We start from the raw sequence: 43,212 nt of genomic DNA, 5'->3' as shown, positions 1-43,212 counted from the left end.
GAGGCGTTCAGTCTGCTGCCGCGGTTCGAGGCGCTGACCCGGGAGGTCGGCGCGGACGAGCTCCGGTACGCGTCGCTGACTGCCTGGCTGCTGCGGCTCGACGGGAGGCTCGACGCGGCTGCGCGCGCTTCGGCTGCTGCGGTCGATCTGCACACCGAGGTCCTCGGGCCGCACGAGGTGGAGACCATGCGCAGCCTCGACGCCCTCGGGCTGGTCCACCTCGCGCAGCATCGTCTCTCCGCAGCAGAGACGATCTTCCTCGACGCCCTCGAGCGGCGGATCCGGGAGCTGGGCGAGGAGCACCTCGACACCCTCGCCGCCCGGGTGCACCTGGCCGGGGCGTTGACGCGCCGCGGTCATTCGTCTGCGGCTGCACATGAGCTGGCTCTGGTGCGGGACGGGGTGCGAGGGGTCGACCTGGAGCACCCGCTCGTCAGGAGGTTGCCGGAGGTGGGGCGGGGCAGGTGATTGTCGGAGGGGACCGTTGTCGGGGCGGTCGGACGAGCGCGGTCCAGCTCTCCCTCCGAGCGCTGGGAGGGGCGGGTCGTCCAGTTCGGATTCGATCTGTTCGACCCGTCCTCCACCGCGACGCAGGTTCCGCATCGGGCTGCGCGGCGACGGGCTGATACCGCCGCGCCAGACATGATCGGCGTCTCTTGTGGAGGGTGATCGGCCGGCGGGACTTCGCCACGTCGGGAAGAATACTCGATCCTCATCGACCGGCAGCTACCAACCGTCCTCGAATTCTGCGTGCAGCAAATCGCGAAGGGCAGTGCTTCTGTTCGGGAGTAGGAGTTCCCAGGCCAACTGGCAACGCGCGTGACTCGAGGTGGAAATCGCTGTTATCGAGGCACGCGCCCCCGAGTTCGTCGCGATCTGCAGGAGCGAGTAGGGCGGTTGTCGACATCTGACGTAGCTGCGCGTGCACCTGAACCTACCTTGCCTCGAGCGAGCTGACGCGAGGCGTAGTCCACTGCCCCATTGACCACGAACGATGTGATCAGAACTACACCCAGACGCAGTAATCGTATGCGTGGCGTAGCCGTGCGAGGACTGCCCGCAGTCGCTAGCGGTGCTCTGGCATCTGGCCGCAGAGGGGCACCTGCCACGCGCTGACGCATCGGATGTCGTAGCGGATACCGCCGTTCAGGTGTACGACGGCCGTTGAGGTGGCGAAAATAATCCGGTACGTCCGTTTCAGGTACTTTCCGCCGGCGGCGGTTTGTCACTCCACTGGTACTGACGGAACCAGCTTGTTTCATGATCCGCAACCGCCGACAAATCACGGGCTGTAACACCGGCAGATGACCTTGCGAGCAGATCACCGATGACTCCCCCCTTGACGCAAGTCTCCCTGCAAACGGAGTGTTGAATGACCACGACGATCGGTGCGGTCCCCCGTCAGTCTGACCGTCGGCAAGATGAACTTTCTGGTGACCTCCCCGTCCCGTTGATCTCTGATGCGGCGGCAACGGGCGCCGTCGCGGTGGTGGGTCTGGGCTATGTCGGACTTCCGACTGCTCTGTCCTTGATGGACGCAGGCAAGAGCGTCGTCGGTTATGACATCAGCGAGGACCGGCTGGCGGCGATCAAGACCGGAAAGGTGGATCTTCCGGAGGAAGATCGCTCCTTCTTGGCGGCCCGCATCGGATCGGAACGCTTCATCCTGACAACGGACGCCGGCCAACTGGGCGCCGTCGAGTCGGTCATCATCTGTGTTCCGACGCCCGTGGACCCACAGTTCGTCCCTGACCTCACCGCGCTCAGGCTGGCCTGCGACGAGGTCGTTCGCAGGGCCGTTGCTGGTCAGACGATCGTGCTGACTTCGACGACCTACGTGGGCTGCACCGACGATCTTCTGGTCGACCCTCTCGTGGCCCGCGGCTTCGACGTCGGCACGGACGTCTTCGTCGCCTTCAGTCCTGAGCGAATCGATCCCGGCGTCGCAGACCACTCCCCCCGGGAGACGCCCCGGGTTGTCGGCGGGGTCACGGCGGAATGCGCGCGCCGCGCCACGGCGCTGCTCCAGCGCACCGCACCCGCTGTCCACGGCGTCTCGTCACCGCGGGCAGCCGAACTGACGAAGCTGCTGGAGAACACCTTCCGAGCCGTGAACATCGCCCTCGCGAACGAGTTCTCCGATCTGACGAGCGGCTTCGGTGTGGACCCGATGGAGGTGATCTCCGCCGCTGCCACGAAGCCCTACGGCTTCATGCCCTTCTATCCGGGTCCGGGCGTCGGTGGCCACTGCATCCCGTGCGATCCCCACTACCTGCTGTGGCAGAGCCGCCGTCAGCGGCGCACTTCGCCGGTGACCGAGGCGGCGATGTGGTCGATCGCAGGGCGCCCGAGGACTGTCGTGCAGAAGGTACGGGACCTGCTGGGCGACAACGCCAAGGCAGTGGGCGGCGCGCGGGTTCTCCTCGTGGGCGTCGCCTACAAGCCGTCGGTGGCGGACGTACGGGAGTCGCCGGCTCTGGAGATCATCGCTGAGCTTCAGGAGGCGGGCGCGGAGGTTCACTACTTCGACCCGCTCGTCGAATCGGTCAGGACACCCCGCGGGCCTCTAATGAGCCACACTTCGCCGGACACCGCGGAGTGGGATCTGGTCATCGCTCACACATTGCAGCCCGGCTACGACTACAGCTGGCTCAACTCCGCCCCGGCGGTGCTTGACACGACGTACCGCCTGCACGATGTCAAGAATCGAAAGATCCTCTGACGTCTCGCGCCAACGGACATAGGTGCTCTGAATGACACAGGTAGAGCCGACCGAGCGCGGGCGTACAGCGCTCGACGTGGTCGACACTGAGACAATCCCCCTCCCACACGTCTTTCCGACGGCAGAAGAGGCTCCCAGTCGCGGTGGTCGGCGAGGCCCCAGAGGGGGTCATCGGATCGAGTGGTGGAGCATCGCGATCGCCCTCACGGTGATCGTGGCGCTCATCTGCGTCGCGAAGGCGTTGACGCTGGAGAACTTCGAGCGCTCCCCGGTCTGGGCCGGCTACAGCATCGTCGTCATGGTCTTCATCTTCGGCAGATTCGTGCTCGCCTGGTGCTATCGTCCCCGACTTCCCCCCGATAGCGAGACCTTCCTGCCGACGGTGGCGATCGTTGTTCCGGCCTATAACGAAGAGGGCGCGATAAGCGCAACGCTCGAAGCGTGCCTGGGGATCAACTATCCGGCTGACAAGTTCCAGGTTGTCGTGGTCGACGACTGCTCCACGGACGCGACGCTCGCACGCATCAGGGAGACGCAGCGACGGTTCCCTGAGCTTCTCGTAGTGCCAGGTCGGGTCAATCGGGGCAAGCGGCACGTCATGGCCGAGGGCATGAAGTACGTTCCGGACGCCGACATCCTGGTCTTCATCGACTCGGACTCCCTGGTTCGAAACGATGCGATTCGGAAGATCGTCCGCTACTTCGCGGACCCGGCTGTGGGTGCCGTGTGTGGGCACACCGACGTCCTGAATGCCGACAAGAGTCTTCTTGCCCGCATGCAGGCGTTGCAGTATTTCATCGCCTTCAATGTGCACAAGTCGGCGGAAGCCCTTTTCGGGTCGGTTACCTGCTGCTCGGGCTGCTTCTCTGCATACCGTCAGGCTGCGCTCTCGCCGATCGTCGAGAAATGGGTTAACCAGCAGTTCTTCGGGCAGCCGAGCACCTATGGGGACGACCGGAGTCTGACCAACTTCCTCCTCCGCGACTGGCGTGTCCTCTACGCGCCCGACGCCAAGGCTCTCACTGCCGTACCCGAGAAGTTGCCGCAGTTCCTTCGGCAGCAGTTGCGCTGGAAGAAGAGTTGGCTCCGGGAGACGATGCGAGCGTCTCGTGTCATGTGGCGGAAGCCGCCGATCATGGCCTTCTTCTACTATCTGAGTGTCGCGCTTCCATTCTTTGCGCCTCAGGTGGTGTTCCACGCTCTGGTCATCTCTCCCTACTTCCTATGGACTCCTCCTGTCTGGTACCTGGGGGGTATCGCGGCGATCGCGCTGTTCTACGGGCTGTACTACCGGATGAAGACTCGGGATCCGGCGTGGTATCGCGGAATATTCTTCTCCATCTTCTACACCGTCCTGCTCGTCTGGCAACTGCCGTACGCCATCTTCACCATCCGTGACTCGAAATGGGGTACGCGATGAGTGCGCCCACGGTGAACCCCCCTTCAAGTAGCTCGGCGAAGCCTCCGAAGCGGGGTTTCCGCTCGCGCGTTGTGCCGCTGCTCGTGACAGTCGGCCTGCTGGCTCTCATCGGGGGCTATCTCGTCGTTCCAGCTATCTGGCAGTGGGACTCGGCATCCGACTACTACGGGAGCCTCCGAGCAGACACTGCCGAGGTGAGCCAACAGATCACCGATGTCGTCGCACCCGCTTCGCCGGGAGACTTGGTGGAGCGGCTACGGACGGCCCCGACGAGTGCGCAGAACGGCCCGATCATTCTGACGTATCACGATGTCGGCCACAGTTCCAGCCCGTACACACTCGCACCCGAGAACTTCGCTTCTCAGATGCGACTGCTTCGCGACGCCGGGTGGACCACCGTGGGTTCTGCCCAGATCGAGGACTGGCTGCAGGGGAAGCCGTTCCCGCCACATGCGGTCGCCATCACTTTCGACGACGGCGCCCGAGGTGTCTGGAAGTACGCCGACCCGATCTTGGCGGCGAACGGCCAGCGTGCAATCGCCTTCATCATCACGGGCTTCGTAGGCACCCGAGCGCCGTACTACATGACGTGGGCCGAGCTCGCCCAGATGCAGGCGAGTGGGCGGTGGGACCTCGAGGCTCACACGCATGTCGGCCACGTACAGGTGCCGACTGACGCGGCAGGAGACCAGGGTCCGTTCCTGACGAGTCGCGAGTACCTGCCCGCTCTGGGCAGGGCCGAGACGCTCGACGAGTACGTCAACCGGGTCCGGTCCGATCTCGCAGAGTCGAAACGGCAGCTCGTCGCCCACGGGTTCCCCGAACCCCGCTTGTTCGCCTACCCCTTCTCCGCCTACGCACAGGACGACACGGGCAGCCATCTGACCGACATCGTGAAGTCCCTCTTCGATGCCGCCATGCTGGACCAGGCCGGGGTAGCCGCGTCGACGAGTACCGCAGACCTCGCCGATCGCCATCTGACCCGAATGGACACCACAGCCGACGAGTCGCTGGAGGGATGGACCGACAAGCTGATCCAGGGAAGCCCGCTCGACCCGGCCGACTCGACGCCGTTCTCCCGCCCCGAGAGCTGGGCGGCGCCGAACGAAAGCCCACTCCCGTTGACCGTCGTGAACCAGTCGGCAGTCCTCGACCCGAACCCAGGGGAGTACACCAGCCGGATGTTCGCGCCTGTGCAGACCCGCCTGTGGCGCAAGTACACGGTCGACGCCGACCTCGGCAACTTCCGTGAACCCGACGACGGGACGACCACCGGTCTCATTGCGCTGGCTCAGGACCCGCAGCAACTCGAAGTCGCAGTCGGTGCGGCAAACTTCCAGGTGACCGAGGGCGGCGCGGAGAACAGTCGGATGCTGGCCTCCGGAGCGCTACCCGTCCAGGTCAGCCATCACGTGACGATCAAGGTCGAGACAGAGTCGGCTCTCATCTCCGTGGACGGGCGACAAGTCTTGTCGGTCGCTCTCCGGCCTGCCGCAGGCGGCTTCGGTCCTGCAGGCGGAATCGCCCTCTCGGCAAATCGGAGTCATGTCGCAAGTCCTGTTCCTGTCGTCTCTCGGCTCACGGTGAGCTGACGCCGACCACGAAGCCGAAGTGATCAGGAAGGCGAGTCGGTCGGGGTGACCACGATGTCTTTGAAGTACAGCTCGGCATTATCCCCTCGAATGCCGACTCGACCGCTCGTGAGAGGCGAACAGCCACCTATTCCGGTGTCGTGTGCCTCCAGTCGGTAGCCGTCGCGAGCCGCTGAGATCGTGACCGATCCATCCCGAGCGGTCGTGGAGCTCACGAGGACGTCCTGCCAGTGTCCAATGGGCACGGGGGCGTCCTCGTACTCCTCGACCAGGTCGGTATAGGTTCCGCCGTTGCTCGGGCCCCCCGGGCACTTCTTCTTGATCGCGAGCCGGCCGTCCCGGCGGTCGACACTGACCGCGTAGAGCTCGTACTCCGATCGGTAACCCACCCAGATGTGCGCGCCGTCGTAGTCTTGTTGCGGTGTCCGCTCGGTGGTGACGAACCCGTTCACCAGTAGTTGCAGGTGAACCGTCACGTTCACGAACCCGTCGGCCTTGGACACCATGCGGAACACGGCTGAGCCGTTGTCACCCGGCTGAGAACCGTCGTCGGGGATTCCGGTCCATCCGCGCCCGTCGGATCGATAAAGCGAACCGCTCGTCAACGTCCAGGGCGACGAGTCCTCGGAGCCCGGAGCTGCGACCACACCATCAGGACCGCTGAAATCGTCCGTGAATCCCTGAGGACCGTCCCCGCTGACACACCCAGCCGCGAGGATGGCAGTGAGTGCAAGATTGCCAAGGGCTCGCGTCCCTCGTCCCGAGATCACTCGCCAATGATGCACCATCGTCGGCCGACGAAGCCGACTCCGAGCGGAGAGACTCGAAATTGTAGCCGGCACTTTCCTTTGCCCGGGGACGGCGCTCTGGCTCAGTACGCTCCGCGGCTGCGCAGGACAGCCCCGATCGTCTTCCACAGGATCGTCAGGTCCAGTGCCATGGACCAGTTTTCGACGTAGCGCAGGTCGAGGCGGACCGACTCCTCCCAGGAGAGGTTGCTGCGGCCGCTGACCTGCCAGAGCCCGGTCATGCCGGGGCGGACCAGCAGGCGGCGGCGGGCGACGTCCTCGTAGGTCGCCACCTCGGCCGGGAGCGGCGGGCGCGGACCGACGAGGGACATGCTGCCGCCCAGGACGTTGAGCAGCTGGGGGAGCTCGTCGAGCGAGTACTTCCGCAGCACCGCGCCGACCCGCGTGATACGCGGGTCGCGGGTCATCTTGAACAGGGGGCCGGCGGCCTCGTTGGCGGCGCGGAGCTCGGCGAGCTTCGCCTCGGCATCGACGACCATCGAGCGGAACTTGACCATCCGGAAGCTGCGGCCGTTGGTGCCGACGCGCTCCTGGCGGAAGAACACCGGGCCGCCGTCGAGCTTCACTGCGACCGCGATCGCGAGGAAGACCGGGGCGGCGAGCAGGAGGAGCAAGCTGGCGACCACGCGGTCCATGGCCGTCTTCACCACGCGGGCCGAGCCGGTGAAGCGGGGCTGGGACAGTCGCAGCAGGGGGAGGCCGTCGACCGGGGCGATGTGCATGCGCGGGCCGGCGATCTCCATCAGCCCGGGGGCGACGGCGAGCTCGGTCTCGGTGCCCTCCAGCTCCCAGGCGAGGCGGTGCAGGCGCTTGGGGCCCCAGCCGGGCGCCTGGCAGACCGAGACCACGTGGTAGCCCTGGCCGATCACCGCCGGGCCGACGGAGTCGAGGTCGCCGACGACCGGGACGTCCTCGATGGCCGGCGTGCCCTCGAGGCCGCTCCCGGTCGGCGTGCAGGCAGCGTCGATACGCCATCCGAAGTGCAGGTCGCGGCGGGTGCGACGGATCATGTCCGCCACTGCGAGCTCATCGCCGACGGCGAGAACCGACAGCATCGCGCGCCCGCGACCGCGCTGGTGGTGGAGCCACTTCCGGACAGTGAAGCGGCCGACGGCGACGAGGAAGCCGATCAGCGGGACCCAGAGGAACACCCAGATCCGGACGGAAGCGACCAGCTGGGTGAGCCCGCCCAGGCCGAGCACGACCGCCGCCCAGGCGACGGCGCGGCCGAGACGCTTGAACTCCGTGCTGCCGACACCGAGAACCCGACCGTCCCAGGCCCGGGCCAGTGGCATCGTCACGATCATCAGGACGGCGGCGATCGCGCCGCAGACCAGCTGAGCGCGGTCGGCGGCGAACTCGCCGGTCCAGCCCACGAGCACGGCGAGGATCGTCGCGACCAGGACGATCCCGACGTCGCTGAGCATCACCAGCGAGCGCAGGCGGCGTTGCCAGCGGACCGAGCTGCCTTCAGGGGCGGCGGGACGTCCGGGAGACGGCTGCGCGCCCCGCTGAGGAGGAACGACGGGAACGCCGACAGGCGCGGCGACGTCGGACGGGTTGAACACGATCTGGAGCCCCCCAGAAAGATCCGATAGTGCGATCTCGGTCGAGGGGTCGCCGCCACGGCACGGCTCGTCCACAGAAGGAGACGGCCGGGGACCGAGGGGGAGCGATCCGGCAAACGTCGATCATCCGGCTTGTCGCCCACCCGAGTGGTGGTGTTACCGAATGTCACGAACTCGGTGAAGCTTCATCAAGTTGCGGTAAGTGCGATGATCCGGAGCAACCCTGACAGCTTCTCCCGCCGTGCCCGGTTCCTCCTGAGGACTTCCTGTGTCTTCCCCGGTCACGGCGTCGAGGCGGCGGCGCGAGGGGGAGCCTGCATGTCAGCCTCGCGGCCGTGCTCGTGCTCCCCACACCGACCGCCACCGACGCTCCGCCCCGACGGAGAACCGCTCTGCTCGCCGCCGCCGGCGTGTGTCTGCTCGGCGGGCTCTACCTCTGGCGCGGCCTCGCCGTACCGCATCCCGTCGCCGGGCAGTCCGAGGCCGGGCTGACGACCTGGTTCGGCGTCGACCGCTGGGCGTTCGTCGGGCGGGGGTGGGCGATCACCTTCGCCTCCCTCGCGGCGGCGGCCGGGCTGGCGGTGTGGCGGTGGCCGGAACGAGTCCACACGGTGGCCGCGGACGTGGCTGTCGCGCTGGGGCGGAGGACGACGCGGCTGGTCGTCGCGGTCGTGGGCGTCGCGCTGTTCTGGATGCTGAGCGACCACACCGAGAATCTCGACGGCTCGCTGTTGCAAGGCAAGTTCGAGGCTTCGCCGGGCGGCTTCGCCACGCACGACGAGATGCTCGAGCTCTTCCTGCACTCCCGGCTCTGGGCCGGACTGCATGCGCTGTGGGGTTGGGACGTCGCGCAGACCTACCGCCTCGTCTCCTGTCTCGCCGGGGGAGCGGCGGTGCTGATCGCGCTGCGCATCGCGCGCCGCTTCGACCAGCCGCTGCTGGTCCTGGGGCTCCTCGCCGGGGGCGGCTGGGTGATGGTGTTCTTCGGCGACGTCGAGAACTACACGCTCACCGCCGTCGTCGCGCTGGGGTACCTGGCCGGGGCACTGAGGTTCCTCGACGACGAGGACGCGTCGCTCTGGCCGCTGGGCCTGCTGCTCGGCCTTGGTGTGCTCTGCCATCTCGAGACGCTCGTCCTCGGGCCGTCGCTGCTCGTGCTGGTCGTCCTTGCGGTCCGACGGGGCCGGAAGCTCGACGGGATCCTGGCCCTCGCGGCCGTGCCCGCGGTGCTCGGCCTGGGACTGTGGTGGTTCGACAGGCACGGGCTGCCGATCGCGCAGCTGACCTCCGGGAGCCAGATCTCCGCGCAGGGCGGTGACTGGTCGCGCTTCCTCTTCCCCGTGGGAGCCACGGGCTGGTGGCTGCAGCTTCAGATGCTGCTGCTGCTCGCGCCGGCGGTCCTGCTGCTCCCGGCCTGCCGGTTCGCCGGGCGGCGCTGCCTGTTCTTCGGCGTCGCGTCGGCGGGGGCGCTGCTGATGGTCGTGGTGTGGCGGGCACAGCTCGGAGTGTTCGACGACTGGAACCTCTACGCGATCGCCGCGCCGCCGTTGATCCTTCTGGTCGTCTCCGGCCTGCGGCGGGTGAGCGCACCGTGGATGACGGCGTTCGTCGTCCTCGCCGGCACCCAGGCCTTGGCGTGGGTGCTGGAGAACCACGCGTAGTCAGAACTGCGTAATCGTGTAACGACTCCCGCCACTTCCCGGACAAGACGATCGAGGTCGTGAGACGGGAGAGGCATGCACGAGGATCAATCCACGGTGGTGCTCGACGCCGTCGCGAGACAGAGCCGGAGAGGCCGCCGGATCCTGATCGGCCTGCTCGCCACCCTTCTAGCACTGGTCCTGGCGGCCGCGGCGGCGATCTACGCGGTGACGGAGCGCCTGGGCAACAACGTCAGCCGGGTACCCGACGCCTTCGCCGGCATCCCCGCCGACGCGCGCCCCGTGGCGTCGTCGGGCACGACGTTCCTGCTGATCGGGACGGACACGCGTTCGCCCGACCCGACCACCGGCACGGACGCGCCGGCCGGCGTGGACGCGGGCTCCCAGCGCAGCGACGTGATCATGCTGGCCCGGGTGGCCGCCGACGGCAGCACGGCCGCCGTCACCTCGATCCCGCGGGACAGCTGGGTCGACATCCCGGGTCGCGGCAAGAACAAGATCAATGCCGCCTACGCGTTCGGCGGTGCGCCGCTGCTGATCCAGACGGTCGAGAACCTGACCGGCGTGCGCGTCGACCACTTCGGGGTCGTCGACTTCGCGGGCTTCCAGGAGATGGTCGACTCGGTGGGCGGCATCGACGTGCGGGTCGCGGCGGCGACGAGCAACGCCGGCGTCGACTTCCACGAGGGCCTCAACCACCTCGACGGCGCGCAGGCGCTGGCGTACGTGCGGCAGCGTTACAACCTGCCGGGCGGGGACCTCGACCGCGCCAAGCGGCAGCAGAACGCGCTCAAGGCGCTGCTCACCAAGGCAGGCGGCGACCTGTCCGACCCGGTCGGCCTCTACAGCCTGGTCGACGCCACCAGCCGAACCGTCAGCGTCGACGACACGTTGACCAACGGCGGCCTGCGCGACCTGGCCCTGGAAATGAAGGGGCTGCGGCCGGGCGGGGTGACCTTCACCAGCGCCCCGGTCGCGGGCCTCGGACGCGAGGGCGCCCAGTCCGTCGTCTACCTCGACGAGCAGGCCGGGACGCCGCTCTGGTCCGCCTTCCGCGACGGGACGATGGCGCAGTATGTCGCCGCGCACCCGGCAGAGGCGTTGGCGGGCACGCCGAACTGACGGAGGACGATCAGACTCGTGTGCCGGCATGCAACTGCCGCACGAGGTCGTCCCATGTCCCGGCCTCGAGATCCCGGCGGCTGATTGCTGTCACCTCCAGCGGCCATGTGATCGCCAGGGCCGGATCGTCGTACCGCACTGCGACGTCCTCGGTCGGGTCGTGCTCGCGGTCGATCCGGTAACAGACGTCCGCCCACTCGGTGAGCGCCTGGAACCCGTGCAGCAGGCCCGGTGGCACATAGACCTGTACCAGGTCGACGTCGTCCAGCCGGATCCTGGCGACCTGGCCGAAATCGGGCGAACGTGGCCGGGCGTCGACCAGGACGTCGAGCACCGCCCCGCGGGCGCACCGCACGAGCTTGCCTTCGCCGCGGCCCACCCGTCCGTGCAGACCGCGGATGGTCCCGCCCCGGGAACGTGACTGGCTGTCCTGCACAAAGGCGCACGGATCGAGGCCGTACTCGAGGGCAAGGGCGCACTCGAAGGTGCGGGTGAAGAAGCCCCGATCGTCATGGTGCGGAGTGGGGGTGAAGAGCAGGACCCCTTGCAGGGGTCCGGACGTCACCTTCACCTCAGCAGGCCGACCGCGGTCGCCACGGCATCCACGGGGTCTGTCCGGCCTGGTACAACGCCTCCAGGGCCACCCGCTCCTTCACGGTGTCGGCGGGGTGCCAGAAACCGCTGTAGAGGTAGGCGGCGAGCCGGCCCTCCTTCGCCAAGGCGGCGCAGGCATCCGCCACCAGATCACCGTTCTCAGGGATGTAGTCGAAGATCTCGGGGCGCATGACGAGGTAGCCGCCGTTCTCCTGAATGGCCATGTCCCGGAGCGCGGTGATCGACTCGACCCGGTTGCCGTCGGTGATGTCCACGACGTGGAACGCAGCCTGCGGAGGAACCGCCAGCAGTTGGGCAACCGCATCCGGGTTGGACTCGAACTGCGACACCATGGCATCGATGGGTGCATCAGTGAGCACGTCGGCGTAGTTCGCGAGGAACATGTCCTCGCCCTCGAGGTAGGGGCGAACCCGCCGGAGCCGTTCACCGATGGCCGAGTCCTGCCCCGTGTCGACGAAGGTGATGCGCCAGTCCGCGATGTCGCTGTCGAGCAGCTGCACCTCGCCGCCCTGCAGGACGAAGTCGTTCGACGCGGCTTCGTCATAGCGTAGGAAGAAGTCCTTGATGTGCTGGCCTCCGTAGCCGAGGCAGAGCACGAAGTCACGGTGGCCGTAGTGGGCGTAGTACCGCATGACGTGCCAGAGAAGTGGGCGCGGACCCACCGGGACCATCGGCTTCGGTGTGCTGGTCCCGTCGCGCATCCGCATCCCGTAGCCGCCGCAGAAGAGCACGACCTTCACTGTGATGCCCCCAACTCCCGGATCTGTCCACTCCGATGTCAGGTCCGGTCCAGCGCCGGACCTGCTGGCGTACTCGCCACCGTCGGCGGTGGTGTTACCCGATCAGCCGGTGTGATCGTCACTGAAAGTGGTCAACAGTCTCCACGCTAGGCTTTTCGAGAGTTCATGCCTCCTGATATAACCCGGTCTAGTCACTTTGCGTGACTGTAGGCCGCAGTGGAGCGCTCGATCGGCGCGTAACGAAGCCCTGGCTGTGCACGACCACATCGGCCTCACGCTCTGGTCAAGTCAACCCTTCCCCGCCAGGAGCTGGACGATGCAGCAGTCGATGCCAACGGCGCACAAGGAGCCCGTCGACCTGAAGGTCGGCGAGATCGTGGAGGTGCGCAGCCGCGAGGAGATCCTCGCCTCGCTCGACGAGCGCGGGGAGCTCGGAGCGCTTCCCTTCATGCCGGAGATGCTCCAGTTCTCCGGGCGGCGGTTCCGCGTGGACAAGCTCGCGATCAAGGTGTGCGACACCATCGACTGGTCCGGGATGTACAAGATGGACGACGCGGTCCATCTGGCCGGGGCCCGCTGCGACGGCTCTGCGCACGGCGGCTGCCAGGCCGGGTGCCTCCTCTATTGGAAGAAGGCTTGGCTGAAGCGCGTGGACAGCCCCGATCCGGGCGGCGAGGAGCCCTCCGGCGGGATCACGGAGGACGAGCTCTCCGCCGCCGCGCGTCAGTCCGACGACTCCGGGGGAGCCGTCTACTCGTGTCAGGCGACCGAGCTGATGCGGGCGGCCCCCACGTTCCTTCCGTTCTGGGACGTCCGGCAGTACGTCCGTGATGTGCGCTCGGGTAACGCAGGCGCCTGGGCGACTGTGCGCAGCGTGGTCGTGGGCGCGTTCAACAAGTACCAGGATCTGAGCAAGAACGTCCTTCCCCGGGCTCTTCGGATCCGTGACGGCCTGCGCTTCCCGTTCATCCAGGGGCGCCTCCGGCGAACTCCGACCGGTGCGCTCGATCTGCAGCCCGGGGAGTTGGTCCGGGTGAAGTCCGTCGAGGAGATCGTCGGCACGCTCGACGCCGAGAACAAGAATCGCGGGATGTCGTTCGACCGGGAGATGCTGAAGTACTGCGGCCGCGAGGCTCGCGTGCTCCGACGGGTCGAGCGGATCATCGATGAGAAGACCGGCCGGATGATCGAACTGAGGAATGCGTGCATCGTCCTCGACGACGTCGTCTGCACGAGTGACTATCACCGAAGGTGTCCAAGGGCTGTCTACGCGTATTGGCGCGAGATCTGGCTCGAGCGGGTTTGACGCTGTGCGGCGTCACGGTCTGACTGGTCCCTTCGGGTGGTTGAACGTCGGGATGCTCACGCTCCGGAGCGGTGCGACGAGCAAGCGGGTGAACACGCGCGACGAGGAGGTCAGGGCGTGAGCGTTGCGAAACCGGGTGCAAGCCGTACGGTGCTGACCCGATCATCAACTTCCCGCTCGCGCGAACCGCAGACGCAGGGCCCTGGCTGCACGGAGGACCATCCCGAGGCCATCACCGTCGTCACACACCGACTGGGAGTTCTTCCGACCTGGAGGCTGTTCTGTGGAAGGTAACCGCGAGATCACGCTGTCCGAGTCGCCGTCGGGCTCCGACGGTGACGGCAGCTGGGTTGCTGGGCCGGGGCTCGTCAGGTCGTTGTGGCGGTACCGATTCGTCATTGCGGTCGTGACAGTGCTCGGTGCTCTGGCCGGGTTCGCCGTGTCGCTGTTGCTCCCGGCCCGCTATGAGGCGCAGGCAAATCTGTACCTGCGGGATCCTGGCAGTCCTGCGGTCCTGACACTGGGTCAGTCGACGCCGTCGCAGTCGGGCGACCACGCCGTCTTCATGGCGACGCAGGCCGGGCTCGCCGGGTCGGATGCGGTGTACGGGCGGGCGCTGCAGATCCTCGGCCGTCCCGGGACGCCCGACGACATCAGGGCCTCGGTGGTGGTGGGCCCCTCGGCAGACCTCTCCGCCCTCACGTTCCGCGCCACCTCCGACGATCCCGCTGAGGCCGCGAACCTGGCCAACGCCGTCGGTACCGCATACGACCAGGTGGCCGGCGAGCACACCACAGCGGATTCCAAGGAGGCGATCGCGCGGCTCCAGGACGTCGTGGCTCAGCGGCAGGTCGAGTACGACTCCCTCAACGCGCAGATCGCGCAGTCGAGTGGTGCCGCTCAGGCGGTCCTCGAGCGTAAGGCGCTGCATGTGGGTGACCTGATCGGCTCACTGCAGGCCAACCAGAGCGACATCGCTGCTCAGGCCGCGCTACACGGATCGGGCGTCGATTCGTTCGAGCGGGCCGCCCCGCCCGCCAGGTCGTCGCAGCCCGCGCCAGTGCTGCTGGCACTGATCGGTGCGTTGATCGGGTTGGTCGGATCCGGCGTGTGGGCGTGGTGGTCCGCGGGACGGGACCGCCGCGTGGAGGAGGAGGGCGACGCCGCAGAGATCCTCGGGGTTCCGTTGCTCGGCGAGGCCCCCCGGCTCGGCGCGACGCTCCAGGGAACCGACGGTCCGTCAGCACTCCCGGCGACGTTGGACCCGGTGGCCGCGGAGGCCTATCACGTCGTGCTCGCCTCGTTGGAGCATGCCCTGGCCCGCGTCGGGGGCAAGGTCGTCGCCGTCGCCAGCGCCGGAGCCGGTGACGGGAAGACGGTGACGGTGCTCAACCTCGCCCTGGCGGCTCAGCGGGAAGGGCGCAGGGTGCTCCTGGTCGACGCCGACGAGCGCACACGACGGTTGTCACAGGTGTGTCGCGACGGCGAGTACTTCGAGGTGACCAGCACGAGCCATGTCACCGACGAGCGACCCGCGTTCACCGCCGGTGGGACGGTGCTGCAGATCGGGCCGAGCGACCGGAACGGGCACCACCCGGCTGTGTTCTTCCGCTCGACGACCTTCGCCTCGATGATCAGTCACTGGGGCGAGCAGGCCGACCTGGTCATCGTCGACACCCCGGCGCTTCTCGCCGTGTCGGACGCCGTGACCGTCGCCGATCACGCCGACGCAGTGCTCATGGTCGTCAACCGGGGCGCTTCACTGGCCGATCTGCGGCGTGCCCGCGAACGGCTCGCCTTCACCGACACCCCGCTCATCGGATATGTGCTCAACCGCGGGTCGGCGCAGCATGCCTACGCCGTCAACGGCCGACTGCGCCAGTGGCGCCCCGGGAAGCTCGCGCAACTGGCGCGAAGGGGCTGACCTCGGCGTGCCGTTGTCCTGGCACCAGCTCGGAACGAGGAGAGGAATGGCTGGCATTCGTACGTCTGCGGTCAGGGCACCCCACGACCGGCGGGGTTCGATGCCGTCGTGCCCGGGCCCTCTCCCTGCCCTCGACGAGGCCTTCGTGGGCGACGACCATCTGTGGATCGTCATCCTCTGCTCCTCCGTCTCGGCCGTGCGATAGGGCGGACACGTGGACGTGCCAGGAGCCGACAGAGCGAGCGACGACACCAGCGGGGTCGTCGGCCGTGCGAACCTGACCGCTCAGGCCGCGTCCGGCCTGAGCTGGTCCGTTCTGTCCACCGTGGTGCTCGTGGGAGCCAATCTCGCCTACACCGCGACGGTCTCGCGCCTGCTCGATCCTGCCGAGTTCGGACTCATGGCGATGGCGAACCTGGTCGTGCTGTTCGGGCAGTTCTTCGCTCGCATGGGGCTGGCCTCCTCTCTGGTGCAGAAGCCCGAACTGAGCGAAGACGAAATCCGTGCCGCGTCCACCGCCGGTATCGTCATCGGCCTGGTCTGTCTGGGGCTGGCGTGGCTCCTGGCCCCGGCGGTCGGCGACCTGTTCCACACGCCGCAGGTGGCCCCGGTGCTGCGTGGCCTGGCGGTGTCGTTCCCGTTCATGGGCTGGTCCATGACCGGTCTCGGTCTGCTCCGCCGCGAAATGCGCTTCCGTGCCCTGTCGGTGATCACGGTCGGTTCGTACGTGATCGGCTACCTCGTGGTCGGCGTGGCGTTGGCCCTGCTCGGGGCCGGAGTATGGAGTCTGGTGGCGGCCACCGTCACCTCGACGCTGATCCAAGCGGTGTGGCAGTTCGCGCTCCTGCACCATCCCATGCGGCCCGCATTGCGTTGGCCGCCCTACCGGACCGTCTGCGGCTACGGAACGCGGTTGCAGGTCGCTCACGTGCTGGACTACGTCGGGGGGAACCTCGACACCTTCACCATCGCGCGTATTGCGAGCCCGGCAGTGCTCGGCCAGTACAGCCGGGCCTACTACCTGGTATTCCAGCCCTTGGGCAACTACTTGGCCGCGGCGTTGACCAACGTGGCGTTCGCGGCCATGAGCAGGGTCCAGGAGGATCCCGTCCGGCTGCGCCGAGGCTATCTCAGCACGATGTCGCTCGGTGCCCTGCTGGTGTTCCCGCTCTGCGCGGGTATGGCCGTCGCAGCGCCGGAACTGGTCGCCGTCGTGCTGGGACCGCAGTGGGGGCCGGCCGCCTGGTTGGTCCCGTGGTTCGCGCTAGCCGGGGGATGCCACATCGCCTCGCAGCTGTCGCAATCGTTGGCCGAGGCGCGTGCGGAGCTGAACCGCTCGGTCGCCGTGCAGCTCGGCTACGTTCTCCTGCTCGCCGTACTCATCCTGATCGCGCTGCCGTTCAGCTCGCGAGGTGTCTGGGTGATCGCCGCGGCGGTGGCGGCCGCCGAGCTGCTGCGGTATGTCGGTTACCTCGTCGTGGCATGGCGGGTGCTCGAACTGCCGGCAGCGCGGGTGTGGCAGGCCCATGTCCCCGCGGCCTTCGCCGCCATCGGCGTGGCGCTGGCCGTCGCCGGCGTCCGCTGGGCTCTCGAAGGCACCCCCGCCGTTGCCGTCCTGGCGGGGGAGATCGCAGCTGGGGCGCTCGCCCTGGTGCTGTGCATCCGGTTGTGCCCAGTGGCAGGCGTCCGCGCCGACCTCTGGCTCCGGCTGGCCAAGGCCGGCGTGCTGGGTCCACCCGACGGGCGACGACAGCGCGTGGCGTCGCTGGTCCTGAGCCCGCCGGATCTCGCGGTGACCGAGGAGGAGCGATGACCGTCGTCGTGATCGGCCTTGTCGCGGTGCTCGCTGCGGGCTTCTGTCTCGCCCTGCTCGACCTGACGATCAGGCGGGCCGAGGTCGGGGCCGCGCTCGTCTTCCTCTCGGTGATCGTCCAGGCTGCATTCCTCTACGAGGACGTACCCTCGGTGAGGTTGGGCGGTATGCGCGTGGGGGCCACCGATCTGGTGGCCGTCGTCGTGCTCGCGGCCGCGGTGGCCAGGTGCTTGAGGCTCCGTCGCCTCGGCCGGTACCAGTACTGGTTGGTTCTGCTGGGCGCCGTGCTGCTGGTGTCGCTGCTGCTCGGCATCGCCGCTCACGGACAGTCAGCCGTCAGCGATTCCCGGCAGTACCTCTTCTTCGTCGGTGCTGCCCTGTACATGGCGACGTACCGGCCCACCGCCGGGCTCTACGACCGGATCGGTCGCATCTGGCTGCTGGCGGCAGGCCTGATGGTGCTGTTGGCATGCGCCCGCTGGCTGCACCTCTACGCCGGTATCGACTTCGGTGTGCCGGCCGAGATCAACGGCGTCGACACCGCCGTCCGCGTCCTGGACGGGCCCTACACCTTCTTCCTGGCCGGACCGCTGCTCCTGACGATCCCCTGCTGGCTGAAGCCCGGGCAGGCGCGGTGGGTCCGCTGGCTGGGAGTGGTGCTGCTGATCGTGGTGATCGCACTCGACCGCAGAACCGTCTGGCTCGCGCTGCTCGTCGGCGTGGCGGTGCTCCTGCTGCGCGGTCGCCGTCTCAATGCGCGATCGATCGCGCTCGTCGCCGCCGCCTCCGTCCTCACGGCCGTGGTCTTCGCCGGAGACGTGCTGGGACGCGACGAGACCCCGCCCGGGACCGTGACGAGCACCGGGTCGGTCACCTGGCGGGTCGAGGGCTGGCAGGACCTCGTCGACAGCTGGTCGGCGAGCCCGGTCAACTGGCTCCTGGGCGAGCCGTTCGGCAGTGGGTTCGCGCGCACGGTGGAAGGGACGAACATCGACGCCCATCCTCACAACTTCTACATCGAGACGATGATCCGGGCGGGCCTGGGAGGGCTCGTCGCCCTGCTCGCGCTCACCGTCGGCCTGCTGCGTCGCCTGTGGAGAGTCCACCTCGGAAGCTGGCGGCTGTTCGACCCCGGTGTGTTGGCCCCGTTGCTGGCCATGCAGCTTGTCTGGTACCTCACCTGGGTCCCCGGTCTCGAACAAGGGATCGTGACCGGAATGGCCATCGCCGTCGCGGGCGCTGTTGCGCGCAGGCAAGCGGCGAGCCGGCTCCTGGCGGCGGCCCCCGTTCCACCACTTCGACCGGGCTCGGCCGGGAACCGGAGGTCGATATCGAGACCAGCCCCGAAGAGACCTACGTTCGGCCCGAAGACCGATACGGACGCCGCGCCCGTGGCGAGAAGGTGATCCAGTGATCCCTCACATCGCGAACCTCCCACCGTCGGCCATGATCACGCTGTTCACCCTGCCGAAGCCTTTCGTCGGCCACATCGGGATGATCCAGCGCAACGCGATCCAGAGTTGGACGCGGCTGCACCCGGATATCGACATCATCATGTTCGGGGATGAGCAAGGCACAGCGGAGGTTGCGGCGGAGTTCGGGATACGGCACATCCCGGATGTGGAGGTGAACGAATACGGCACCCCGCTGATGAACGGATACTTCCGGCGGGCGGAAGAGGTGGCACGATATTCGCGCATGTGTTACGTGAACGCGGACATCGTCCTCTTTCAGGATCTTCTGGAAGCCGCGGCGAAGATTGATCTCCCGAAGTTCGTGATGGGCGGGCGACGCATCGACTACGACATGGAGAAGTCGATCGACTTCGCCAACCCCGAATGGGCCGAGATCCTTCGGGGCGACGCGGCGAGGGATGGCACGCTGCACGACTTCAGTGCGATCGACTACTTCGTCTACCCCCGCGGCATGTTCGGTGAGATCCCTCAGTTCGCCCTGGGGCGCTGGTACTGGGACAACTGGCTCGTATATCGGGCGCGTCGTCTCGGAGGTGCGCTCATCGATGCCAGCGCATGCGTGACGGCAGTTCACCAGAACCACGACTACCGGCACATCGTGCACATGGCGACGAAGGGTGAATCCCACAACCAGGGTGGTATCGAATCGTTCGCCAACCGTCGTCTCGTCGAGTCGATCATGATGACGTTGGAGGACGCGGATTGGCAGCTCGATGAATCCGGCCTCTCCCGCATCTGTCGCAAGACCCGCTGGCACCTCTTGAACGAGGCTGCGCTCCAGGCGGAGATCCGCGAATTTCCGACCTTCCTTCGTGAGCCGCTCGTATGGATCGCGCGCCAGCAGTGGGATCGGAACTGGACGCGACGCTATGCGGAGTTGCTCGCGGAGCGTCCCGAGCTTATCCGGTCAGGGCGAGCATTCGCAGCGTGAGGACGAGGTCATGATTCAGAGCATTTCCGTGGTCGGTTTGGGCAAGTTGGGGGCAAGCATGCTCGCGGGCATGGCTTCGCGGGGCTTCGACGTCATCGGTGTCGACATCGCGGAGAGTGCCGTCCGGGCGGTTAACGAGGGCTGTGCGCCGGTCCAGGAGACCGACCTCGACAAGGTGATGGCCGCCCATCGTGACAAGGTCCGCGCGACCACAAGCCATGAGGAAGCGGTGCTCGGGAGCGACATCAGCTTCGTCATCGTGCCGACCCCGACCGACAGTCGTGGCGCCTTTGAGTTGCAGTACGTCAAGTTCGCCTTCGAACGATTGGGCAAGGCGCTCGCGAGGAAGGAAGGCTATCACGTCGTCGTTCTCACCAGCACCGTACTCCCGGGCGCGACCCGTCATGGGTTGCTGCCCGTTCTGGAGTCTGCCTCGGGCAAGGAATGCGGTAAGGACTTCGGCCTGTGCTACAGCCCGGAGTTCATCGCCCTCGGTAGCGTCATCCACGACTTCCTCGATCCCGACTTCTGTCTCATCGGAGAATTCGACCGCCGCTCCGGCGATGCTCTGGAGGAAGTGAATCGCAGGATCTGCCTGAGGGATCCGGTCGTGCATCGCATGAGCATCGAGAATGCGGAGGTCGCGAAGATCGCGCTCAACAGCTACGTCACGATGAAGATCTCCTTCGCGAACACCCTCGCGGGTATCTGCGAGCGGATTCCTGGTGGCGATGTGGATGTCGTCAGCGATGCACTCGGATCGGACGCCCGTATCGGGCGCAAGTATCTCACGGGTGGTCTCGGCTTCGCGGGACCCTGCTTTCCTCGGGACAATGTCGCGCTGGGTTTCCTCTGCGAACAGGTAGGGGCGAACGGCGACCTGCTCGTCGCCAATCATCGCTACAACAGGTCCACCGCCTCACAGATCACCACGAAGATCGCGCCGCATCTTCAGAAAGGGCGGACCGCGGCGGTCCTGGGCTTGTCCTACAAGCCACTCTCCCATGTCGTCGAAGAATCCCAGGGCGTCGCCCTCGCGCTGGCAATGGCCGAATCGGGAATGCGGGTGATCGGCTATGACCCGCTCGCGACGGACGGCGCCCGCAACGCCTTCCGTGACAAGGCGCTCGTCGCCGAATCGATCGATGCCGCGCTCGCCGATGCAGCGCTCGTGGTCGTGACCACGGCGGATGCGCGTTTCCGCGCTCTCAAGGCAGAGGAATTCCTCGGCAGCAAGGAGTCGGTCACGATCGTCGACTGCTGGCGTTGCCTAGACCCGAGCGTGGCGGACCATCCGCAGATCAACTATGTGCCCCTCGGCCGCTGCGTGGACGATGCTCCTGCGTCAGGTGTTCTGGAAGCGATCTGGACGAATTGAGCCCCGACCATCTCGTCGTGCGATGGCGGTCGGCCGGAGGAGGTGAGTGCCAGGTGATCCGGCGACGGGCCTGGCGGGGAGAGACGCCGGGTATTCTGTGGGCCTCGAGGGATGAGAGCTCCCCTCATCCGTACCTGGTCGAGTCGGCCCGCCGGGCCGGCGCGACGGTCCGTGACCTGCGTTGGACGCAGGCACAGGACGGGGACCGGGCGCTGGGCCGGGTCGTCACGCTCGGACGTCCCGGGGATGAGCGGAAGCACCCGGTGACTCTCAAGGTCGTCGGCCCGCGGCTGTTCATGAGATTCGCACGAGCGCCGGAGGAAGTCATCGTCGTCTACGAGCTCGGCCTGGTCGGCCTGTTCGCCGGTCTCTCCAAGTCGCTGAGGCGAGGCCGCAGCGTGGTCTCGCTGGTCGAGGGGGACTACCAGCACCTCGGCCGCACGGGCACCGCCGCCTTCAAGCTACCCGTCCGCCGGCTGGCCGCGCGGCTCGTCGACGCGTTCGTGGCGAACAACGAGCTGGCGATGAACTACGTGACCGGCACACTCAGGGTGCCGCACAGGAGGATCGTCAAGGGCTGGTGGCTGGCCGGCCTGCCACCGGAGCTGGAGCCAAGCCTGCCCTCCGGTGCCTCTCCGGTCCCGGAGGGGACCCCGCTGTTCGTCAGTGCGGGCCGGCTCATCCCGGCGAAGGGGATCGACCTGCTGATCGAGGGGGTCGCGGCCTACCGGCGGGAGTTCGGTCCGTGCACGCTCTGGGTCATCGGAGACGGCCCGGAACAGGCCGCATTGGCACAGCTCGCCCGCAGCCTCGACGTCGAGGAATCCGTCGTCTTCCTCGGGGCGGTGGACCACGCCGACTTCAAGGGAGCGCTCCAGGCGTGCCAGGCGTTCGTCTTCCCGACATTGCAGGACCTCATCGGCCGCGTCGTCGTCGAGGCCTTGACGACCGGTACCCCGGTGGTCGTCTCTCCGATGACCGGAGCTGCCGGAACGATCGTCCGCGACGGCGTGAACGGCATCGTCGTCGATCCCCGGAATGCTCGTGCGCTAGCCGCGGCCATGCACCGTACGGTCGACCCGGCGACGTCCACCGCGCTCCGCGAGGGGGTACGGCGGACGAACACCGTCCTGTTCCCCGACGCGGCAGCCTCCGCGGTCCTGCAAGCGGTGACGCTCGCCCGCAGCCGAGGTGACTGACGCGTCACGACGAACCCCGACCTCGGCGTCCACTACTCACACGGAGCCGACTGGATGGTGTTGTCGGTGAAGCTGATGTCCCGGGCGGCCAGATCGGCGCCGTTGTCGGACGCCACGCCCGTCGGGTGCCCTCCGTCCCCCGTGGCGCAGATCAGGTTGTCCTGGGCGTGGTAGCCGTCGAGCAGGTGCTCGGGAGGCGTCGAGTCGGGCCGGTCCTGCTGGCTCCCGACGATCCCGTTGTAGTTGCCGGACAGGCGGTTGCCGTAGACCTGAACGCCTGAGCTGGACGCCACGGTGATACCGCCGCCCCAGAACCAGCCCGAGGAGCCGAATCCGTTGCGGAACACCTGATTGTCGCGGATGGTCGCGTCCTGGCTGATTTCGTAGAGGATGCCCTCTGCCCGGTTGTCCTCGATCAGATTGTGCTCGAGGAGCACGTCGTGTGCGTTGATGTCGGCCCAGAGCCCTTTGCAATCGTTGTCGTGGACGTAGGCGTTGCGGACGGTGACCTGTCCGACATCCCACTTCATGCCCCCGCCCTCGAACTCGCACGGGGCTCTCAGCGTGTGGTTGCGCGCCAGCTCGGGCCCGTCCAGGGTCGTGGGGTCGTCGTCCAGTCCGTCCAGGATGATTCCGGTGGCTTCGTTGCCGCCGATCCCCAGCTGGTCGTTGTCGTTGTAGTGGCCACCGAGAATCCGCATGTCGTCGGCGACCAGGAGGCCCGCCCAGGAGTTGTGCAGGGCCGACACGTTGCGGACGAGCCAGCTGCGTGCGCGAGGCTCGGGTTGGATGGCCGCTCCCTGCCTGTCGCTGTCGTAGTCCCGAACGGTGATCGAGTCCAGGGTCACGTCGATCGAACCGCCCGAGAACGCGGTCGGGAGGCTGCGCCCACCGTCCAGCACGGCGCCGGGCTCCCCGCAGAAGGTGTCGCCGGACTTCGGCTGGACGCTGAAGTTCCGCAGGTGGGTCCCGGCTCTGACGACATACGTGGTGCCGGGCGGGTGTGCGTTCACCACGTCCTGCCCGTCGTCGTCGACACCGATGGCCACGCCGGCCGATGTGAGGCACTTCGGTCCGGGCGGCGGGGGCGCGCTCGTCGGGGGAGTCGCGGGCGCCGGAGGGGGTGTCGGCGGGGCGAGGGCCTGGCCTGCCAGGGTGATCGCGACGATCACCCCAAGCACACAACCCACTGCGACGAGGCCCCACCGGAGCCGTCGACCTCTGCTCGGTCGAGGGGACGGCGTGATCATGCGCCCCCTTCCGGCCGTCTCCGGCTCAAGCGGCCAGCTGCTTCTTGAGATGGTCGGCCAAGCGCAGAGCCAGCGCCACCACCGTGAGTGTCGGGTTGGAGCATCCATACGTCGGGAACACCGAGCTGCCCGTCACGTAGAGATTGCGGACACCGTGCACCCGGCAGTCGGAGTCGACCACCCCTGCGGCGGGGTCGGAGTGCATCCTCGTCGCGCCGAGGTGGTGGAAGTTGCCCTCCACGAGGGCCGGCGGGTGCTCGTCACCCAACATGAGCTCGACATGCCCGAGCCCCACCCCCCGCAACGCCTCGTCGATCGCCTCCTGCGTTGCTCGGATGGAGGCGCGGTCCGACGCGGCAGGGCGCCAGTGGACCTGAGCGACAGGCAGGCCGAACCGGTCGCGCCGGGCGCCCAGCGTGACCCGGGAGCCGGGGTCGGGCGCCTGCTCGCCCTGAGCGCGCAGTGCCAGGACAGCGCCCCTGTCGTCGGACCGGCGGAGGCGGTCACGGGCGTAGATGCCGAGGTCCCCGAGACCGGTGGCGATGTTGAGCAGGTGCCCCGCCGTCCCCGGCGACAGCGGCCGGCGGCGGCGTGCCTTGACCAGGGTTGCGACCGACCGGACGGCCTCCGCCGTCATGGACGGAGGTCGGGGGAGCAGGAAGAACGCGCAGTTGAGCAACTGCCGCTCCCGCTGCACCGCGTCGCGGAGACGCAGCGCCCCCTGGACCCGCACCCCGGGCGCGGCCTCGTGGACCGGGTACAGGCCGGTGCGGGCGAGCAAATTCGGTGACGCCGGGACGATGTATCCGGTGCGTGCAGACATCCGCTCCGCGAAGAACCGCCCGACCAGGTCCCGGTCGTTGCCGAGCCCGCTACCGCGGACGCCGCGACTGAGCAGCAGCAGGCGCGGGTTCTCGATGCCACCGGCGGCCAACACCACGAACCGGGCCCGCACTGAGCATCGTGAGCCGTCCTCACGCCGCACCTCGACCCGATCCACGCAGTCGGGATCCACCTCGGTGACCAGCTCGACCACGGTGGCGTGCAACAGAAGCGTCACGTTCGGGGCCCGGACGAGCTCCTCGTAGTAGCCGCCGAAGTCGGCTGTCCCGTGCTGGAACAGCGTCGTCTCGACCGCCTCGGGGAGAAGCGGCAGGGGCGGGGTCCGCTCCGGGTCGGCCCAGCGATCCGGGTCGTAATCGAACGGCCCGAGTTGGCACAACTCCTGTGCGTGCGCGTAGTAGGGGTCGAGATGAGCGCGGTCGAAGGGCCAGCCGGAATGGCGGATCCCAGGACGGACCTCGAAGTCGATCGGGTCGAGGGGACGAGCTGCCCAGGTCTCGTCGCCCGGCCGCGTCCAGTGCCTGGTCGTCCCGCCGAACGCCCGCACGCGTGACTGGTGCGGCCGGTGGATCGGGTAGCCGACGCTCTGGCCCCGATTCAACTGCTGCGCGTGGCGTTCCGGCTCCCTGCCACCGCTTTCCAACAGCATGACCCGAGCGCCGTTGCCGATCATCTCGCGGGCGATGCTGATCCCTGCCGGCCCGGCACCGACGATGCAGATGTCCGTCTCGACCTGCTGGTCTCCGGCAAGCTCCCGCGCGTCCGACAGCACCCAGCGCTCCTTCCTCGTCGTCGACGACGGACCCTGCCGTGATCTGCTCGTCGGCACGGGCGCCGAGACTCCAACCCGTGAGCAGCGCTTCCGGCGCGCTGCGCCGGCGGACTCGGTGTGTGAGGGCTACCTCGCTCCTTCGCGCGGATACATTACCGACGCAACCGCACAGTCCAGGATCGCGAGAGGGTCCTGCGGCGAGAGCAGAGGATCTTCCGGCTGATCGAACTCGATCACCATGCCGGCGCCGAACTGCATAACGCCCATGCGGCGTGCCTGGCGATCGAGTCGGTGCCCGTTGAAACCTCCGGCACAAGGTGGTAGAAGGCTTCACCTAGGTCGCGCAGGCTGCCGCCGCGTACTCTCCGACACTCCCGCCTTCCGGTCACCGAGCCACTCGTCTGGAGGTGCCCTCGTGGCGAGCCCTGTTCTCTCTCTCACCATGCCCACCCGCAATCGTCCGGAGTTGCTCGAACGAGCCTTGCGGTCGGTCGTCACAGCGATGGCATCTGTCGCGGAACAGGTGGAGATCACGGTTTCCGACGGCTCGGACGCCGACACCAGTGGGCACGCCGTGAAGCGTCTACTCGACGAGTGGCCGGGGGGGTACCGCTACGTCCGCAACCGTCCGGCCCTGCCGTTGGTCGAGAACATGAACCGCGCGGCCGAGTTGGCCACCGGCGAGTGGGTCCAACAACTCGATGACGACGATCTCATGCTGCCCGGGTGTGGGCAGTCCATGATCGACGGCCTTCGCCGCACACCACCCCACGAGCAGGTCCTGGTCTTCGGAGCCCATATCGTCGACGGCGACGGCGCCAAGCGGCGCGAGCAGACCTTCGAGCGCGAGCAGTACCTGTCGCCCAGCGAGGCGCTCCGGCGGCTCCTGCGGAACTCCTCGTTCGTGCGAGAACCGATGGTGATCGTGCGCCGGGCCGCCCTCGTCGATACGGGCCTGTTCGAGCCCGAGGTGGGCGACGCGGCCGACACTGCCATGTGGGTCAGGCTGTTCTCCCGCTACGGCGTCCGCTGCATGCCCGTCAGCACCTGCGCCTACACGATCCACGAGGCTGCGGCCACCACCGGCATGTGGAATCCCGGAACGATCGAGACCCTCGGCAGGGTGTTCGACCAGGCCGTCGACACCGGCGTCGTTCCCGAGCGGGAGGTGCGACGCTGGCAGGCAGACTTCATCAATCAGTTCATCCTCGCAGGGGCCTATCGCCGACTGCGAGTTCGTCGACGGGCCGAGGCCAGGGACGTGCTGCAGCTGTTTCGCCTGCCGGCGGTCAGGGCATTAGGGCCGTCGCCGAAGTGGCTCCCGGTCCGGCTCGCCTTCACGGCTGCGGCGGCGATCCCCTAGGCGGCCTGGAAGATCAGAGCGCGAGACCCGTCCTCCCAGTGTGGGTGAGGAACTGGCCTATTGCAGCGCGGCGGCGTGGAGCCGACCTACCGGGCCGGCGCGAGGTCGACGGCGAGCTTGAACCGATTCCTGCTCAGGTCCGAGCCGGTCTCGTTGATGTTCGCCTGCGGAGAGCGCTGTGATCATCTGCGCGTTCCTCCTTGCTCGACTGGTCCTTTCGGGTGGTTGGACCCCGGCATGCTCACGCTCCGCCGCGGATCGACGAGCAACAGGGTGACGTGAACGCACGGACAAAGGGGTCACGGCGTGAGAGTTGCCGGAGCGGGCGAGAGCCAGATGATGTTGACCCAGCTACCCGTGCTGCGCTCGTCGCGCCGACCGTGGGAGCGGGGCTATGTCCGCACGGTGATCGGATTGGATTTCATCACCTCATTAGTCGCCGGAGTGATCGCCTACTATGCCCGTTTCGGCGAACCGTCCTCGCAGAATCCGAGGTGGGAGTATCTGGCGCTCGGCGCCTGCCTGCCGCTTCTCTGGCTGGCGGCGATGGCGGCGGCTCGTGCCTACGAGGCCCGCTTCCTGTCGGTCGGGTTCGAGGAGTTCCGTCGCGCCCTCGTGGCCGCGGTCGTCGTGATCGCAACCGTCGCGACCGGGTCCTGGGCGACGAAGGCCGAGATTGCGCGCGGTTACGTCCTTGTCGCTCTGCCGGTGGCCACGCTCCTGACGCTGCTGGGGCGCTACCTGGTTCGCAAGTGGGTGCACCGCAAGCGACGCCACGGGCTCTTCATGAGCGATGTCCTCCTGGTAGGGCACGGCCGAGCAGGTGCTGAACTGGCCAGGCAGATGCGCGGCGACATCCATCACGGGATGCGAATCGTGGGGGCTTGTGTCCCAGGTGGGTCCACGGACCTGATCCCGCTGGATGTGCCGGTTCTAGGCGGTTTGGAAGACGTCGACTTCGCTCTCCGGGTGACCGGTGCCGACGCTGTGGCGGTGCTTCCCTGCCCGGAGATGGACGGTCCTGCGCTCCGGACCCTCTCCTGGAGTCTGGCCAAGTCCGGAATCGATCTGCTCGTCGCTCCGGCATTGATCGACGTAGCCGGTCCTCGGATCGCGATACGGCCCGTCTGCGGACTTCCGTTGCTGCACGTCGACGAGCCCCAGCTGGCGGGTGGCCGTCGCGTGGCGAAGGCGCTCCTGGACCGACTGGTGGCGCTGACCGCACTGATCGTTCTCGCACCGCTGCTGGTGGCGATCGCGCTGGCCATCCGCCTCACCAGCCCCGGTCCGGCGATCTTCCGGCAGGCCCGAACCGGCTGGCAGGGGCGCGAGTTCACGATGTGGAAGTTCCGCACCATGGTGCGCAACGCCGAAGCGCTGCGATCCAGTCTCGAGGATCTGAACAGGCACGCGACCGGAGAGCTGTTCAAGATCGCCGTCGATCCTCGGGTCACCCGATTGGGGCGTTGGCTCCGCCGAACCTCGCTCGACGAACTACCACAGTTAGTGAACGTGCTGCGCGGGCAGATGTCGCTGGTGGGCCCGCGCCCATTGCCGGTCACCGACAGGCGGTACGACGGCGAGGCACGACGCCGATTGTTCGTGAAGCCAGGTCTGACCGGTCTGTGGCAGATCAGCGGTCGCTCCGACCTCGACTGGGAGGAGTCGGTCCGGCTCGATCTGCGTTATGTCGAGCAGTGGTCGCTCGCTCTCGATGCACTGATCATCTGGAAGACCATGTTTGCCGTCGTGAAGAGCCGCGGCGCTTACTGAAACGCGCTGACCCACCGCTCGCTGACCAGGGGGATCGATCGTCGCCGGGCAGCGTCTGGAAGTCCACTGAGCACCGCACCATCAACGGAAGGACAGCAGCGATGAAGCGAGTATGCGTCACCGGAGCAGGGGGTTTCATCGGACACCACCTCGTCACCTTCCTCAAGGAGAGGGGGTACTGGGTCCGCGGAGTCGATCTGAAGTACCCGGAGTACACCGAGGTGGACGCGGACGAGTTCGAGCTGCTGGACCTGCGCCGGTGGGACGCCGCGCTGCAGGCGATGCGCGGGGTGGACCAGGTTTATGCCCTTGCCGCGGACATGGGAGGCATGGGCTACATCTCCACGCACCATGCCGAGATCCTGCGCAACAACTCGCTGATCAACCTGCACACGCTCGACGCCGCACTGATCAACGGGGTACAGCGGTACCTGTACAGCTCGTCGGCCTGCATCTACCCCGAGTACCTGCAGACCGAGGCCGACGTCGTGCCCTTGAAGGAGAGCGACGCGTATCCGGCCCAGCCCCAAGACGCCTACGGGTGGGAGAAGTTGTTCACCGAGCTGCTCTGCTCCTACTACGCGGACGAATATCCGATGGAGACGCGCATCGTGCGGTTCCACAACATCTACGGACCGCTCGGGACCTATGACGGCGGCCGGGAGAAGGCTCCGGCGGCAATCTGTCGGAAGGTCGCGCTGGCCGAGGACGGGGACAGCATCGAGATCTGGGGTGACGGGGAGCAGACGCGGTCGTTCTGCTACATCGATGACTGCGTCGAGGGCATCTACCGCATCATGCAGTCCGACTACGCGAAGCCGCTCAACCTCGGAACCGACGAGATGGTATCAATCAAGCAGTTGGCGCATATGGTCACCGAGTTGGCAGGCAAGCGGGACATCAGCCTCGAGCACGTCCCGGGACCGCAGGGGGTGCGAGGACGCAACTCCGACAACTCACTGCTTCGCAAGGTCCTCGGCTGGGAGCCAGCGACGTCCCTGCGTGACGGGCTCGTCCCCACCTATGAGTGGATCGAGACCATGCTGACGAGCCGTGACCGCGTCTGAGCGTCCGGCTCCGCCGACGACGAACGGTCCGCCGCGGGTCGACGTACTCGGAGTGGGGATCAGTTGCTTGACCGTCGACTCCGCGGTCGACGAGGTGTCCGGTTGGGTCGACCGCGACGAGCACAGATACGTGTGCGTCACCGGCGTGCACGGCGTGATGGAATGTCAGCGGGACCCGGCGCTGCTCCGAATTCACAACCGATCGGGTCTTACCACCCCTGACGGCATGCCGATGGTGTGGTCGGCCCGGTGGGCCGGCCGGCTCGAGGTCAGTCGCGTTTACGGGCCGGACCTGATGTTGGCGATGCTCGCTAGAGCGGCCGAACGTGGTTGGTCGTCCTTCTTCTACGGCGGAGGTCCCTCGACTGCGGAGTTGCTCGTGGAACGGCTCGCCGGCCGCATCCCGGGCCTGCGGGTCGCAGGGACCCTGTCGCCACCGTTCCGGCCGCTGACCCCGCAGGAGGACGCGGACATCGTCCGGACCATCAACGACTCGCATGCGCAATTGGTCTGGGTCGGTCTCAGCACACCGAAGCAGGAGCGCTGGATGGCCGAGCACGTGGGAAGACTGGATGCCAACGCTCTGCTCGGGGTCGGCGCGGCGTTCGATCTCCACGCGGGGACCGTCCCCCAAGCGCCTCGCTGGATGCAACGAAGCGGGCTGGAATGGGCCTACCGACTCAGACGGGAGCCACGGCGACTCTGGCGGCGCTACCTGCGAAACAACCCCGCTTTCGTGCTCAACATCCTTACTCATCCGCCGCGGCCGGCCGGACCCACCCCTGGTGCATCCGTGACGGTCGGTTCGAGCATCGCGCCGGGAGCACGACATGAGTTGACGGGCCAACGACCGGGCCCCCGGCTCCCTCGACGAAGTTCGCTGAGGGACGGGGCCGGCCCGAGAGATCCGCGCAGGGCCGGACGACCGGGGTGAGCTCGACGCTCTGCCGTTCATCCGACAGATGCCTGTGGCGGGCTGCTGATGTCGCACGGTGAGGCCGGGTCGGACCCACAGGCCGCAGGGGCACCGGCGCTCAGGCCGCCCTGGGCCGCGGTCACCGCCGCGACCGCATCGTTGGTGGTCGTGCTCTTGGCAGTCCTCGTCTGGCACACGCGCTCTCCTGGTCCGGTCGACGCGCGAATGATGGACTGGCAAGAGGCCGTCAAAGCCAGCGGCGACTCCATCGCAGGGGCGATCGCGTACGCCGTCGGTCCGTTGGTCGTGCTCACCGTCCTGGCGAGCATCGCGGCGTCGTGGTGGAGAAGGCGATGGGACGCAGCGCTTCTCGCCCTCCTCGCCGCTCCGGCCAGTCTCGTCGTCGAGCTCCTGGTCAAGGAGATCGTCCACCGCCAGCGGCCGGACGGCGGCACCTCGCTGCTGTATCCCTCGGGTCACGTCGCGCTCGCGACCGCGGCCGCGGTGACGGTCGTGGTGGCGCTCAGGGCCACGCGGGCCTCCGCGAGGACGAGGACCGGCGTTGCCTGGCTTGCGGGATTCTTGGTGATCGCGATCGGTGCTGCACGGCTGGTGCAGACCGTCCACTACGTGACAGATGTCGTCGGCGGCGCCGCGCTCGGACTCGCCGTGAGCTGCTCGACGGTCTTGATCATCGCCGCACTGTCTCGCTCCGGTTCGTCGGCGGCGGTTCGAGGTCGGAAGGCTGGGGCGACGCGGAACTCTCCGGCCGGATACGACGAACGCTCTTCACATGATCTGCCTGGCAGGAGCTGAACCGGACTACCTCGGCGCGCGAACGGCCCGAGAGCTGGCGTTCCGCGCCAGGCCACTGCGGTCGAGACGATTCGTGTGCCGGCCACACGATCTACTTCGTCGAGCCGGGCCAGCCGCGAGACCGGACGACCTGCTTCAACCGGGAGATGCCTCTGGTGTCCAGAACATGGTGGATTACCGGTGGATACAGCCGACGCAGGAGTGGGCTCATAACCCGCTCCAGCGGGCCGGGCGAGGTCAGCCTGCATCCCCCGAACCCTCGCGTGTAGTCGGCGTCGCCCTGGAAGTCGTACCACCGCAGCCCTTGCGCGGCCGCCCACCGAATCCCCACCCAGTCCAGCGCCTCGTTCGGGCGTCGTCGGGGATGCTCGCCGGACCAGCCACCACGCCAGCAATTCATGGTGTCGCCGAACACCACCCAGAGGAACGCCGACACAGGCTCCCCGTCGACCTCCGCCACTGCCAACCGCAACATTCTGCTGGGAGCCATGGTGTCCCACGCGGCCCGGAAGAACGAGGCCGGGGGCGGGGAGAAGCCGCGACGTCGAGCGGTGGCGGCAAGCAAGGAATGGAAGATCGGCAGGTCGGCCGCGCCCCCGTCGCGGACCGAGGCGCCCCGTTGTTGGGCCAACCGGATGCTTCGCCGGGTGCTCTTCCGCATCGAGGTCAGGATCGCCTCCGTGCCCCGGCTGAGGTCCAGAACGCACGTCGTGGTGTTGAGCGGCGCCATGATCTCGGGCGCGGTCCGGTAGCCGTCCTGCGCTAGCCGAGGAGACACATCGTCGATATACCTCCGGGGAGGCTGCACGACGAGGTACGTCACGCCGCAGGTGGCGGCGAGTAGCCTCAGCCCGTCCGCGGCGGCTGCGACCAGCAATGGATCGTTGGACGCGAGAATGGGACCGCGCGCGACGAAGCCGACCGCCCCGACGAACGGAATCGACCTGTAGAGAAGCTGGGCGCCACCGTGAATCGAGCCGTCGCGCGTGAGCGTCATCGAAGCTGCGCGCCAGCCCTGAGTCGCCTTCAGCACGGCCCACGCAAACGATTGCTGGTAGGGGGCCCGCGACACCGTCGCAAGGAAGGCGTCCCACTCGGACGCGCCATCGTCTCCTGGGGCGACAACGTGCACACGGTACGAGCCGGCAACCTTCATCGCCGGTAATGCTATGGGGCGCGGAATAGCAGGATCAAGCCTGACTTCGCAATCTCCGCAAAGCCACTCCCAGGCGTGTATCGGTACCGCCGACCCTTCGGTTCGGGGGGGCGACTGCGATCGGCGCGTGCTGCGAGGTCAGCTGCGAAGATCGTGGCGCACGATGGAGATCTCCGCCGCGGGCTGTGGATACGGCTGGACGCCGCCGTGCGCAGTGCAGAAGCCGGTCCGTCGATGTCCCTGATCGGGGTCCTGTCGCCGAGTCCCGTGCTCGTCGGCGATCCGTCGAAGCGAGCCCGAGGCAGCTGTGCTCAGCCGAGATGTCGTGCGCGCGGCGCCCTCACCATCCGAACCCCTCGAGTCGCATGCCCGAGCCGGCGAAGACTGCCTCCATCAGGAAATTTCGGCCGTCGAGCAGGAGGTCGCCCTTCATCGCTCGACGCAATGAATCCGCGTCGATATCGAGGAACTCGGGCCACTCGGTGATCAGAACAACGGCGTCAACGCGATCGGCCGCGTCGTAGACATCGCTCGCCAGTCGGACCGCCGCGAGGTCGTCGGGCAACCTCTTCACCACAGGGTCGTAGGCGGACACCACGCTTCCGGCGGCAAGTAGGCGCCGCGCTATATCCAAGGCCGGTGCGTCGCGCAGGTCGTCAGTGCCTGGCTTGAACGCCAGACCCAGGAGGGCAATTCGGCGGCCCTTGAGTACGCGAAGTTCGCGCTGAAGCTTCCGAATTGCCGCGGCCCGCTGCGCATGGTTGACGTCGACAACTGCGTGCAGCAAGGGTGGCGTGTACCCGTATTCCTGTCCGGTCGCGAGGAGCGCAGCGACGTCCTTGCCGAAGCACGAACCGCCCCATCCGATTCCGGGCTGGAGGAACGCTGAACCGATCCGGCGGTCTGCACCAATGGCCGGAAGGACTTGGCGGGCGTCTGCGCCGACGAGTTCGCAGAGGTTGGCGATCTCGTTGGCAAAACTGATCTTGCCGGCCAGGAAGGCGTTCGCCGCATACTTGATCATTTCCGCCGATTGGAGCTGCGTCGTGATCAGTTGAGGTTTCTCTGTCCGTCGGCCGCCGGGGAAGGCCTGATCGAGCACGGGTTGGTAGAGCTCTGCGACTCGCTGAACCCCTGCAACGTCGCCGCCGAGCACGATGCGGTCAGGGTGGAGGAAGTCCTCGATCGCCGAGCCTTCGCGAAGGAACTCCGGGTTCGAGACCACGTGGAAGGCCGAGCGTCGGTCCGGCGGCAGAGCGTCTTCCAAAATGGTGCGAGCCCAATTGCCGAGACCGACAGGTACTGTCGACTTGTTGATCACGACGCTGTTGGGACGAAGATGCGGCGCCAAGGATGTGACTGCATCCTCGATCTGGACGAGGTCAGGCAATCCACTGGCTGATTGTGGCGTTCCTACGCAGAGGAAGACGAAGTCGGCACCAGCGAGTGCGCTCGCAGGCTCGTCGGTGAACTTCAGTCGACCCGTGGACAGGACGGTGGTCAGTAGTTCCGCGAGCCCGGGCTCGTAGAACGGGACCTGTCCGCGGTTGAGCTGTCCGGTCTGGACCGGGTTCGTGTCGAGTCCGCACACGTCGTGACCGAGCGCTGCGAAGCAGGTAGAGGTGACTGCGCCCACGTAGCCAGTACCTACAACGGCGATCTTGCGACGCTCTCGAACCTTCTCGATACGCGCTGATTCTGGTACCGCTGGGACGTGGACCGTGTCCGGTCCTGGGTTGACGACGTCCGAGCAGTTCCTGAACCAGTCGATGGTCCTCGTCAGGCCGTCTTCCAGTCCGACCGTCGGCTCCCAGTTCAGTTGGCTCCGTGCCACCTCGATCTCCGGTCGGCGCACAGACGGATCGTCTGCGGGACGGTCGACGAACTCGATGGCAGACGGCGAACCCGTCAGGTCGCGGATGAGTTCGGCGAGCTCCAACATCGTGAGTTCGTGCGGGTTCCCGACGTTCACCGGGCCGTTCAAGTCCGAGAAGAGCAGTCGCACCGCACCTTCGATCAGATCATCGACGTAGCACACGGAGCGTGTCTGACTCCCGTCGCCGGCGACCGTGATCGCCTGTCCCGTCAGTGCCTGGCGTACGAAGGTCGGGATGGCGCGGCCGTCGTTCGGCCTCATGCGAGGGCCATAGGTGTTGAATATCCGCATGATGGCCGTGCTCATTCCATGTCTCGTTCGATATGCTGTAGTCATCGCTTCGGAGAAGCGTTTTGCCTCGTCGTAGCACGATCTCGGACCGACGGGGTTGACGTTTCCCCAATACGTCTCGGGCTGAGGATGAACCAGAGGGTCACCATAGGTCTCGGAGGTCGATGCGAGGAGATAGCGTGCGCCCTTTTCTTTTGCGAGACCCAGGGTATGCATAGTGCCGATGGAGCCGACCTTCAGGGTCTGGATCGGGAAGTCGGCGTAGTCGATGGGCGACGCCGGCGAGGCGAAGTGGAGCACGTAGTCGACCGGTCCCGGGACGGATATATAGTCGGTGACGTTCGCCCGCACCAACCTGAAGCCGTCGCGTCCCTGTAGATGGGCAACGTTGTCCGGGGTACTCGTCAAGAAGCTGTCGAGGCATATCACGTCGATATCTTCGTCGAGCAGTCGCTCCACGAGGTGCGATCCAACGAAGCCCGCACCTCCGGTCACCACAGCACGCTGCCTCATTGCAGTGGACTCCGTTCCCTCTGACGAGTTGAAACGAGATAGTGCTTCTAGTGGTCCTTTTGACTCCGGGCCCTATCGCCGAACCGTCGCAGCAGTGGAACGATGGGCGGCCGAAGAAGGCAACGCGGCAAACCGGCTCAACGGCAGGGAGTCCGTCGAATCGGTCGAGAATCGTGTGGCAGGGGACGGTTCGAGCCGCAAAAGCCTGCTTGCGCCGGCAGACCCCGCCCTTGTCGGCTGCGGTGCCCTCGCGGTGCCTGGCGGAGGTTCGGCGCCCTGGCGGCGTATCGCGTTGTCTCGCGAATCCGTCCACGCGGTCACACCCGTGGGAGGCTCCGCATCGCCCGGCTCGAGTCCAGTTCTCACACTCGCCCCGCTCCCCGATCACCATCGACCGGCGCTCCAGCGGTGGATACGGCCCGCGCCCTCTGCGGGCTCCCGCCTAGGTCCGCCACATCGTTGCTGGACTCGCCCAGTCCGCCGTTGCTGTTACCAGCCGTGAGCGGAGAGGGTGTCAGATTGCTCCATGAGTGTTAGTTAGCCTCCGCCGGTGTAGACGTTCGACTACTCAGAGTTGGACGGACAGTCTGGATCTCGGCCAGATGGGTGGAGTCACTCACAGACAATCCACTTCCCAGTCTCCTCGACCGTCGGCAGGGAGCGCCGAACCTCCGGCAGGAGATCAGGAACGAACAGCAGCACCCGCTCCGGCGCGGCTGCGACGAGGTGCTCGGGTGGGACGATCGGGATCCGTGTCCCCGGCATCCGGCAACGGTGTTTGGCGCCCGAGGCGTCCGCGATCGCGGTCAGGCCAACGCCTGCTCCCGCGAGGTAGAGCAAGGCGACTGCGCGGGAAGCAGCGCTGTAGCCGTACACGGTCAGGCCCGTCCGCGTCGCCTCCGCGAGCATTGATCTCAGCCTGGAGGTCGACATCTCGACCGAGCGCTGCAGGGCGCGTAGGGCGTCCGGCTTCGTGACACCCGCCGAGAGTTCGTCGTCGAGTGCGGCCTTGGTCGACTCATCCGGCGATCCTCCGCGCCGCGCAACGAGCAGAACCGTCCCGTCGAGGTGACGGGCCCCGTAGAGGGGGAACGTCCGGACGTTGGTCACCGTCAAGCCGAGCTTGCCCAGCATCGTCATCAGGGCGGGCACGGAGTAGTAGGCGTAGTGGCCGAGACGGACCGCGTTCCATTGATCAGCGCGGAGTACGGCGCCCAACGTGTGGAACTGGAGGATCAAGGATCCGCTCGGGGCAAGCCGAGCCACCAGGGCTTCGAGCGCTGCTCGTTGGTCGGTGGCATGCATGAGTCCGAAGCAGCCATCGACGACGAGATCGGCCGTTTCGGTTGGGTCAGCTCGCCGGAGACCCCTAGACTTCAGTGCGGGTCCCCAGGAACCGCCGTGCGGGCTCGTGCCCTCGGTGAAGATCGAGTCCGGGGCGAGAAGGCCGAACGCGTCGAGGGCGCGGATGGCGTCGAGTCGCTGTTCGACGAGGGCCGATGGCTCGACTCCTTCCGGTTGATCGGGAAGATCGGCGTCGTCGGCGAGCTGAGCCAGCCCACAGGTCCCGCACAGCCAGAGCCGCAGGGGGAACAGGGGATCCGGACCCGGGTCGGCCGCTGGAGGGAAGTACTCACAGGCCGGGACGTTGCCGAGGTCGAGGACGACCTCCCCGTCGGCGCCTCGGCAGAATCGGCAGCACACGGCCCTCATACCAGGTCTCCTCGGTCGCTCGGGCAGGGCTTCTCGCTGACTCGTCCGATGTCGCTCCACGGGGTGCTGCTGTTTCATCGGTGGGCCTTGACCTGCTCTGGTCGGTTCGACGCGGGCCCGGGGCTCACCCGGGTGACGTGGGAGCTGTCGGTGTGTAGCGGGTCCGATCTTCGTTAACGGCTCAACCCGGGTGAGCGAGTCAGGGTGAGTCGGCTCGGGAAGCCGCTCCGCGAGCCGTGCGTGACGACTGCAAGCGTGCACGGAGTCTGCGAGGAGTGGGAGACCGAGCCATGCCGGTGGGGTCGCAGTGATGCTCGAGGGAAGCTCGACAGGGGTCGTGCCGGCGTCGTTGTCGCGATCCAGGGCGATCAACGAGCGACTTCACCAGTTGATCCCCGGAGGCGCCCACACCTACGCGAAGGGTGATGATCAGTTTCCGGAGGGGATGGCTCCCGTCATCTCGCGTGGGCGAGGCGCTCACGTATGGGACGTGGATGGCAACTTCTACGTCGAGTACGGCTCGGGTCTCCGCTCGGTCGTGCTCGGCCATGCGCATCCGCGGGTGCTCGACGCAGTACGAGCACAACTCGAGCTTGGATCGAACTTCGTTCGACCGACTGTCATCGAAGCAGACGCGGCCGAGCGCTTCCTGACGACGGTGCCGACAGCGGAGATGGTGAAGTTCACGAAGAACGGATCGGACGCCACCACGGCTGCTGTCCGGCTCGCGCGCGCACACACCGATCGGTCGCTTGTCGCGATCTGCCGGGACCAACCGTTCTTCTCCACCGACGACTGGTTCATCGGGACGACTGCGATGACGGCGGGCATCCCCGAGCAGCCCACGATGTCGTTCCCCTACGGGAATCTTTCCGCATTGTCGGATCTGCTCGATCAACACGGTCACGACATCGCATGCCTGATCATGGAGGCGGCGACGGTCACCGAGCCGCCGCCCGGATACCTGGAGGGCGTGCGGGCGCTGGCCGACCGACACGGGTGCCTTCTCGTCCTCGATGAGATGATCACCGGCTTTCGATGGGCGGCCTCGGGGGCGCAGGGCCTGTACGGAATCGTGCCCGACCTCTCCACTTTCGGAAAGGCATTGGGGAACGGGTTCGCGGTGTCCGCGCTCGCGGGCCGGCGCGAGATCATGGAGCGGGGGGGACTGCGCTCTTCCCACGAGCGCGTCTTCCTGCTGTCCACCACACACGGAGCTGAGACGCACGCGCTCGCGGCAGCGATGGCGGTCATGGACACGTGTGTGGAGGAGGAGGTGGCAACTCGCCTGAACAACCTCGGAGATCGGCTTCGCTCCGGCGTCCACCAGGTAGCCGTGGCCGCAGGCGTAGGCGAGCACGTCCTCGTCCGGGGACGTTCCAGTAACCTCGTCTTCGCCACGCTGGACCAGCACGGCAACCCGTCGCAGGAGTACCGGACTCTCTTCCTGCACGAACTGCTTCTCGGTGGCGTGTTGGCACCGTCGTTCGTCGTCAGCGCCGCGCTCACCGAAGCCGACGTCGATCGGACGATCGAGGTCGTCGCCAATGCCTGCGCTGTGTACAAGGACGCGCTCGAGACCGGCGAGCCCGGAAAGAGGGCGGGGAGACCAGTCAAGCCGGTATTTCGGCGCTACGCGTGAGGCGCACTCGGCATCGTCTGACGAGTCCTCGACTGCTTCCCAGCGCTTGGGCGCATCGCTTTCCAGAAGCAGCAGGTCAGGAGCCGTGGTTGGTCCCCGCATCCTCGGGGGGATCCCTCCGTGCGTCGCGTCAGGTAATCAGACCCAGCTGGGTCAGCATCTCCAACTGGTCGAAGTAGAGGGCGTGGCATCTACCTGGTGGAGAACGGCGAGCGCGAGCCAGCCGTCGAGGTTCTTGTCGTTCCAGGCCGTGACATCGCCGCAGGTCAGCTGCAGGTCGTCCATCATCCTCACCTCGTCTCGCAGGGGAGCCCAGGGTGCTCCTCGGCCGGCGTCTCGTCGTTGGGCAGAAGCACGTGCCGGCTGCGGTAACGGACCGCTCACCCTGGGCGAGCACCGCTGCGGAGAGGAGGCGCATGCTCGCGGACATCACGGGGCTGATCGGGGTGCTGGTGTGGCCTGCGCTCGTGGTCTTCGTGGTCGTGCTGTTCCGGAAGCCGCTGGCCACTCTCCTCTCCGGGTCCCTGACGGTGAAGGGGCCGGGCGGGCTGGAGATCTCGGCGTCGAGCAGGCAGCAGGCCGCGACCGCACTGACCCAGGCCACGGCGGCCAAGGGCGCGCCGCCGATGGACCAGAAGGCGGCGCTCGACCACGTGGACGCCGCGGCGCGGACACTGCAGGACGTCGGCGGCCGCGCCCGGCTGCTGTGGGTCGACGACCATCCCAGCACCAACCTGCACGAGGCGACGGCGATGGAGGCCGTGGGGATCGACGTCGAGCTCAGCCCGTCGACCGAGGACGCTCTCGAGCGGATCCAGCGCAACCGGTACGACGTGATCGTCTCGGACATGGAGCGGCTCCAGAGGCCGCAGGCGGGCTACGACCTGCTGCAGAAGCTGCAGTCGGCGGGCGTCCACACCCCGTTCATCGTCTACGCGCGGTCCGGGCGACCCGAGCGTTTCGACGAGGCGGTGCGGCACGGGGCCGAGGGCTGGGCGGACACGCCGGCGCAGCTGATGCAGATGGTGCTCGCTGCGGTGCGGAGAGAACGGGGCTGAGCCAGTGGTCAGTAGCGGTCGTAGGTTTGGGGGACGACGCCGTCGACCGGCCTCCGGGCCGCTGGCACCGCGACCGCGGAGGCGTACCGGCGCTCCGCGAACAGCGCCTTGATCGCCCGTGAGTTCTCGGCCAGGGAGTTGGTCGGGAACGGCTGGTGCCACGACGCCGCCCGGATGCCCGGGACCTCGCAGAGCGCCAGGCCTTCGTGGGCCGCACGGTAGGCGAGGAGGAGCTCGAACTCGGTCGCGTGCCCGGTGAGGTCCGGCAGTCCGAGCCGGGGGACGACCGAGCGGCGGAGCGCGGTCGCCCCGCACCACGGATCCGTGACACGCATGCCGAGGCGGGCGGAGGCGACGGTCGCGAGCGCGGCGTCGGCGAACGAGCGCCGTTCGAGGCGCGAGCCCCGGGCGAGGTCGGCGCCGTCGAGGGCCATGACCATGCGCGGGACCTCGCTGGGGCAGGTGGACCCGTCCGCCGCGAGCAGGATCACCGCGTCGCCGCGTGCGGCGTTGAGGCCCGCGACCAGGCTGGTTCCCCGGCTCCACCCCTGCGTGACGAGGCGACAACCCGGCCGGACGTGGCGGACCGCGTCGACCGTGCCGTCGACCGACCCGCCGTCGGACACCACCACCTCGTAGGCAGGATCGAGCTCGGTCAGCAGCCGCTCGATGTTCCGCCGCTCGTTGAGCGTCGCCACGACCACCGAGACCGGTGGCCGCGCACTCCCCGGACCGTCCATGTCGCCACTCCCCACGTCGACACGCCCGAGCGCCACGGGCGCAGGGTCGACGCCGGTACATCGGCCCTTATCGCCCTATCGGCGCCTCACGGACGCGCGTTACACAAGGTCCACAACTGTAAACCCGACCAATCGCCTCTATCGGAAAACTGCCGACAACCTGTCCCGTCACATCTCTTTCAGCCCCGCCACCCGCTTGACCAGAGTCTCTGCGCGCATGCGGGCCCCGTGCCCGACGCGAGCCGGAAGCCTGCGGGCGCGCAGCTCGTGGGTGTGATGCAGCGCGGCGCCGAGCTTGGTCTTGAAGGCCGCGAGCGCGGAGTCGGGATGCGCGCCGCCCATGTCGTACCACCGGCGGCCCTGGTCACAGGCCTCCTCGATCGCGAGGCGGTGCAGCAGGTCGTTGGCCCGCGACGGGGTGGCGAGGTCCTTGTCCATGGCGCCCCGCCAGTACTTCGCGTGCCCGCCCGCCGAGAGGACGATGATCGCCGCCACGGGTTCGCCGTCGCGCCGTGCGACCCAGGTCGCGCAGTCCTTCCCGAACGCGGCCGCCACGCCTGCGACCTGCGCCGGGGCGGAGCCGACCCGGCTCATCCGCCAGCGGCTGAGCCACACGGGCTCGCCCTCGGTCGCCGCCCGGCGCCGGACCGAGCGCTCGTGCAGGTCGTCGTAGACGTGGGCGAGCCGGCCTGTGCGGTCCACCTCCACCTCGACCCCGAGCTTCTCGGCCTTCCGCACCGCCGTGCGGGCCGTGCCCCGGAACCGGTTCTTCCAGACCTCGTCGAACCCGCCGGCGAGATCCAGCAGGTAGCTGCCGCCCGCTTCCGCGGCGTACCCGAGGTGGGACGCCGCGGAGAGCCAGGCCGGGTCGGCGTCCGGGCGGAGCGTCACCTCGGTCATCAGCGTTCCGCGGCGCGCCGCATCCCGCCAGACGAACGCGGCCTCGTCGGCCGTGATCCGGCCGTCCGTGCTGATCGGACCGCCCGTACCCCAGACCTGGGGCCAGCTCGAGACCACCCTCGCGGCCGCCGCCGACCGGCGCCGTCGGACCAGGGGGAGCACGACCTCACGGCCCGACGGGAAGGCGTAGTGCACGCTCGCGTCCGTGAACCGGCCGTCGGCCAGGACGGCCTCCCGCCAGGGCAGAGACTGCCCCACGACGGCTCCCTCGTCCGTCTCGAGCACCGAGCGCCACAGCGTGGTGGGCACCGGGGAGGTGACGCGAGGGGTCACGAGAACGCCTTGGTCAGGGCCTCGGCCAGCCGCTCGACGTCGGCGTCGTGGAGGTCGCCCATGGTCGAGATCCGGAAGATCGACTTGGCGAGCTCGCCCTGCCCGGCGTAGATCACGAAGCCCTCGTCCTTGAGGCCGTCGTGCAGGTCGGCGTAGCCGACCGTCTCGGGTAGCCGGTACGAGCGCAGGACGACCGAGCTCGTCCCGTCCGGGATCAGCGGTGCGACGCCGACCGCGCGCAGACCGTCGCCGACGGCGTCGGCGTAGCGGGCGTACCGCTGGTGCCGGGCCCGCCACCCGCCCTCCTCCCGCAGCTCCGCGAGCGCCTCGACCAGCGCGTAGAGGCTCTGGACGGCCGGGGTGAAGGGCGTGTTCCGCTGGTCCTGCAGCGTCGCCAGCCGGATCAGGTCCAGGTAGTAGGCCCGCTTCGCCCCGGAGGCGAGCGCGGCGCGTCGCACCACGACGAAGGCGATGCCGGGCACGCCGTGCAGGCACTTGTTGGCCGTGCCCGCGACGGCGTCGATCGGCAACCCGAAGTCGATCTCCTCGCCGCCGAAGCTGCTGACCCCGTCGACGAGCAACCGCACGCCGCGCGCCCGGCACACCGCCCCGATCGCGGCGAGGTCGGTCAGCCGACCGGTCGTGGTCTCGTGGTGGACGACGGCGACGTGCGTGAACCCCGGCGACCCGGCGAGCCGGGCGTCCAGCGCGTCGAGGTCGGGCCCGTCGAGCCAGTCCCCGGTCAGCGTCTCGTGGGCGATGCCGTGGCACTCGGCGATCGCCGTCATCCGCTCGCCGTAGACCCCGTTCTCCAGCACGAGCACCCGGCCGTCCGCGGGGACCACGGAGGCGACCATGCTCTCGACGGCGGCGGTGCCGGAGCCGGTGAGCAGCACGGCGGCCCACTCGGCCGGGTCGAGGTCGTAGACGCCCAGCAGGCCGGCGCGTGCCGCGTCCTGCAGGTCGAAGAACTCGGGCTCGCGGTGGCAGAGATCGGGGCCGAGCAGGCTCTCCCGCACACGCGCCGAGAGCGTGACGGGGCCCGGGTTGAGCAGGAACACGGTCATACCTCGGTGGTCAGTCGGGGGAGCACGTCCGCGCGGGCGCGCTCGACGTCCTCCGGGAAGTCGATCTCGGTCCACGGCGCACCGGTCACGTCGACCGCGGCGAACGGGTGCTCGCCCGCTCGCAGCAGGTCCCGGACGGCGTCCTCGTGCGGCAGCCCGGCGCCGCCGGCGTCGACGCTCGACCGGACGATCCCGGCCAGCGCGGTGGCGGCGGCTTCGGAGAGCCGGAAGAACCCGACCGACTCGCCGACGGCGTCGTGCGGCAGGTCGAGATCCGGCCGCTTGGCCAGGTCGACCGGTACGCCCGCGCGCAGCAGCACCTTGACCGGCTCGTCCCCGGGTTCGAAGTCCCGGTCGACGAGCAGCGCGGTCGACGACGGCGCGTGGACGAGGGGGGCGAGCACGCGCGCGTCGCACAGCACGTCGGCGTCCATGAGCAGGACGGCGCCGCCCGCGGTGAGCTGCGGTCCCACCACGTCGACGGTGAGCATGCTGCCCAGTTCGTACCGCTCGTTGCGGACGAGCGTGGGCCGGGGCAGGTCGAGCCGGTCGAGCTCGCGCTCGATCTCCTCGTGCGCGAACCCCGTCGCGACCACCACCTCCGGCACCCCGCAGTTCTGCAGCAGGCGGAGCTGACGCTCGAGCAGCGTCCTGCCGCCGAAGCGCAGCAGGCACTTCGGGCCGGGTCGCTCCTGCACGTCCAGCCGCTGCCCGCGGCCGGCGGCGAGGATCACCGCCCGCTTCACGTCCTCGGGTTCAGTCGTCACGGTGACCTCCAGGGGTACGGGTGCCGCTGCGCACGGCCATCACGAACAGGACCGTGGTGCTCAGGACCAGCAGCCCCGCCG

The 43,212-nt window shown here is 67.8% G+C and carries 35 protein-coding genes (1 of these 35 cut by a window edge); 20 read left to right on the top strand and 15 right to left on the bottom strand.

Annotated features, from left to right (window positions below):
- From LWC33_RS18785 to LWC33_RS18770, 4 genes are all read left to right on the top strand, one after another.
- Positions 1-468 (top strand): tetratricopeptide repeat protein (locus LWC33_RS18785; protein ID WP_233305710.1); only part of this gene is annotated, 468 nt, incomplete at its 5' end.
- Positions 469-1,372: 904 nt separating this feature from the next.
- A complete protein-coding gene (locus LWC33_RS18780; RefSeq protein ID WP_233305709.1) occupies positions 1,373-2,722 on the top strand; it encodes a nucleotide sugar dehydrogenase in 1,350 nt (449 codons plus the stop codon).
- A 31-nt stretch (positions 2,723-2,753) separates the two neighbouring features.
- A complete protein-coding gene (locus LWC33_RS18775; protein ID WP_233305708.1) occupies positions 2,754-4,142 on the top strand; it encodes a glycosyltransferase in 1,389 nt (462 codons plus the stop codon).
- 194 nt (positions 4,143-4,336) lie between these two features.
- A complete protein-coding gene (locus LWC33_RS18770) occupies positions 4,337-5,734 on the top strand; it encodes a polysaccharide deacetylase family protein (protein WP_233305707.1) in 1,398 nt (465 codons plus the stop codon).
- Positions 5,735-5,757: 23 nt separating this feature from the next.
- Here the strand turns inward: LWC33_RS18770 and LWC33_RS18765 are convergent, their stop codons facing one another.
- Both LWC33_RS18765 and LWC33_RS18760 read right to left on the bottom strand, forming a co-directional pair.
- Positions 5,758-6,240 carry a hypothetical protein gene (locus LWC33_RS18765; RefSeq protein WP_233305706.1) on the bottom strand — a complete coding sequence of 161 codons (483 nt, stop codon included), beginning with the start codon at positions 6,238-6,240 and terminating at the stop codon, positions 5,758-5,760.
- Positions 6,241-6,605: 365 nt separating this feature from the next.
- Positions 6,606-7,970 (bottom strand): sugar transferase, encoded by a 1,365-nt coding sequence (locus LWC33_RS18760; protein ID WP_233305705.1) that lies wholly within the window; start codon positions 7,968-7,970, stop codon positions 6,606-6,608.
- A 476-nt stretch (positions 7,971-8,446) separates the two neighbouring features.
- Between LWC33_RS18760 and LWC33_RS18755 the strand changes: the two genes are divergently transcribed.
- Together LWC33_RS18755 and LWC33_RS18750 are read left to right on the top strand one after the other, a co-directional pair.
- Positions 8,447-9,772: a hypothetical protein gene (locus tag LWC33_RS18755; protein ID WP_233305704.1), complete on the top strand. Its 1,326-nt coding sequence runs from the start codon at positions 8,447-8,449 to the stop codon at positions 9,770-9,772.
- Positions 9,773-9,847: 75 nt separating this feature from the next.
- The gene (locus tag LWC33_RS18750) at positions 9,848-10,894 is read left to right on the top strand and encodes an LCP family protein (RefSeq protein WP_233305703.1); all 1,047 of its coding nucleotides are present in this window, start codon (positions 9,848-9,850) and stop codon (positions 10,892-10,894) included.
- 10 nt (positions 10,895-10,904) lie between these two features.
- On the opposite strand, the gene LWC33_RS18745 is transcribed toward LWC33_RS18750, so the two are convergent.
- Both LWC33_RS18745 and LWC33_RS18740 read right to left on the bottom strand, forming a co-directional pair.
- Positions 10,905-11,465: a dTDP-4-dehydrorhamnose 3,5-epimerase family protein gene (locus tag LWC33_RS18745; protein ID WP_233305702.1), complete on the bottom strand. Its 561-nt coding sequence runs from the start codon at positions 11,463-11,465 to the stop codon at positions 10,905-10,907.
- 1 nt (position 11,466) lies between these two features.
- Complete coding sequence (locus LWC33_RS18740; RefSeq protein WP_233305701.1) at positions 11,467-12,249, bottom strand: glycosyltransferase family protein; 783 nt, start codon at positions 12,247-12,249, stop codon at positions 11,467-11,469.
- Positions 12,250-12,565: 316 nt separating this feature from the next.
- Between LWC33_RS18740 and LWC33_RS18735 the strand changes: the two genes are divergently transcribed.
- From LWC33_RS18735 to LWC33_RS18705, 7 genes are all read left to right on the top strand, one after another.
- Complete coding sequence (locus tag LWC33_RS18735; RefSeq protein ID WP_233305700.1) at positions 12,566-13,555, top strand: hypothetical protein; 990 nt, start codon at positions 12,566-12,568, stop codon at positions 13,553-13,555.
- A gap of 283 nt (positions 13,556-13,838) precedes the next feature.
- On the top strand, positions 13,839-15,479 hold the full coding sequence (locus LWC33_RS18730) for a tyrosine-protein kinase domain-containing protein (RefSeq protein ID WP_308190963.1): 1,641 nt from the start codon (positions 13,839-13,841) through the stop codon (positions 15,477-15,479).
- A gap of 214 nt (positions 15,480-15,693) precedes the next feature.
- Positions 15,694-17,292 (top strand): lipopolysaccharide biosynthesis protein, encoded by a 1,599-nt coding sequence (locus tag LWC33_RS18725; protein WP_233305698.1) that lies wholly within the window; start codon positions 15,694-15,696, stop codon positions 17,290-17,292.
- On the top strand, positions 17,289-18,698 hold the full coding sequence (locus LWC33_RS18720; protein WP_233305697.1) for an O-antigen ligase family protein: 1,410 nt from the start codon (positions 17,289-17,291) through the stop codon (positions 18,696-18,698). The genes LWC33_RS18725 and LWC33_RS18720 overlap by 4 nt, the downstream gene beginning before the upstream one ends.
- Positions 18,699-18,738: 40 nt before the next feature.
- The gene (locus tag LWC33_RS18715; protein WP_233305696.1) at positions 18,739-19,698 is read left to right on the top strand and encodes a hypothetical protein; all 960 of its coding nucleotides are present in this window, start codon (positions 18,739-18,741) and stop codon (positions 19,696-19,698) included.
- Positions 19,699-19,708: 10 nt separating this feature from the next.
- The gene (locus LWC33_RS18710; protein ID WP_233305695.1) at positions 19,709-21,076 is read left to right on the top strand and encodes a nucleotide sugar dehydrogenase; all 1,368 of its coding nucleotides are present in this window, start codon (positions 19,709-19,711) and stop codon (positions 21,074-21,076) included.
- A 263-nt stretch (positions 21,077-21,339) separates the two neighbouring features.
- A complete protein-coding gene (locus tag LWC33_RS18705; RefSeq protein WP_233305694.1) occupies positions 21,340-22,275 on the top strand; it encodes a glycosyltransferase family 4 protein in 936 nt (311 codons plus the stop codon).
- A 32-nt stretch (positions 22,276-22,307) separates the two neighbouring features.
- On the opposite strand, the gene LWC33_RS18700 is transcribed toward LWC33_RS18705, so the two are convergent.
- Both LWC33_RS18700 and LWC33_RS18695 read right to left on the bottom strand, forming a co-directional pair.
- Entirely contained in the window at positions 22,308-23,324 is a 1,017-nt protein-coding gene (locus LWC33_RS18700; RefSeq protein ID WP_233305693.1) for a right-handed parallel beta-helix repeat-containing protein, read from the bottom strand.
- Between the two features lie 226 nt (positions 23,325-23,550).
- Positions 23,551-25,140 carry an FAD-dependent oxidoreductase gene (locus LWC33_RS18695; protein ID WP_233305692.1) on the bottom strand — a complete coding sequence of 530 codons (1,590 nt, stop codon included), beginning with the start codon at positions 25,138-25,140 and terminating at the stop codon, positions 23,551-23,553.
- Between the two features lie 415 nt (positions 25,141-25,555).
- Here LWC33_RS18695 and LWC33_RS18690 point away from each other — a divergent pair, with 415 nt between their 5' ends.
- From LWC33_RS18690 to LWC33_RS18670, 5 genes are all read left to right on the top strand, one after another.
- Positions 25,556-26,503 carry a glycosyltransferase family 2 protein gene (locus tag LWC33_RS18690; protein ID WP_233305691.1) on the top strand — a complete coding sequence of 316 codons (948 nt, stop codon included), beginning with the start codon at positions 25,556-25,558 and terminating at the stop codon, positions 26,501-26,503.
- Between the two features lie 336 nt (positions 26,504-26,839).
- Positions 26,840-28,276 carry a sugar transferase gene (locus tag LWC33_RS18685; RefSeq protein ID WP_233305690.1) on the top strand — a complete coding sequence of 479 codons (1,437 nt, stop codon included), beginning with the start codon at positions 26,840-26,842 and terminating at the stop codon, positions 28,274-28,276.
- 101 nt (positions 28,277-28,377) lie between these two features.
- A complete protein-coding gene (locus tag LWC33_RS18680) occupies positions 28,378-29,343 on the top strand; it encodes an NAD-dependent epimerase/dehydratase family protein (RefSeq protein WP_233305689.1) in 966 nt (321 codons plus the stop codon).
- On the top strand, positions 29,330-30,277 hold the full coding sequence (locus tag LWC33_RS18675; protein WP_504937539.1) for a WecB/TagA/CpsF family glycosyltransferase: 948 nt from the start codon (positions 29,330-29,332) through the stop codon (positions 30,275-30,277). Before LWC33_RS18680 ends, LWC33_RS18675 begins: the two co-directional genes overlap by 14 nt.
- Positions 30,278-30,427: 150 nt before the next feature.
- Entirely contained in the window at positions 30,428-31,075 is a 648-nt protein-coding gene (locus LWC33_RS18670; protein ID WP_233305687.1) for a phosphatase PAP2 family protein, read from the top strand.
- Positions 31,076-31,166: 91 nt separating this feature from the next.
- On the opposite strand, the gene LWC33_RS18665 is transcribed toward LWC33_RS18670, so the two are convergent.
- The 3 genes from LWC33_RS18665 to LWC33_RS18650 form a co-directional block, all read right to left on the bottom strand.
- A complete protein-coding gene (locus LWC33_RS18665; RefSeq protein WP_233305686.1) occupies positions 31,167-32,231 on the bottom strand; it encodes a lipid II:glycine glycyltransferase FemX in 1,065 nt (354 codons plus the stop codon).
- Between the two features lie 340 nt (positions 32,232-32,571).
- A complete protein-coding gene (locus tag LWC33_RS36120; protein ID WP_308190962.1) occupies positions 32,572-34,893 on the bottom strand; it encodes a UDP-glucuronate decarboxylase in 2,322 nt (773 codons plus the stop codon).
- 630 nt (positions 34,894-35,523) lie between these two features.
- Positions 35,524-36,624 (bottom strand): class I SAM-dependent methyltransferase, encoded by a 1,101-nt coding sequence (locus tag LWC33_RS18650; protein ID WP_233305685.1) that lies wholly within the window; start codon positions 36,622-36,624, stop codon positions 35,524-35,526.
- A gap of 310 nt (positions 36,625-36,934) precedes the next feature.
- Here LWC33_RS18650 and LWC33_RS18645 point away from each other — a divergent pair, with 310 nt between their 5' ends.
- Positions 36,935-38,266 (top strand): glutamate-1-semialdehyde 2,1-aminomutase, encoded by a 1,332-nt coding sequence (locus tag LWC33_RS18645; RefSeq protein WP_233305684.1) that lies wholly within the window; start codon positions 36,935-36,937, stop codon positions 38,264-38,266.
- A 153-nt stretch (positions 38,267-38,419) separates the two neighbouring features.
- On the opposite strand, the gene LWC33_RS35245 is transcribed toward LWC33_RS18645, so the two are convergent.
- On the bottom strand, positions 38,420-38,551 hold the full coding sequence (locus LWC33_RS35245; RefSeq protein ID WP_255692199.1) for a hypothetical protein: 132 nt from the start codon (positions 38,549-38,551) through the stop codon (positions 38,420-38,422).
- 131 nt (positions 38,552-38,682) lie between these two features.
- Here LWC33_RS35245 and LWC33_RS18640 point away from each other — a divergent pair, with 131 nt between their 5' ends.
- The gene (locus LWC33_RS18640) at positions 38,683-39,324 is read left to right on the top strand and encodes a response regulator (RefSeq protein ID WP_233305683.1); all 642 of its coding nucleotides are present in this window, start codon (positions 38,683-38,685) and stop codon (positions 39,322-39,324) included.
- Positions 39,325-39,332: 8 nt separating this feature from the next.
- Here LWC33_RS18640 and LWC33_RS18635 read toward each other — a convergent pair whose 3' ends face one another.
- The 5 genes from LWC33_RS18635 to LWC33_RS18615 all read right to left on the bottom strand — a co-directional run.
- Positions 39,333-40,100: a glycosyltransferase family 2 protein gene (locus tag LWC33_RS18635; RefSeq protein WP_233305682.1), complete on the bottom strand. Its 768-nt coding sequence runs from the start codon at positions 40,098-40,100 to the stop codon at positions 39,333-39,335.
- A 132-nt stretch (positions 40,101-40,232) separates the two neighbouring features.
- The gene (locus tag LWC33_RS18630; protein WP_233305681.1) at positions 40,233-41,297 is read right to left on the bottom strand and encodes a GNAT family N-acetyltransferase; all 1,065 of its coding nucleotides are present in this window, start codon (positions 41,295-41,297) and stop codon (positions 40,233-40,235) included.
- Positions 41,294-42,364, bottom strand: coding sequence for a 2-aminoethylphosphonate aminotransferase (locus tag LWC33_RS18625; protein ID WP_233305680.1), 1,071 nt, complete (start codon positions 42,362-42,364; stop codon positions 41,294-41,296). Before LWC33_RS18625 ends, LWC33_RS18630 begins: the two co-directional genes overlap by 4 nt.
- Complete coding sequence (locus tag LWC33_RS18620) at positions 42,361-43,131, bottom strand: phosphocholine cytidylyltransferase family protein (RefSeq protein WP_233305679.1); 771 nt, start codon at positions 43,129-43,131, stop codon at positions 42,361-42,363. The genes LWC33_RS18625 and LWC33_RS18620 overlap by 4 nt, the downstream gene beginning before the upstream one ends.
- Positions 43,121-43,212, bottom strand: the 3' end of a protein-coding gene (locus LWC33_RS18615; RefSeq protein WP_233305678.1) for an MATE family efflux transporter. The gene runs 1,156 nt beyond the window's last position; only the last 92 of its 1,248 coding nucleotides appear in the window; its start codon lies beyond the right edge, outside the window; the stop codon is at positions 43,121-43,123. The genes LWC33_RS18620 and LWC33_RS18615 overlap by 11 nt, the downstream gene beginning before the upstream one ends.

Source organism: Pseudonocardia terrae, from assembly GCF_021343995.1.
In the GTDB taxonomy this organism is placed as follows: domain Bacteria; phylum Actinomycetota; class Actinomycetes; order Mycobacteriales; family Pseudonocardiaceae; genus Pseudonocardia; species Pseudonocardia terrae.
Note: the sequence above shows the minus strand (reverse complement) of the source record. Positions and strands in the feature narration are given on the sequence as shown.

Excerpts from the sequence above, each read along its gene's own strand:
- LWC33_RS18680 (WP_233305689.1), top strand. The coding sequence starts at position 28,378 with ATGAAGCGAGTATGCGTCACCGGAGCAGGGGGTTTCATCGGACACCAC.
- LWC33_RS18720 (WP_233305697.1), top strand. The coding sequence starts at position 17,289 with ATGACCGTCGTCGTGATCGGCCTTGTCGCGGTGCTCGCTGCGGGCTTC.
- LWC33_RS18625 (WP_233305680.1), bottom strand. The coding sequence starts at position 42,364 with ATGACCGTGTTCCTGCTCAACCCGGGCCCCGTCACGCTCTCGGCGCGT.
- LWC33_RS18685 (WP_233305690.1), top strand. The coding sequence starts at position 26,840 with ATGATGTTGACCCAGCTACCCGTGCTGCGCTCGTCGCGCCGACCGTGG.
- LWC33_RS18640 (WP_233305683.1), top strand. The coding sequence starts at position 38,683 with ATGCTCGCGGACATCACGGGGCTGATCGGGGTGCTGGTGTGGCCTGCG.
- LWC33_RS35245 (WP_255692199.1), bottom strand. The coding sequence starts at position 38,551 with ATGGACGACCTGCAGCTGACCTGCGGCGATGTCACGGCCTGGAACGAC.
- LWC33_RS18715 (WP_233305696.1), top strand. The coding sequence starts at position 18,739 with ATGATCACGCTGTTCACCCTGCCGAAGCCTTTCGTCGGCCACATCGGG.
- LWC33_RS18780 (WP_233305709.1), top strand. The coding sequence starts at position 1,373 with ATGACCACGACGATCGGTGCGGTCCCCCGTCAGTCTGACCGTCGGCAA.
- LWC33_RS18760 (WP_233305705.1), bottom strand. The coding sequence starts at position 7,970 with ATGCTCAGCGACGTCGGGATCGTCCTGGTCGCGACGATCCTCGCCGTG.
- LWC33_RS18645 (WP_233305684.1), top strand. The coding sequence starts at position 36,935 with ATGCTCGAGGGAAGCTCGACAGGGGTCGTGCCGGCGTCGTTGTCGCGA.
- LWC33_RS18650 (WP_233305685.1), bottom strand. The coding sequence starts at position 36,624 with ATGAGGGCCGTGTGCTGCCGATTCTGCCGAGGCGCCGACGGGGAGGTC.
- LWC33_RS18775 (WP_233305708.1), top strand. The coding sequence starts at position 2,754 with ATGACACAGGTAGAGCCGACCGAGCGCGGGCGTACAGCGCTCGACGTG.
- LWC33_RS18750 (WP_233305703.1), top strand. The coding sequence starts at position 9,848 with ATGCACGAGGATCAATCCACGGTGGTGCTCGACGCCGTCGCGAGACAG.
- LWC33_RS18665 (WP_233305686.1), bottom strand. The coding sequence starts at position 32,231 with ATGAAGGTTGCCGGCTCGTACCGTGTGCACGTTGTCGCCCCAGGAGAC.
- LWC33_RS18710 (WP_233305695.1), top strand. The coding sequence starts at position 19,709 with ATGATTCAGAGCATTTCCGTGGTCGGTTTGGGCAAGTTGGGGGCAAGC.
- LWC33_RS18735 (WP_233305700.1), top strand. The coding sequence starts at position 12,566 with ATGCAGCAGTCGATGCCAACGGCGCACAAGGAGCCCGTCGACCTGAAG.
- LWC33_RS18765 (WP_233305706.1), bottom strand. The coding sequence starts at position 6,240 with ATGGTGTCCAAGGCCGACGGGTTCGTGAACGTGACGGTTCACCTGCAA.